The organism is Prosthecobacter sp. GW821-HT29F12 (genome assembly GCF_058803405.1).
Genome location: NZ_CM179517.1, coordinates 6,876,452 through 6,934,122, shown reverse-complemented (window position 1 = coordinate 6,934,122; position 57,671 = coordinate 6,876,452). Strand labels below are relative to the sequence as shown.

Sequence of the window (57,671 nt, the reverse complement as noted above, 5' to 3'; positions counted from 1 at the left end):
ACCTCAATGAATGTGTCGATACCGTCGCAGATGATCTTTTCACATGCGGTGAGATTGTCCATTTCCTCGGGGGTCATCGGCATCCACTTATTTATGGCGTTTACCGGTGTAGTTGTTGCGGCAACTTCGCTCGCGACTTCGATGGGGCTAGGGGCACCATCTCCACCTGCTTCGCCTTCGGCAGATGGATTCACGCTGACTTCGTGTTTAAAGGTAGATGTCGATCCTGTTCCACCTGTATCGATGATTTCAGCGTCAACCACTGGTTGACCTTTTGTTTTCGTGTTTGTCATTTGTTTTCTGATTTGTGTTATGGTTTGTTTTCTGCGCATCGTGGCGTGAATGCCAAGGTGAGCGAAATTATTCCTGCCGGTCAAAGGACCAGCATGAAGAGGTCGGCGCGGATCAAGCATGCCCCTCAGGATGGTGCATTTCCGTGTTGAGCAGTTCCAAAATGGCTGCATATGGGACCAGGGTTACCCCACGGTGGTTCCCTCGCTTTTTAAGGCGCACCAATTTCAATTGCCCTTCGGCCTCAGCAGCGTAATAAAAGCTTCTGGAGAGGCCGAAGTAGGGATCACGCTCTCCGCTTTTTGGCAGACGGAATGTGGCGGGTTGGATGTTCTTTTCCATGTTGGTCATGTGCCCCAACATTGAGAAATTTTGCCAACGGCCTAGTTTTCTGGTGCATCATTTCCCGCATGCAGCGTTTGTCATCCATTTCTCCTTGACGCACTCCTCATTGCCTAATCTTCGCTCATCACAAAATGCCTTCTGGCTCTATGAATCTTCATGCTTCCTTTCCAGTCGGGAACCTTCCAGTGGCACCGCTTTCGCTGCTGCACGATTTTTTGTCAAAGCGGTGCTCATCTGATTCCTTTAGAGAAAGCCTTTCAACTTGCCCGCTGATAACCGCGCCCGAGGATACAACGTCGCATGTGATCGGATTCACGACTCGTTTAGATCAAGACCATGAAGCGATGCACTCAGGAGGTCGATATGAGAGGCTCGTCTCTCGCTCTCTGTATTTCACTATCCTCCCGTTTGAGACCGGAAAGTTTTTTTCCTTGGCATGGAGTCAAGGCTTCTCTGGGCAATCATGGCGCCTTCAGATCAGTGAGGAAGCCAACGTCGAAATGCTCTGTAAGTTTTGGGTGCCTGTCCCTTGGCTTGAGTCTTTAGCGCGTTTAGCCGTCGTTCCGGTTTTGCCCCTCGCGAGATGTCTCAGCCTGGTCAAAGACGAACGAGCAGTGGGCATAGAGGACGAAATTATCAAACGTGCCACCTGCTTTGCCGCAAAATCAAACGCCTTGTATTTCCAAAACGTGAGGCTTTTCTTAAATTGGGAAGTCGCTTTTAGATGGCCAAAATGGGAGCAGGACTCAATCGCCGAGAACGATCGTTTGGCCGAATTGAATCAAGCATGGTCTATTGATGTTGATCTGGAGGAATTCCGGCAGCTAAGCCCACGCAATTTCCTCAGAACAGAAAAACCTCTTGTAGGTTTTTTCCATGATTGCCCTCATTATCCATCAACAAGAAGAAGCATCTTGGATAAGACATTGCGTGAGGCTACGGTTTTCTCTCGCGGTGGGGATTGGAGAGATTTTCTTTACCGAGCCAATGCTTCCGTAGCCAACACGATGCCAAACAAAAGTTCTCTGAAGTCTGAGTCGGAGATTGAGAGTGCCCTATGGTGGTGGAGGTCCATCTCTGAATGGCCTCTTTTGATGCAGGAGGAGTTTAATGACAATTGGAGTGAGAGCGCATTTTTATATGAACTGAGAGCCCGGTTGTCAAAGACACGAACATGGGACTTCTTCCAGTGCTCATGGTTCCACCTCGATGTTTCCCAGCGTGCTGTTCTCTACTACTTTTGGCCTCCGCGCTATCCAAGAGGCAAACATTGGAGGCAGGGACAGATCTTCGGTGACAACAAGGCATCACATGAATTTCACAATATTAAGCCGGACAAAAATCCAGCCGCTTTCAGCAAACAAGAAAAGATGGCATGGGATTCACGCTTTCAAACGTGGCATCATGATCTTTTAGGTCTGCCACCAGACAAAAGGCGACGTCCAGGGTCAAAGAAGACGACTGCTTGGGATCTGTTAGAAGTGCTTGATCTCGATTATTACCTTCCTGACAAAAACAAGCTCACAAACACCGAGCACCAGCGCAAACGAAGAGCTGAGGAGTTTCTTGAAAAAGCCTGCAAAGAAGCAGGTTTACCGTCACTCGCTATCCATTAGAACGGGTGTCTTCCTGGCTCAAAACCTCATTCGAATCTGCTGACGTGGTCAGGCATGCGCAAACAATGATGAATCACCGATATTTGGCAACCTCCTCATTTCGTCACGTCCGGCAACGACTCGGCAGCCTTCTTGAGTGCATCAGTGCCGACATGAGTGTAATGCTCACTCATCTGTTTGGAGTCATGGCCGATCATTTCCATGACGACCGCTGCAGGGATGCCGGCTTCTTTCAGCATGGTGACGGCTGTATGGCGCAAACCGTGGAATGACACCACTCACTTTTCAGTCGTTTTCTGCTGATTCACCCCAAGCCCTTTGATTTTCTCCAGTGCTCGTTTCTGCGTATCGACCTCAAGATGAATATAACGAGAGTGGGCATCATCCGCAGAATGGCCTGCGAGAGCTTTGCTGACAACTGTAGGAACATCAGCGTTAGTCAGCTTGGAGATAAAATAATGTCTCGTGCTGTGGAACCCGAGCGCGTTGAATTTTCGGCCCAACGTCGCTTTCTTTTCTGACGGATCCCTTACCGTATTTGTGCGAAGGCCAGTCTTGACCAGAATTGCTGCAAACTGATTGCTGAGCCCCCCAGCACTGCCTGATTTCTTTCCCGACAATGATGGGAATACGGTATCGGTGTCCTTTTTGGGTTTCGGAAGTGATCTAAGATATTCCATCACCTCTGTGTGAAGGGCTACTGTGATGGACTTACCCGTTCTTAGAGCGGTTTTAGCTGGCTTAAATGTCAGGGATCCTTGGGTGAGGTCCAATTGATCCCACCGGATGTTTGCTGCATCATTCAGACGTAGGCCGCCAAAGGCACCCAACAAAATCATCCCTCTCCACTCGCTATTAGCATTGGCACACAAGACGGCCAATTGTTCATCGGAAAAAGCCTGTCGCTCTTGTTGATTGACGTGAATGGACTCAACGCCATCCGCCGGATTATCTAGTCGCTGGTTCTTCTTCCTAGCACTTTCAAACATCGCACGCAGAACTTTGACTCCAAAATCAGCAGTGCTTGCGACCTTCCCTTGTGCCAATTCCTGATCCCGAAACCGCTCAATTTCGTCAGACGTCACACTCGCAATCGTCGCCTTGGCACGTTTCGTTCCAATGAACTTGAGGAAATTTTGGATCACTGACTCGTATCTCTTGCGTGTCGATTCAGCTTTGACTCCCCTTGTCAGCCAACCTGTAGCGAACACATGCGTTGAGACCTTTCCGATGGAATCCTGGCCAACCTTATCAAGCAACTCATTCACGAATTTGATGACTGCTGCCTGCGTGATTTCGCCTTTGTGGGCGTCCTTAGCCAGTCGCTCCCACTCCAGCGCCATGCGTAGCGCGTCTGATCTGTTTTTCTGCTTCGTCGAGCGATATGATACAGTGTCACCCTCCCGAAACTTGGCGATCCAAAAAGGTGACTTTGGGACTCTTCTAATGGATGCCATGGCTTGCTCAATTCCAAAAATAGTTGCACCTAAAGTTGCACCTGTCGAGGAGATTTTAGGATGTTCCGTGAAGTCTAATCAGTTGATAACCAATGTTTTCAAACATCCTCAAACATCAAAGATGGAAACCCTCGTTCTATCCATTGAACTACGGAGACGACAAGCGCTCCCCACGTTTCCACCGGTTCCCGTCAGGATTCAACTCCCGAATGCAAGTTGCAACCAACTCCAACCTCCTCTTCCCTCCCACATCTTCCTCCCCGGACCACCGCATTCCAATGCCGCTCCGCCTCCGGAGCCCCAAATCACAAATCATAAATCCTCCCCGCCCCCACTCCCTGCAACATCCCCTCCTCCCCCACGTTTCCCGCCTCCCTTATTAAACACACCAGCCCATGAGCACCCACCCCCTCTCCCGCCGCCACTTCCTCACCACCACCGCCGGCCTCGCCGCCAGCGCCTTCACCGGCCCCAATCTCCTCCTCCGCGGCCAGGACACCGCCGCCAAGCGCCTCAACCTCGTCCAGATCGGCGCCAACGGCAAAGGTCTCGCAGACACCGGCATGGTCACCCTCAATCACAACATCATCGCCATGGTCGATGTCGACACCAAGCGCCTCGATGAAGCCGCCAAAAAGCGCGAAAAGCACCACCTCGACTCCTCCCAGCCCGCACCAGCGGCACCCAAGCTCTACCAGGACTTCCGCAAGATGTTCGATGAAATGAGCAACCAGATCGACGGCGTCATCGTCTCCACCCCAGATCACACCCACTACCTCGCCGCCATGCACGCCATCAAGCACGGCAAGCACGTCTGCGTCCAGAAACCCCTCTGCAACTACATCTCCGAAGTCCGCGATCTCCACCGCGCCGCCAAAGACGCCAAAATCGTCACCCAGATGGGCAATCAAGGCCGCACCATGGACGGCCAGCGCATGGCCAAAGAATGGATCGAGCAGGGTGTCATCGGCACCCTCAAAGAAATCCGCCTCTGGACCAATCGCCCCATCTGGCCCCAGGGCCCCATCAAAAAGAAGCTCGTCGAGTGCCCCGCCAATCTCGACTGGGACCTCTGGCTCTCCTGCGAACCCTCCGAGCCCTACTTCGAGTTCGACCTCGACCCCGAACTCGCCAAAAAGAAGCAGCGCTCCCCCGGCCCAGCCCCCTTCAACTGGCGCGGCTGGTGGCAGTTCGGCTCCGGCGCCCTCGGCGACATGGGCTGCCACATCATGGACTCTAGCTTCTCCATCCTCGGCCAGCTCATCCCCGAAAAGATCGAAGCCGAATCCGGCCCCATCACCGACCTCAATGCCCCCATGTGGTCAAAGCTCGTCTACCACATGCCCGCCGGCAAGCACCCCGCCCTCACCGTCTCCTGGCACGACGGCGAAAAAGACGGCGTCCCCAATAAGCCCGAGCGCCACCCAGACATCCCCGAAGACACCTTCAAGAAAGCCACCTCCGGCATGATGTTCATTGGCACAGATGGCGTCATCTTCGAAGGCGATGCCTACTGCAAGAGCCCCCTCGTCTACCCCCTCGAAAAATACAAAGCCGTCCGCGAAGACATGAAGTCCGGCAAGATCAAGCAGACCGAAACCCGCTCCGTCATGCCAGACAATCCCCAGGGCGAATGGGCCCACCACATCGTCAATGGCGGCCTCCCCTCCTCAAACTTCGACTACTCCGCCCCCCTCACCGAATTCGTCCTCCTCGGCAATCTTGCCATCCGCGCACAGCAGACCGTCCAGTGGGATAAATCCGCCATGAAAGTCACCAACGTCGAAGCCCCCAACAAATTCATCACCCGCCCCTCCTACCGCGACGGCTGGAAAGCCTAAATCTGAGTACGTAGTTCGGAGCTCGCTTCACCTCAGCCGGTTCTGACTCCGTCTCCTACTCGTCCTCCTACTCGAACTCGTCCTCGGCTCAGCAGCTTCGCTTCACGCACAATGTTTCCAAGCTGCCCTCAGCTCCCGACGCAGTTCTTCGTATTGCAGTCCCTGCTTTCCTGTTCTTCGTAACTTCAGCGAAGAAGGAAGCCGGTCCGGAATCCCACACCACCCATCAAACCCAAACGGCAGCGCTCACCCCGCTGCCGTTTTTTGTGCCCGCCGCCCCCCTTCCGAGCTTCAGCGAAGAAGAGTCCTTTCCGTCCTTCGCAGCTCAGCTTGCCGTACCCAGCATGGCCCATGCCGCGCAGCTTCAACTACCGAACACCACCACAGCCACAGCGCCAACGGCGCGACCTATCGCAGCCCAGGGCAACGCCCTGGGTCCAGCACCGCCCATCCGGAAAGCAAACCCGGCACTTCATCACACCCAGCGTCCACCAGCAGCGTCTGCAAAGAGCCCCGCCAACAAGCACAGACGCTCTGTGCAAACAGCGAACACGCTAATATGGACTATCGATAACAAGCTTACTGTGATTGCTTTTGTTTGATCAAAGCGCAGCTTGCCAATCCTTCATGTCAACCACCTCAGACTACATCGATCTGAACCGACAATTTTCATTGCGAGAAGGCAATGAGAATGCCGAAGAATTGGCCGCCATGAGCTACGACACGCGTGCGTGGTTTCACCGCAGCTCTCTTATTGGCTGGGATAAGCTAATCGCAACAAAAGGTGTTGCTGTCGTCCTTGGAGAACCGGGCAGCGGTCGGACTTGGGAATTTCGCGCACAGGCTCAAAAACTTTCACTCGCGGGACAGGTCGCCTTTTTTGTTCAATTGCAACACTTGATCGGCAACCAACTAAACTCACTACTTGATTCAGACGATTCACATCCATTCCGATCCTGGCTGCAGGGAGCTGACAAAGCAGTATTCTTCCTCGATGCCGTGGATGAGGCCAAGCTCAACTCCACAGCGGACTTTGAAGCGGCTTTGCGCCACTTTCGAGATTCCTTAGGCTCACAGGGGCTGGATCGCTCCACCGTGTTGATTTCATGCAGGGTTCATCAGTGGGATCATGCTACTGACAGCGAACGCGTCAGAACATACCTGCGTCTATCAGAGAACAAGTCTTCCGATTCTGAAGAAGACGAAGAGGAAAAAACAGCCACCACCAAACAAAACAAACGGCTTCAAGTATGGCTCCTCCATCCTTTGGATGAATCCAGAATCGCTCTGTACGCCAAGCACAAAGAAGCCGCAGATGTGGGCGGATTTATTGACGCTCTGAAGCGGCACCACTGCTGGGACTATGCCGGACGTCCATACGATGTGGATTTTCTGCTCGGTTTCTGGGAGAGGCATGGCGGACTCGACAAGCTGGCCACAATGCTGGATGAGCTGGTGGAGCGCCAGTTGGAGGAAGACAAAGAAGACAATTCTAAAAAGCAGCCGCTAGGTAAGGAGAAGGCAAGACTGGGAGCCGAGTCCTTGGCTGCGGCCTCGTTGTTTTGCCGCAAACTTGATTTCTTCCCTCCTTCAGTCCGCAATCCATCTGACGCTTTGGCGTTGGAAATGAAACGATGTCTCCCCGGTGACTGGACAGATTTCGAAATCAGAGTTCTGGCGGACCGTCCCATCTTCAGTGCGCCAAGTTTCGGACGGGTTCGCTTTCAGCACCGTCGCACCACTGAATTTTTGGCAGCCTGCTGGGTGCGCAGGCTCATAAGTGAGACATCGTCTGCCGAACTCAAGCACCTGTTTTTTGCAGAACACCGAGGCCGGCTTGCTGTTCGCGAATCTCGTGCACCTGTTGTGGCATGGCTGGCCGGCCTGTCAGAGGAGCCTTGGGCACTCGAATTGCGCAGCCTGCTGCTTCATGTGGCACCGCATGTGTTTTTCCGTTATGGTGATCCCTCCAGCCTGCCAATTGATTACAAAGAAGCCATTGTCGATGCCTTCGTGTCTCGCCATGTGCAGCAGGACGCAGTGCGCACAAAATATGAGGCAGGCTCACTGAGCCGTCTGACTGATGGCTCCATGGCAGCAGCACTCAGCAAGCATCTAAATTCCTCCACAGTGCTTCCGGGAGTCAAGATCACGCTGTTGAAAATGGCGACATATGGCCGGGTTGCCGGATGCGTAGAGGCAGCGCTAGGCCTCGTGAACGCTAACACTAACCGTGGTGACCTTCCCGGCTATGCTCTTTGGGTCATTCAAGAATGTGCTGATAGAGAGCAAAAACAAAAGCTCGCAATGATCGTGGATGAACTCGAAACGTTGAGTCCTTCTTTTGCAGGCAGTGTGTTGGAAATCCTTTTTCCAGAGGTCATCTCCGCAGCTCAGATGGAAAAGCTCCTCAAAAAAGTGGCATCGTCTGAATCGATTTCGAATTCCACTCTGCCTTGGATGATCAGGCAAGCGTTTGGCAAATTACAGCATAAAAAGCAACGATCAGAAGCCCTTGATCTGTGCATGCGTTTGCTGGCGGAAGAACCGCATCTCCCGGAAACCACAGTATCTTCTCGTTTCGCCTGGATCGGAGATTCCTTGTCCACCCTTCTCAAATCAATTCTGGAGGAACCCATACTAGGAACTGCGGAATGCTTCTCTATAGCACAGGCCATATTCCTCTTTAAACAAAGACGCTTTCGTACGGACCTTTTCTTTGACGCTGACGATGATGTGACAGGAAAGAAGTTCGATCTGCAAGAGCTTACCTGCCGTCATCCTGCAACAAGAAAACACGCATTCTGGCTGAATATCGAAGCTGAATCCCGAAAACAGCGTCCCGAATCTGATTCATTCTGGCGCGGTCGTTTCGCATTTGAAGATTTAGGTTTTACGCTGGTTCAGGAAGATTGGCGCTGGTTGCTTGCTGGTTTGAACGAAAATAAGAATGATCGAGATCGAGAAACCTTATTCCATCTATCTTACAATGCATGGCTGTCGCTCGGCAAGGATCATGGGAAGTTGAAGCAATTGAAACTGGCGGTCAAAGACGCTCCAGAATTATTAGCACTTCTGCAGCAAAATTTGCGAGGCTTGTTCTTCTTTTCTTGGCACCGGTTTTGGTCTCGCCAAAAGAATCGAGGTTTCTTTAATAAGTGGTGGTGGAAGCACCGATCGTATAGTTTCAGCTTGTTCAAAAACGAATTTATTTGGCAATGCCAACTGCACTTTTATATCAAAGACATGCGGGATGGAAAGGCCATAAATTTGCTGTGCAGCTGCCTAGATATCAGATCGAATTTTAACATAATGCCAAAGGATTGGGTTAAGCTACAACATCGGTTCGGCAAAATTTCTCACTTATTGGGAAACAGGATAGTCACAGCCGTCCAATCTGGATGTATTAAGGTTTGGGAATCATACAGTCCCGATCCAAACCAGAAAACCTATGGAGGAGAGTTGGGAATGGCGGGAATTCAAATACTCCACGACTCGGGCAGGCTGCGATTTGACAGTCTAAGCGATAGCGATGCACGCAAGGCGGCCTGCTATGCAACACAGGAAACCAGTAGTTTCCCAGGCTGGTTTGCGGAACTGGCTGAGCATCAACCGATCGCAGTTCGTGATGTGCTCGTCGAGCTGTTGACTCGAGAATGGCAGATGCAAACAGGAAAAGAGTATTACCCAGAATTCATTTCGCGTCTTAGCGCAGAAAAGTGCACATATTCTCATTTGGTTGTGCCGGATATGATCGCCATGTTAAAAACTAATGATCCAGGCAATCATCGCGTGCTCGAACACGCATTGCTAATCCTGACGCGTTATGGCAAGCTTTCAATGGAAGAGTGGTCTGACTTAGCCTCTTCGCGTGTAACCTTATATCAGCCCGAAGATGGGCAGTATAAGCTCTGGCTTCTGCTCTGGCTTCAGGCAGACGCACAGTCGGCCATCAAATTTCTGGAGGCCGTGCTGCCTCCTCCGGCACAAGCAGAACGCATGACAAATCCTGTAGTTATCCTGTGTGCAGTGTTTCAGAGTCGTATGCACCCCACGCCCGTCTTATCCGAGGAGTCTTACCGTCATCCAGCCAATGCAGAAAGATTCATCCGGTTGATTTACAACTATGTGAGACCATCAGATGATCTCCATCGCAGCGGAGGTTACTCACCGGTGGCACGCGATGAAGCTCAGCATTTTCGCGGAAACCTCCTTACCCCTTTGGCCATGCGCCCGGAGCCAGAAGCAGATGAAGCTCTCGGCAAGTTAGCGGCGGCACCTGAACTTGCAGACATGCGTGACTATATTCTAGGCCTGATGGATGAGCGGGCAGAGCGCATGATAGACATTCATGCCTGGTCCACAGTAGAATTTCAGTCTTTCGCCAAAGACCGAGAATGCCTTCCAGCCAATCTCGATGACCTATTCCATATAACGATGAGGCGAATGGATGGAATAAAACACGATGTCGAAGATGCAGAGGAGAGCATCAGGGATGAAATGAATGCGAGTCGGAACGAAGAAGGATTACAGTCCTTTCTTGTGCGCAAACTCCGGGAGCGGAACAATGGACGCTACACAGCGCCCAGAGAACCTCAAATTGATGGTGCTGAACGACCTGACATCCAGATTCATCGGGCTGGTGTACCTGGTCATGTCCAGATCGAAGCCAAGTTGGCTGACATGGCAAGCCGGTCGATAAATAGCTTATTGGCCGACCTCGAAAACCAATTGCTGGGCCAATACATGCGTGATCAGCATTCCACACACGGAATTTTTGTGGTGGGTTTTTCTGGTCGTGGCAAGCGCACCCAGTGGGAAGATCCTGAGACAAGACAAAAGGTCAGCTTTGAAGAGGTTATTACTCAGCTGAAAAATCGTGCGTCTCAGCTTGAAGCGGACTCAAGAGCACGAAAGAAGCTAAAAGTCTACGGAATCGATTTTCGCGAGCGTGAATAATCTTGGACTCTTGAGAGCATGCAGCTCTGACAACGAAAATGCAAAGAGGTGGTGCCAGCCAAATACCTCACAAAACACCCGCCATTCCCAGGCCCAAGCTCAGTCCATTCCTCTGCCAAAACCAAAACCCCACATCCGCTGCCAAGCTGCCCTCTGACTCATTCCGACTCAATTCTTTCTCTGCCCCCTCTGCCTCTCCGCACCTCTGCGGCAAACTCGAACGTCCCTGCCTCTCTCCAACAACAGGATCATGCTCAACATCAGTGCAATCCGTGTTCAAAACTCCGCCCCTCTGCCTCCGGCCATTCCCTTGTTCACCATTCCCTTGCGATTCACAACGCCTCTTCAACACCCAAACACCGGCACCTCCTAAGAAGTGCCGGTGTGAATTAGAATAGATTGCTCCGATCCGTCAGAGCCATCAATCAATCAATCATCAATCACCACGCGGCTGATCACGCGATTGTCACCATCAGTGATGTACTGCACGCTCACCGGACTGCCCACACGAACGCGTGCGTTCAGCATGTCCTGGGTGATCACCTTGCCGCTCTTGGTCACATAGACCACTTCCTTGCCGTAGCGGTAAGTCACCGGGCCGGTCTCCTCTTTAAGGATGAAGGTCGATCCGGGCACATACTCCGTCAGAGTCCCGGTGCTGGTGGTTGTCTTCACCGTTGTCTGCGTCGAGCCGTCCGCCTGGACAGTCGTCGTCTTGGTGGTGGTCGTATCCTGCGCGAGAACAGCGGATGAAGCGATAAGCGCGAAGGCCAGGCTGTAGATTTGGGTTTTCATAAGAGACGTTAGGGTTGGGTTGTAGCCCACTGTTTGAGAATTCATTCACTGGGCGAGCAACACCCTGCGCGAGATCCCCCGCCCATGAAATGGGGTGAAACCCGCCTTCTTCATCGCACCAGATCCAGCAACCACATCCGCGTGCGCCCCCTGAATAACAGCCCCTCTCCGCGTCCCACACTCAGTCCATTCCTCGGCCAATCCATTCCCTTGCCAAAAAACAAACGCCCCCTCTCGCCCAGCAACCCTTCAAAACCCCACCTCCACCTCTGATCCGACTTCCGTGTATTCAGTGTATTCCGTGGTTCAACTCGGGTCCCTCCCGGCCTCCGGCCATTCCCTTGCTCCTCATTCCCTTGCAAAAAATAACACGGCCAAATTCCCCCCCCGAGTCCCCTCTCGGGAACTAAGGACAAACCACCGTCAACAACGGTCAACCACCGTCAACAACCGTCAACTCCCCCTCCGCTCCCTCACCATCGCCGCAATCTCCTCCGGCGTCGCACACGCCACCGCCCCCACCTCAGCCGCAGCCACCCGCCCCTGGCAGTCCACATCATACAGCCTCGCCATCTGCCTCAGCGCCCTCAACCGCACCGACAGCATGGGCGCCGGCACCAGCGCAGCCCCCTCACTCTCGCTCGCAGCCTTCACCTCAGGAACCCCAAACGTCCCCACCACCGTCTCCCACAGCGCCACACTCACGCACTCCCGCAGCGCCACCAAATCCTCCTCCGACCTCGGAGCCAGCGGCGGCAAAACCCGTTCCCGTTTCGGAGCCAGCGCCGCCCGCGCCATCCGGATTTCCCACCAGTGCTCCCGCACCTTCCCCAGTCCCACCCTCAGCACCTTCGCCACCTTCCGCAGCGCCAGCCCTCGGCGCACATGCAGCTCAAACACCAGCTCCGTATCCGTCAGCCCTTTGACCCGCGCCCCCCTCACCCACCGCCGCAAACTCGCCATCTTCACCCGCCGACCCGCCCTCACCCCGCCTCCGCGGGCCTTTTTGGAAGAAGAAATAGCCATGATCTGAAAAGTAAAAATTACACATGGTAGCAACTGGTATTCATCACCCGACCACCACATCATACCACAACCCTTGGGCCCCATTTTTCAAATTCAACCCCTTTCTTCAAAGAACCTCAATCCCATCCAACACCATGCCTGAGCAGATGGCTTGAAGTACGACAGACACTCCTGTCTGTCGGCCAGCGCATCGCAAGCACCCACGACCCACGGACCAAGTCCTGCCCCCATTCGCAGAGTCCTCCCCCATGCCGCTCTGCACCACCAAGCGCAGACGAATCTTAGTACGACAGACACTCCTGTCTGTCGGCCAGCGCATCGCAAGCACCCAGAACCCACGGACCACATCCACCCCTCCCACAGCGCAAACAGACCCTCCCCCAAACCCCACCTCCACCTCGGATCCGACTTCCGTGTATTCAGTGTATTCCGTGGTTCAACTCCGGTTCCTCTCCGCCTCCCTGTCCATTCCCTTGCTCCTCATTCACGTTGCAAAAAATAACCCCACCAAACCACCCCGCCCCACCACACCAACAAAAAGCCCCGCGCCCCCTCTCAGGAACTCAGGGCAAACCACCGTCAACAACGGTCAACCATCGTCGACAACCGTAAACTCTCACCTCAAGTTCACCGCGCCCCCATCAATCGGATACGAACTCCCCGTCACAAACGACGCTTCATCACTGCACAGATACAGCGCCAGCGCCGCAATCTCCTCCGGCTTCGCCATGCGCCCAATCGGCTGCGCCTCACTCAGCTTCTGAAACATCTCAGCCTCCTGCCCCGGATACGTCTTCGCCAGATACCCGTCCACAAACGGCGTATGCACCCGCGCCGGAGCGATGCAATTGCACCGGATCCCCTGCTTGATAAAATCCTTCGCGATCGAATACGTCATCATCAGCACCGCGCCCTTCGTCATCGAATAAGCAAACCGGTCCGCCAGCCCCATCTGCGCCGCGATCGAGCACATGTTGAGGATCACCCCCTTGTTCACTGTCGTCATGTGCGCCAACGCCGCCTGCGCGCACGCATGCACCCCCTTGATGTTCACCCGGTGCAGACGGTCCATGTCCTCCTCCGCCGTGTTCAAAGCATTGCCGATGTGCGCGATGCCCGCGTTGTTCACCAGCACGTCGATCTTCCCATGCTTCGCCGCCACCTCATCAAAAATCGCCTTCACCTCCGCATAGTTCCCCACATCACAGGCCGAACCCCGCGCACTGCCCCCGGCAGCCACAATCTGGTCCACCGTCACCTGCGCCCCCTCCTGCTTCAAATCCAGCACCTCCACATGCGCCCCCTGCTTCGCAAAAAGAATGGCAATGGCCTGACCGATGCCCGATCCGGCTCCGGTGATGATAACGGTTTTATTGGCGAGTGAGAACATGAGCAGAAGTAAACAATGATTGGCAGCCCTTTTTTACGCACGTTCCCCTTTTCATCCAAACAATTCTCAGCAGAAACCCAACGTAACCGGGGCATTCCTGCCCCGTCTGAATCCCCACCCTTTTTTGCATCCCTTTTTGCGCCTCTTTGCGGCCAACCCTTCCGACTCTGGCCAACAACCGTCAACCACAGTCAACAACGTTCAGCCACCGTAAACTCCCTCCCCCAATCCTACTTCTTCCCCTTCTTCTTCCCAGCCTCCGGATCCACCGGCAGAAACGCCGCAAACCGGCTCTCAAACCGCTTCGGCAGCACGCACTGAATCTCCGCCCGGCCCGTCTCATAATCCTCGCTCAGCATCTTCCCCTCCTGATGGATCAAAGCCACCAGATCCATCCGGTCCAGCGGCAGGCTCAGCGTCAGCCGCACCACCCGGTCGATCATGAAATCATGCAGCCGGTGCAGCAGATCCTCCATCCCCTGCCCCGTCTTCACCGAAATCGTCACCGCCTCAGGAAAGTCCCTCTTCAGCTCCATCAGCCGCGGATCATCAATCAGATCCACCTTGTTCAGCACCAGCAGCACCTTCTTGTCACCCGCCCCCAGCTCAGCCAGCACCTTCGACGTCGTCTGGTAAAACTCCACCGCCTGCGGCGAGCTCGCATCAATCACATGAATCAGGAAATCCGCCTGGATCGCCTCCTCCAGCGTCGCCCGGAACGACTGCACCAAATCGTGAGGCAGGTTCCGAATGAACCCCACCGTATCCGTCACCAGCAGCGGCTGCCCGTCCGGCAGCTCCATCCGCCTCGTCGTCGTGTCCAGCGTCGCAAACAACTTGTCCTCCACATACGCATCCGACGCCGTCAGCTTGTTCAGCAGCGATGACTTCCCCGCATTCGTGTAGCCCACGATCGCCGCATGCGGCACCGGCGTGCGCAGGCGGTCCTTGCGCATCGTCTCCCGCTGCTTCTTGACCTCCTCCAGGTCCGCCTTCAGCTTGTCCAGCCGCTTGCTCGCCAGCCGTCGGTCCACCTCCAGCTGCGTTTCACCCTCACCACGCGCCGCACCCGCACCACCCACCCCGCCGCCGGCGCCACCGCCCTGACGGTCCAAGTGAGCCCACATCCGCGTCAGCCGCGGAATCGAATACTCCATCTTCGCCAGCTCCACCTGCAGCCGCGCCTCACGCGTCTTCGCCCGCATGTTGAAAATGTCCAGAATCACCTCATGCCGGTCGATCACGCAGATGTCCCCCTCGCTCTCCCACGCCCGCTGCTGTCCCGGACTCAGCTCGTTGTCCCACACAATCACATCCGCCCCCAGCTCCTTCGCCTGCTTCATCAGCTCCGCCGACCTCCCGCTGCCAATCAGGTAGCGCGCCGTGTGCTCCCGCGCAAAAACCAGCTCCTTGCCAATGATGTTGATCCCCAGCGTCCCCACCAGCTCTGCCAGTTCCTCCAGCAAATCAGTCGCTTCCTGCTTCTGCCGCCGGTCAAAGTACGCACCGACCAGAAAAGCGTTCTCAACGGCATTGGGTTTTTCTCGAATGTCAAACATGGGGTCCTCAGTATGGAGCACGCCAGCGCATTGCCAAGCTGCGTATTCCATGCCATGAACACCCAACCCACATGACACGCCGCCTCCTTCTGCTCAGCCTCTGCCTCGGTCTCGCCGCCTGCGATTCCTCAGACACCGCCCCCCTCCCGCTGAACCTCTATGAGTGCGATGCCGGCGAAGCCGCCGTCCGCCACCTCATCACCCTCCTGCCCGACATCAATCCCGGCGTCCCCAAAAGCTACTCCATCGTCCTCGGCGAGATCAACCGCGACGGCATGACCCCCGCCACCGACGAATTCACCAAACGCTTCGCCGACCTAAAGCTCAAATTCGTCAACGCCCAAAACCTCAAAGTCATCGAGCCAGACCACACCATTGCCGAATCCGACACACGCCTCGCCGCCTTTGTCCTCCAACTCCGCAGCCTCCAGCCCACCAGCGCCACCACCTGGACCGCCGAAGTCGGCTGGAGCTACAAAAAGGAATTTGCGCGCATTAAAATGCACCTCGAAGTCAAAAATGGCAAAACCAGCGTCGTAAACGCCGAAAAAATCGAAGGCTCGTAATTTCGGGCATCAATGAAAGGCCGCGCCGCCATCCTCAACATTGTCCACGTCCATCTGCCGCACACGCTTCCGATCACGTTCAATTTGCACCGCCGTGCGCAGTTTTTCACGCACGTTCTCAATCCCCGGAATGGCACGCATGGAAAGTGTGGGAGTCGTGGCGTCTGAAGTGATCAAGGTCATGTTGCCCAGACCGACCAAACGCAGCAAAAAGGGCTGTTCCATCGTGTAATCTCGCACCCGGAAAAGCTCCATTTCATCGGTCTTTTTGCTGAGAATTCCGGAACGAATGCGCAAACGCTGGCTGGTCAGTTCATAAGTTGTGCACTTCGTCGCCCACCAGCGGAAGACCCACATCAAAAACGGAATGATCAGCGCCAGATACCCCAGCGCTCCGATGCCAGCAGTCGCCAGACCGAACACCGTGGCCGCCACTGCAATCCCCGCAGCCAGCAGGATGCAGAAAAAGTAGTACCAGAAATGAACCCACTGGGAGGTGTGACCCGACCAGAGATTGGTTTCCGCTACGGGGGCAGGAATGGGAGCGTCTTCTGTAGGCATGGTGTGCGAGGGTGTGTGAGTTTAGGAAGCGGTTGGAAAATCAGAGCATCGACTTGATCTCATCAAGGGCCTGCTTGGTACGCTTGATGCCTTCGATTTCAGTGTGCTTGTCGCCTTCGTATTCGATGCCGATGTAGCCATTATAGCCCGCCTTGACGACGATGTTAATCAAACGCTCGAAATCGAGTGTCATTTCGCGGCCTTCTCGGCGGTCTTCGGTGTAGAATTTGCCAGCACCCGTGTCCCAATCGTAGGCCTTGGCGCTCATGCCTTTTTTCACCCAGGGCATGAACTCACGCAGGCCTTTGTAGGGGTTGTAGAGCTCACCTTTGACGCGGTCGGTGTAGAAATTGCCAAAATCCGGCAAAATGCCGACGCGAGCGTGGTCTGCGGCTTTCATCACGCCAGTGAGCCAGAGGCCGTTGCTAGAGAGACCTCCATGATTTTCCACGACAACGTAGAGTCCACGCTTGTCGCCTTCGACGCAGAGACGATGCAGGCCATCTGCCGCGAGTTTCATCTGCTCGTCCCAGCTCAGCTTCGGATCGCTGGCGGCATTCACGCGAATGCTGTGGCAGCCGAGGGTGGAAGCGGCGTCGAGCCACTTGAGGTGATTTTCGACGGTTTTCGCACGTTTGGCCTCATCGGGATCTCCGAGATTGCCTTCGCGGTCGCACATGATGAGCAGGCCTTTCACGCCTTCGCCTTCCTGGCGCTTTTTCATTTCGCCGAGGTAAGCGGCGTCAGTGGCCTTGTCGAAGAACATCTGGTTCACATACTCGACGCCATCGATGCCCAAGCTGCGGGCGATCTTGCAGAAGTCGAGATGCTCGTGGCGCTCTGCGTTGCCTTTCCCCAAAATGCCTTTGTTCAATGACCATTCAGCCAGCGAGATTTTGAACGGCGGCTCCTTGTCGGCGGCAATGACTTGGCGTGAACCTGCAGCAGCAATGGCTGTGGTGACGAGTTGAAGGAAGTGGCGGCGGGAGGTCATGGGTGTGATAGCACCCACTATGATGTGAGGAGTCCCCAAAGCTCCAGCAGAATTTTTGCCCCGACTTTGTAACCCGAAGCCTATGCCGCCTTGCGTTCCACCCGCTTGCGCAGCATGGCGGCACGCTCGCCCTTGACGACGCCTTCGTTGATGGTGACGCCGCGCACGTCCATCCGGCTTGGCACGTCATACATGACGTCCAGCATGATGCGCTCGAAGATGCTGCGCAGTCCGCGTGCACCGGTGCCGCGCGTCACCGCCTCCTTGGACATGGCAAGCATGGCGTCACGTGTGATGGAAAGCTCCACGCCGTCCATGTTCATGAGTTTCGCGTACTGTTTGATCAAAGCGTTCTTCGGCTCAGTCAGCACTCGTACGAGTTCCTGTTCCGTCAGCGACTCCAGCGAGCAAACCACCGGCAGACGGCCGATGAACTCCGGAATCAGGCCAAACGACAGCAGGTCCTCAGGTTCGACTTCGGCCCTGGATTTCGCGCCCTCAGGTTTCACGGCCTGGGAATTCACAAACCCCATGGTCTTGCCGCCACGGCGCCGTTCCATGAGTTTGTCGAGGCCGACAAAGGCTCCGCCGCAGATGAACAGAATGTTTTCGGTGTTCACCTGGATGTACTCCTGCTGCGGATGCTTGCGTCCGCCTTGTGGTGGCACATTGCATACAGTGCCTTCGATGATTTTCAGCAGCGCCTGCTGCACGCCTTCTCCTGAGACATCACGGGTGATGCTCACGTTCTCGGTCTTGCGGCCGATCTTGTCGATTTCGTCAATGTAGACGATGCCCATCTCGGCGCGGGCGACATCGTAGTCCGCCGCCTGCAGGAGCCGCAGGACGATGTTTTCCACGTCTTCGCCGACGTAGCCGGCCTCTGTCAGCGTGGTGGCATCCGCGATGCTGAACGGCACATTGAGAATGCGTGCGAGAGTCTTGGCGAGCAGCGTCTTGCCACAGCCCGTGGGTCCCATAAGCAGCACGTTGCTTTTTTCGATCTCAACATCATTGGGGTCGGGTAGAGCGGTCGTCACTTTGCGAGGGGCTCCGCTGCCGGCACGCGTGGCCTGCTGCTGGGTGTGCAGGATGCGCTTGTAATGATTGTGCACCGCGACACTGAGCACCTTCTTTGCCTGAGACTGGCCGATCACATGCTGATCCAGCAGCGCGGCGATGTCCGCCGGGCGTGGCACCAGCAGCGCCGGCCCACCCTCGGAATCGACCGAGGTTTCCTTGTCGAGGATGTTTTTACAGACGTGAATGCAGTTGTCGCAAATATACACCCCCGGACCTGCAATGAGTTTTTTGACCTCTGCATGGCTTTTGCCGCAGAAGGAGCAGAGAGTAACGTTGGAGCCGCGTGCCATGGTTTTTGGGGATGGGAGAATGTCGCACGGAAGCAGGATGCACGTCAAGGTGCCGCTTCAAGAGAACGCAAAACAACCTGACCCGTGTCATTCCGCCCATACCATGCATTGAGTAATACGCCTGAAGCCGGTCGTGAGATCAAAATGCTGTTCTGCGAAAGAGACGGATTTGCGAGTATCAGCCCCTTAGGGTCTTGGATCTCCCACTGCTGCCCCCACAATTGCGGGGGCAGCTTCCAAGAAACCGTATCCAAGCCCTGAATCACCGCACCGGGTGGAACCTGAGCCGGGTCCATCAGCCATGCCTGCGGCACCAGAGTTCGCAAAGCCACAAAGTGCTGCTGGCGCAATTCCTGGCTCCAAAATGAGCGCAGCGCCGGCAGATGCAACAGTGCCTGCTCCAATGGAGAATGGGCGAGTGCTGCACTGCCCCCCACGAGTTTCAGCCCCCCTCGATCCTGTGCATAATTGAATGACAACCAAAGATCTGAGTCCGCCCCCTTTGCGGGGGCCAGGGAAAGCCAGTGCGCCAAAAAATCACCCAATGGCCCTGCGATGCGGCCTTTCGTAACACGCGCCTGCAAGACTTCACGTGCCGCCATCCAGCGCATGATCCGGTAGCCGGCAGAATCGACAGCTTCGCGCTGCGATCGGGGTAATGGTTCCAACAAGTCAGGTATCATGAGTTCTGCAGCCGCTGTCTAAATGCAGACAGTCACCCCCGTCAAAACGAGAGATTGCGGCGAAAAGATGTTTATGATAATTATATAGCCCGTGTTGCGCATTTCCGCCAGCCCCCTCCTTCCGCAACGCCAGCCAAAAAACTGGATGTCTGGGGGCTTTTCAATTTTGGAGCTGCTCACCGTCATCTGCCTGGTCGGCATCTTCAGCAGCATTGCACTTGGCTGGTACGGCGGAAACCAAAGAGTCGTGATTGAGCGTGTGATCAATCAGCGAAACGCGCAGGAAATTGTCTCTCTCGGGGTCTATGCCACGATGGGTGGTGCGGATTTTGTGGTGCCGGGGGACAAACTGGCGACTGCAGCCAAGCTGATCGGCGGCGTCACCGGCAAGCAAGGGATGTGGAAGGACAAACTTTTCAGCCTCACCAACATGCGGCCCAGCGATCTGCCAGGGGCGCTGACTTTTGTGAAGTTCGAGTCCGACCTGCTGCTCTATGACCCCGAAGGACTGCAGCGTTGATCCGCTGAGTTAATCGACGCTCACTTCCACATTCAACGTGGCGGGCAGTTTCGATGCTTCAGCAGCATTGGCCGCAGCCGGTTCATCAGGAAAAATCACCACGATTTCGCGAATGCCGCCCTGATCGTGCGCTTTTTGTTCCTTGAGCACCCAGTGCTGCATAAATTTGGCCACCGAAGTGCGGCTGGCTTCGCGCACGTGCTTGATTTTGCCCGGCACCGCGGCGCGGCGTTCCAGCATGGGGGTCAATCCTTTCTCCAGTTCGGCCATGTTCTCCGCCGCATTGAACCGCAGCCAGCCAGCCTCGGACTTTTTCTCCATTGTTTCCGTGCGGATCGCCGGCGGCAGCGAAGGCCGGATGGCGGGTGCGATCACCACACAACGTCCGTTTTCGACTGTGAGCTTCCACTCATCGGAGAGCTTCAAATGGTAACGATAGACCACCATCGCGCGGATCTCCGCCACGGTGGTGCCGAGGTAAACGGCATCGTTGAACAAGGTCTTCGTGTCATACTTCGTGACGGTCTCCTCGGTTTCCATCGTGGCCAATTCCAGGACATCCCCCTGAGTGGAGGCGATGCGTTTCACGTTTTCATGAAAGCTCTCGGTGATGGTCTGCTTCTGGAAATGCTCTACCAGCCACTTCATGCCAAAACCTGAATCCACCACCTTCCAAACCACGAGGCCACCGATGACCACCAGCGCCAGAAACGTCAGGGCCAGTGTGGAGAGGCATCCTGGCCCGCGGCGCGGCGCGGGTGCTGGAGCAGAATTTGGTTCAGCCATGGAATAAATAATGAGTCAAAGCCCCCTGAACATGCGGCCTAAGGCTTCCTCTGCCAATTACGAATCTGGTAAAAACCTCACCTTGACGATCTCCCGCAGCCCCTGCGAGACTGGCGACGCATGAAGTCCTCATTTCTCTCACGCGCTGTGCTGCTGGCCTGTCTCGCAGTTTTCTCCACCTCTCAGGCTCAACAGCCCGCGAATCAGAACTTGGAGGAGCAGGAGAAAAAGCTGCTGGATGACATGGAAAAGGTCGGCTGGGTGCGTGAAGGCGCAGGAGATCTCGGCGGCGTGGCCAAGATCGCCATCCCGAAGGGCTACCGCTTCACCCACGGCAGCGGCACCAGCCGTGTGCTGGAATTGTTTGGCAATCTGCCGCAGCCCTCCGCATCCGGCATGCTCACCACCGAGGGATTCGGCCCCTGGATCATCTTCGGCTATGACGACTCCGGCCATGTGAAAGACGATGAGAAAAACGACATCAATGCGGATGAGCTGCTCGCACTCCGCCGCGAGGGACTGGCGGAGTCCAACAAAGTGCGCAAGGAACGTGGCATCCATGAACTGGCCATTCTTGGCTGGGCCATGCCGCCGCGCTTCAATGACACCACCAAGACCCTTGAGTGGGCGATAAGAATCCAAAGCCTGGACGGGACGGGCGGCGAGTCTGTGAACTATGAGACGCGGCTGCTGGGCCGCACGGGTTCCATGAAGGTGCAGCTCGTGTGCGACCCGGCGGAGTTTCAGCCGCTGCTGACCGAGTTTCAGAAAGTCATGGGTGGCTTCTCCTATGTCGAAGGTCAGCGCTACGCTGAATTCCGCGAAGGGGACAAGGTGGCCAAATACGGCCTAACCGCGCTCATTGCCGGTACTGGTGCCTTCGCCGCAGCCAAGATGGGTTTGTGGGGGAAACTCGGCGTGCTCATCGCCAAGATGGGAAAAGGAATCGTCCTGGTTATTGCGGCAGCGCTCGCAGGCTTGAAAAAACTCTTCAGCACAATCTTCGGCTCGCGTCAGCCCCCAGGCGAATAGCGCATGACCGACGGCCAGACGCTTCTCGCAGTCTTCGTGCTGCTGTATCTCATCGAGTGCCTGCGCCTCGTGCCATCCACGGCCTGGATGGCTGCGGGCACGGGCAAGTCGGGCTGGAGCCCGCTGCGGCCATGGATGCGGCTGCAAATCGGCAGTGGTTCGCCACTGCTGCTTTCTCCTCTGCCGCCGATGCAGGCGCATGCAATAGCCCTGCCATGGTTGTTTGTGCCCGAGCAGGATTCGCTGCGTGTGCGATTGACCGACAGCATGAGCGTCAGCATTGCATGGGACAAGCTGGCCCCACGTGTCGAGGAAAGCACGCTGCATCTCGACGCCGTGACCCGTGTTCGCCTGCCTTCCAAAACGCTGGCTGAACTTTGGCAGCAAAGGCTCACCGAATGGCGAGGCCTGACACCTGAGCAGCGCCGCAGCGCATTCCTCAAGCACGCCCGCACGACACTCGACACGAAGTCTGCCAATACAGCCGCCACGGCCACCTCGCAGCTCACCCGATCACTGCGGCTGTGTGCCACGATTCACTTCATGTGGTGCTTTGGTGTGATGAGCGTTTTGTATCATCGCTTTGGCGACAGTCTGATCGTGCTCACGGCTGCGGGTGTGCTGCTGCTGCTGCAATTCATCCAGTCATGGCTCTTTCTGCGCAGCACCCGGAAAAACCGCGTCATTGTTCCTCATCGGCGCTGGCGCGCGCTTGGGATTGCCTTCCTGCCGCAGCTGGCAATGCGTGCCTTTGATGTCGTGAATCTGACCACGGATGCTGAACCGCCGCATCCACTCGCCTGGCGTGGACTGATGGATGACAAACGCTGGCTGGAAAGTGCGCGTCTGTTTTGGCGTGAGTCACGCTACGTTCCAGGCTGGCCTCAAAACGAGTCGCTTCCGCTTGAAGCCGAGGCACTGGAAAAATTCTTCCGTCATGAAGGCATCGCAGAAGCTGATTACGATCCGCCCGCGACGGCCAAGCTTCCCACCTGCCCGCGGTGCCGTGCTGAATTTCAGAGCGGCATGACCGCCTGCTCTGACTGCGGTGGCGTGGAGCTCCGGCAACCAGCGGCTTAAGCGGCCTTCACTGAGGAACGTGACGCAGCATCCATTCGGCCATTTCTGCGTAGATTGGAAAATCAGTGATCAGCACGTTGTCGTGATCCGCGCCGGGGATTTCAACCCAGCGTTTTTCGATGCCGGATGGCAGCGCGTCATATAGAAGGCGTCCACACTCGATGGGGATCACCCGGTCTGACGTCCCATGTGCGACAAGCACCGGGCATTTGAGCTGGGGAACCAGAGCGAGGGAGTTCGCTGCGCTGACTTCCATGTGTGCCTTTCTTTGATAAAACCAGCCTGTCATGTGGCTCCAGACTGAACCCAGCCACTCGCCCACCCAGCCGGAGGTTTGGTGGCGCACCACGTGGTCCAATGAATCGAAGGTGGCAACCAGAACGGCAGCACGCCAAGGCGCATCCTTTTCCACCGCTGAGCGGATGCTGACCGCACCTCCCATCGACAGCCCCATGATGCCTGCGGGTTGCGGATTGAAGCCGAACTTCGCTGCGGCCTCATGCAGCGCCAGGGCTGGAAGGTGGGCCTCCCGCGCGCCATAGCAGGCGGTTGTTGCCGGGTGATCGCCATGAGCAGGCAGGTCGAGCAGAATGCAACGAAAATCCACGGCGCAGAATCGCTCTGCGACGAGCAGGTAGTCCTCCTTTCGACCACGGCGGCCATGCACGAGCACCAGATTTCCCACCACGCTTCCGGGTGCTGGCAAGGTGAGACCTTTCAGCGTCATCTGCTCACGGATGACCTGCCCGCGCTTTCCAAGTTCTCCCTGCGAATTGGGCTCACAGACGAGACATGGGGTGCCATCGGCACAGGTGAAGGATTTCAACGCCACGCCATGTGCCGCCGGACTGGACAGAAACTCATGGTGATAATCCTGCAGAGGCCTGCGCGGCGGATGCGCCAGCTGGTCTGCGGCCAGCCAGCCGGCCAGCCAGCCGGCCAGCGGTGGCACCAGCAGAAGCGCGGCCCCCAGGATGACTCGTTTTCTTTTCACTGGTCGATGATGAGCAAGATTGTGCCTAGTGACAATCTTGTTATGTTCGCAAAAGCAGAACATGAACTTTTCCGCACTTCTTCGATTCCTTGCCATTTCGGTGCCCGCAGTGCTGGCCAGCTGCGCCAAGCCTGCCTATGAGGTGCGCGGATATGCCTCCTACATCGCGGATCAATATGCAGGCCAGTACACCACCTCAGGGTCCATCTATCAGCCGCAGGGCTGGACTGCCGCGCACAACACCCTGCCATTCGGAACGGTGGTCAAGGTGAAGAACAACAGCAACGGACGAACGGTGAACGTGACGGTGACCGACCGCTTCCCCTACTATCCGAACCGCGTCATCAATCTCTCCCGCGCCGCTGCCGAATACATTCAGCTTCCCTATCGCCAGCTCGGCGATGTCACGGTGACAGCCAAAACCCTAGCCAGCGGTGCTGCGCCAGCGGCAAACTACAGTGCTCCTCCAGCCAGCTACGGTCCTGCTCCAGCCAGCTACGGTCCTGCTCCAGCCAGCTACAACACGCCGGCTCCGGTCAAACACAGCACACCGCCGCGCACGGCGTACAAGGCGCCCAAAACGTATCACGCTCCTCCAGCCGCCAGCAGCTACCGCACGCCCAGCACGGTGCCGCCTGCAGGGTATGGCACCGGTGCACCGCCCCCGGGGTATGGCACGACGGCCATGCCTGCGGGCATTCCGCCGCCACCGCCAGGGTATGGCGGAAGGTGAGGCCGCTGCAAAAGCAGCCACATTTTTCTGCCACACTTTGGAATCGAGCGTCCATATCCACCGTGCATGGATTCTCTCACGCCGCCCAAAACTCCGCAGGATGCCGAACTCGCCAGACAGGTGGAAGCCGGTGACGACGCAGCGTTTCGTCTGCTGATGCAGCGGCATTTGCAGCCGCTACGAGGCTATCTGGCGCTGCGGGCACCGGTGCCGGATTTGATCGATGAAGTGGCGCATGACGCCTTTGTCTTCGCCTATCAGAACATGAAGGACTTCACCGAAGGGTCCATGCAGCCGTGGCTGCGCACCATCGCCTACAACCAGCTGCGCGACCGGATGAAGGCGTATGCGCGGGACTTCACCAAGCACGAACGCTACTCCGAGCAGGTGCGCTGGGAGATGGCGCTGGAGGCTTCTGAAAAACCCGTGAGTGATGAATCAGATCATCTGGCGACCTGTCTTGAGAAGCTGCGCCACCATCAGCGTACCATCCTGGATCTGCGCTACGAGATGCAGCTCAGCTGCGAGGAAATCGCGCAACGCACGGGCCGCAGCACGCTCGCGGTGCGCACCGTGCTGATGCGTGTACGCCAGCAGCTGCGCAAGTGCATTGAACTTCACCTGGAGCACAAAACCGCATGAACACCGACGAAGCGATCGACAAAGCTTTGGAGGGGGTGCTCTCCAATCATGAATGGCAGGTTTTGATGAGCGACCCCGACACGCTCAAGGAGCTGGAACAGCAGCTCGGCATGGATGCGCTGCTGCGTGTGGCTTTGGAAAAAAATGACACTCCTGAAGCACTCGCTGAGGCCATCGAAGCGAGCGTGAATGTGTCATCCGTCGATGATCTGATGCGCAGCATTGAAGAGTCAACCACACGCCGTCGCCCGCGGCGCTGGTTCACCCACCTGCCCCGCTGGACCACCGCAGCGGCGGCTGTGTTGATCGGTTTCATCGGTGGCACTCTCGCGTGGCCGGATTTGTTTCAGCGGCTTGAGCTCGCCCCCGTGGTGGCTCAGCGCACGGGCAAACGTGTCATCATGTACGGACGCATTGTCGCAAACCCACCGGGGCCTCGTGTGGTGGTGGCACCCGAGCCGATGCTGATTCAGCCACCTCTTGCACCTGCGCCTCCAGCTCCGAATCCGCAGACACCGAAGGTGGTGGTCGTGGAGAAAAAAACAGAACCTGCGCCTACTCCACCTCCGGTGACACCGCCCGCCATCAGCATGGGGAACGTCCCCGCACCGGTGCCGGAGAAGATGGAGACCGCGACGATTCCTCCGATGAATCTCGCTTCGAAACCCAAGAACGAGATGCCCATGGAAACTCCCGACGTTTCCACGAAGGTTGATTTCGAGCGCCAGGTATTGCCAGTTTTGGAGCGCTCCTGCTTTGAATGCCACAGCAGCAAACTGAAGAAGCCGAAAGGAGGCATTCGCCTGGATGATCTGGAAGCGATTCGTGAAAAGAGCCAGACGGACAATCTCATCCTGCCGCACAAGGCCTCCAAGAGCGCGCTGGTGAAATCCATCTCTCACAAACCGGGCGACGATGATCTCATGCCGCCGCCCAATGATGGCAAGCCGCTGAGCGCCGAGGAAATTGCGCTCATCCGGAGCTGGGTTGAGGAAGGGGCGAATTTCGGCTCATGGACCTCCATGCGTGCGAAGGAGGTTTCGATCTCGACGCTGAACGAGGCTGTGGATATTACCCAGCTCAAGGCCGTGGCGGCACGCATCGACCAGCTGATCGAACGGGACCTGAGCAAGCACGCGGAGGAGGCGCGCCCCATGGCCAGTGAATTTGTGTGGCTGCGCCGTGTGTATCTTGACCTCGTGGGCCGCATTCCCACTAGTGATGAGGCCAAACGTTTCATCGCCCTCAAGGAACCCGAGAAGCGCAGACGCCTGATCGAAGAGCTGCTGGCCTCCAACGGCCACGTCAGCCACATGTTCAACTACTGGTGCGATCTGCTGCGCGCCAAAGACGACCTGGCCGAAGGTGTGCAGGGGGATTTTTACCTCGCCTGGATCAAACAGAGCGTGCGTGAAAACAAACCTTTCGACGAATGGACGCGTGAGCTGCTGAGCCCCGAAGGCTACGGCTGGCGTGCACCTGCAGCGGGCTATTATCTGCGTGATGGGGAGAACCGCGCCGCAAACATCGAGAGCACGGCCACGCTCTTTCTTGGTACGCAGATTTCCTGCGCGCAGTGTCATGACCACCCCTACAGCCGCTGGACGCGGAAGGAGTACCATCAGTTCCTTGCCTGGACCTCCGGGATCAAGACAGCGTCAAAAGAGGACGGAGTCGGAGAAGTGGGTGGCAAAGCGATCCGCGAAGCAGCCGAACGCTACGACCGCATGGCGATGGACAAGCTGGACTATGAACGGCGGCAAAAAAACCAACGCATCCGAGATGCCCTGCTGGCGCTGCAGCGTGCGGCAGGTGGTGCAGGCGTGGTGAATGGAGAGGGGCAACCTGCCAAGCTGCCGGACGATTACCAATACGCGGATGGCAAACCCGGGGAACTGATCCCTGCGGCTGTGCTTTATGGCGAATCACCAGCCACAGGCGCACGCCCCGCAGAAACTCTGGCGGCATGGGTCACCGCGCCCAGCAACACTCGCTTCGCGCTCACGCTGGCAAACCGACTGTGGGCCAAGTTGTTCGGACTGCCGTTCGCAGGCAGGGTGGATCAGGTGCGTGAAGTGGCGGACTGCGACAATCCTGATCTGGCCCAGTATCTCGTCAATGTGGTGCGCGATTCGAAATACGATGTGCGACGGATTCTGCACATCTTCACCCTGACCCGTGCCTATCAGCGCGAAGCAGGGCTGCCGCCGCAGGATTCTTCGGTGGTGTATCGCTTCCCCGGTCCGGTGGTGCGTCGTTTGAGCGCGGAACAGGTGTGGGACTCGATGATGGCGTTGGCGGTGAAGGACTTGGATTTGAAACTGAATTTTGATCCCCCCGGTGTTGCTGAACTTGAAGCGGCAGTCTCTGCTAAAAAAGCCAGTGAGGTCACCGCTGTAGCCCGCAAGATCGCTGGCAAGGAAGAACGCGAAATGAAGGTGGAGGAACGCCGTGCACGCTTGCGCAAGGAGATGGCACGCGAGTTTGCCGGTGGAGGACTGGAGCGTGCCTCGGAGCTGCCGCAGCCAACGCCTGATGGTCATTTCCTGCGCATGTTCGGCCAGGGGAACCGTGACTTCATCGGTGATGCGTGGAGCTCCTCCACGGTGCCGCAGGCGCTGCTCATGCTGAACAGCGATTTCTTTGACCATGTGGCGCGTTCCGGCAGTCCTTTGTCCGACAGTCTGCGAGGGCTCAACAACATCACCGAAGTCGCGCGTGGCGCCTTCCTGGCTGTGATGACGCGTGAGCCGACGCAGGCCGAACTCGATGCCTGCAAGCTGGCGCTGGGAGATGCGCGCAATGCCAAGGCGCTTGCCCGCACGCTGCTCTCCACCGCTGAATTCATGTTTCAAAAATAACCACGTCACTTTATGAAGAAATCCCTGAACCGCCTTGATGATGTCTCCCGCCGTGAGTTTGTCTCGCGCATGGCCCGCACGTGTCTGGGCGTCAGTTTGGTGCCGCCGCTGGGGCTTGCACGGGCCTTGGAAACGAGCACGCCGAAGTTTGCCAGCCGCATCATTTATCTCAACATGCGCGGCGGCATGAGCCACATCGACACCTTTGACACCAAGCCCGATGCGCCTGCGGGTCATCAAGGGCCGGTGAAAACGATCAAGACCAAGGCGGATGACCTGCTCATCTCAGGGTTCTTTCCCAAACTGGCGGAGCATGGGAAAAAAATCGCGGTGGTTCGCTCCTTGCATCACACGCAGGGGGCCCACGAGCCGGGCGTGTATAAGGTGCTCACGGGTTATGAGATGTCCGCCACGATGCGGCATCCGGCGCTCGGTGCCTGGGTGGCGCGACAGGTGACGCAGGGACATTCCACGCTGCCGCCTTACATTCGCCTCGCGGGTCTCGCGGGGCATCCCGGCAGCGGGTTCATGGATGCACGGTATGCACCTGTACCGGTACTGGATGCCAGCAAAGGCCTGGAACATACACAGCTGCAAAACGGCGACTCCATGACCAATCTGCGCAAACGCAGCGGTCTCGCCGAGAGCTTCAATCGCGACTTCCTGGCACGCTACCCCATGGCGGAGGTCAAAGCGCATGTGGATGTGTATGCCGATGCCATCAAGCTCATGACCAGCAAGGATCTCGATGCTTTCGACATCACGCAGGAAAAAAGCAAGCTGGTGGAAGACTACGGTAATGATGAATTTGGCCAGGGCATTCTGCTGGCACGCAGGCTTGTTGAGAGCGGCACCAAGTTTGTGGAGATCGAACTCGGTGGCTGGGACACGCATGCGGACAACTTTGCCCAGGTGGAATATCTTTCCAGCCGTGTGGACAATGCGGTGGGGACTTTGCTGGAGGATCTGGAGACACGCGGCTTGCTGGACAGCACGCTGGTGGTGCTCACCACCGAATTTGGCCGCGGGCCCAAGATCGAGGGGACGGGACGCGGGCACCACCCCATCGCGTTTTCTTCGTTCATCGCAGGCGGTGGCGTCAAAGGGGGGCAGGCTTATGGCAAGACGGATGAGACTGGGACGCATGTGATTGAGAATCCCGTCACCGTGCTCGACTTTCACGCGACCATCGGAGCGCTGCTGGGAGTACCGCCACAGGAAACCATCTCCGCCGGCAGTGGCGGAAGTTTCAGCATCTATGGCGGCACCGGAGCGAAGCGCGGCGTGCCGATCGCGGCGCTGATCTGATCAGGCTGCTTTGGGCTTTCGCTCGATCCAGTCATAGAGCATCGGCAGCAGCAGCAGCGTGAGCAGCGTGGAGCTGATGATGCCGCCGATGACGACGGTGGCCAGCGGGCGCTGCACCTCGGCTCCCGCTCCATGCGCGAGGGCCATGGGCACGAAGCCGAGGGCGGCGACGAGAGCGGTCATCATGACAGGGCGCAATCGCGTGGAGACACCGGTGAGCACGGCATCGCGGACGCTCATGCCTTCCTCACGCAGTTCGTTGAAGTAGTTGACCAGCACAAGTCCGTTGAGCACCGCGACACCGCTGAGTGCGATGAAACCAACGGCGGCGGTGATGCTGAATGGCATGCCACGCAGCTCTAGGGCGATGATGCCGCCGGTCAGCGCGAGCGGGATGCCAGTGGCGACGAGCAGGGTCTGCCGAATGCTGCCGAAGGCGAAGAAGATGAGCATCAGGATGAGCGCCAAGGCGGTGGGCACCACGATGACGAGGCGAGCACGGGCTTCCTGCAGGTTTTCAAAGGTTCCGCCAAACTCGAAGCTGTAGCCCTCGGGGAAGGTCACTTCTTTTTTGATGCGCGCAGTCGCTTCGTTGACGAAGCCTTCCATGTCGCGGTCCTTCACACCGACGAGGATGGCGGCACGGCGCTGCGTGCGGCTGTGGCGGATGGGCTCCACGGTTTTCTCCGTGTGGATGTCCACGGCATCGCCCAGCGAGAGCATGCCGAAGTCACCGACACGCAGCGGCAGGCTCTTCATGATTTCTTCCTTGGCACGATCTTCCTCCGGCAGGCGCACGACGATGTCACGCTTGCGATTGCCTTCGACGACCTGGCCGGACACTTCCCCGCCGAGACCGGCAGAGACGGCATGATTGAGCTCGGCAAGGGGGACGTTGTACTTGGTCAGAACATCCCGCTTCACCTGCATCACGACGGTGCTGGTGCGACCGTCTGTTTCAAGCTCAGCGGATCCTCCCGAAGTAGTGTTGATGATTTCACGAATCTGGCCGGCAAGCTTTTCGAGAACGTCAAATTCGATGCCATAAATACGCACGGTGAGCTCAGCTTTGGAACCTTCCATCATTTCATTGAAGCGTGTCTCGATCGGCTGGCCGAATTCGATGGTCTGGTCATCGTGCTCGCTGAGCGCCTCTTTCTCGATGGCGGCGCAAAGCTCGGCCTTGTTGGTCGGCAGGCCGGGGCCTTTGGGCCACTCGGAGACGGGTGTGTAGAAGACGTAGAAATCCGTTTCATTGGGCGGCATCGGGTCGGTGGCGACTTCGCTGGTGCCGCTGCGGGAGAAAAAGCTGGTGACCTGCGGAAACTTTTCACGCACCATCTTGCCGAGCACAAGGTCCTCATGCAGCGACTCCTTGAGGCTCATGCCGACTTTGCGGTAGATCATCCCGGCGATGGAGCCTTCGTCCAGCTTGGGCACGAATTCGGCCCCCAGTGTGCTGAAGCGCCAGCCGCAGAAAGCAAAGAAAGCGACTGCCAGAAGCACCACCGCCCAGCGCATTTTGATGGCGGCACGCAGCATGGGCTGGAACACGCGATTGAGACCCGAGATGATCCAGTTGTCCTTTTCGGCGACGTTGCCACCGAGGAAGAACGAGCACATCGCGGGCATGAGCGTCAGCGCCAGCAGCAGGGCCCCGGCGAGTGCGAAAATCACGGTCACCGCCATGGGGCGGAACATTTTACCCTCGATGCCCGTGAGCGTCAGAATCGGCAGATAAACGATGGTGATGATGAGCACCCCGAAAAACATCGGGCTCGCCATCTGCTTGCTGCCGGCGAGCACTTCGCGTGAACGCTCTTCATTGGTGAGAATGCGGCCGAGGTGATGCTGCTTGACGCCGATCCTGCGGATGATGTTTTCCACCATGACCACGGCGCCGTCGATGATCAGACCGAAATCGACCGCGCCAAGACTCATCAGATTGCCAGACCATCCACCCTGAACCATGCCACAGATGGCGAACAGGAAAGACAGCGGAATGGCCAGCGCCACAATCAAAGCCGCGCGCCAGTTTCCGAGAAGGATGAGCAGGACGACGATGACGAGCACGGCCCCTTCGAGGAGGTTTTTTTCCACCGTGCCAACAGTGGCCTCGACGAGATCGGAGCGTTCGTAGACGACCGTCACATCCATGCCCGCAGGCAGTTTCTCCCGCAGTTCTTCCAGCCGTGGCGCCACGCGATGGCAGACGACGCGTGCGTTCTGGCCCATAAGCATCATCACGGTTCCAAGCACGACTTCCTCACCGTCCATCGTGGCCGCACCACCGCGGAAGCCGGCGCCCCATTGTACCTTGGCCACGTCCCTCACCCGCAGGGGCTCGATGGCGGCACCGAATTTGATCGGCAGCTGGGCTATTTCCTCCGCCGTGCTGACACGGCCCACACTGCGAATGGTGAGCTGCTCGCCACCGCGATTGATGACGCCGCCACCGGCGTTTTCGACATTGCCGCGAATGATGGCGGCGAGTTCGCCCACGGTCATGTTCGCCGCCTTTAATTTATCGAGTATGGGCTCGACTGTGACCTGACGCTGATGGCCGCCGTTGCTGTTGATTTCCGCCACGCCCTGCACGACGCGCAGATGCGGCTTCACGATGTATTCGTGTGTCTCCCACAGACGCATGAGGCCTTCATTTTCATCAGCGGGTTTCTCTTTGGCCCCCTTCTTCCAATGGAGCGTGTAGTAGAAGATTTCGCCGAGTCCCGTGCTGATGGGGGCAAGGCTGAGCGAGCTGCCCGGAGGCAGATCGCGCATCACGGCGCTCAGCCGTTCGGTGACGAGCTGGCGCGCACGAAAAATGTCCGCCCCGTCTTCAAACTGGATCGTGACCTGGCTGAGGCCAAACTTTGTGAGCGAACGCGAATCGAGCACGCCGGGCATGCCGGAGAGCGCCATTTCGATGGGACGTGTGACAGCGCGCTCGGACTCCTCAGGAGCCAGGGCTGGCACGGCCACGTTCACCTGCACCTGCGGGCCGGTGAGGTCCGGCACCGCATCGATGGGCAGGTGCATGAGTGAATACAAGCCCGCACCGAGCAGGCCGAAAGCCCCCAGCAGCACGAGGGCACGCTGGCGGACAGAGAATTCGAGAATGAAATTGAGCATGATCGCAAAAGATGAGGTTCAAAATGCGATGCGATCTATTTCACCAAAGTGCTGCCCGTGAGCTGCTCAAGCTGCAGACGTGCGTCCACAGCGCCCAGCTGTGAAGTCAGCACGGCTTTGACGGAGGCGATGTACTGACGTTGCAGCTCTGTGTAAGTTGCCAGCGGCAGCGCGCCCAGGCGATAGTGCTCATCGGCTTCTGCTGCCGCCTTGCGAAAGCTTTCCAGCGTGTCGGCCGGCCATTTGGCCAGCTCCTCGGTGTGAATGCGATAATGACTGGCCTGCGCCGCGACGTCACGCTCGAGCTGGCGCATCTGGGCGGTGAGCATGACTTCCGCCTGCACCTCCTTGGCTTTCGCGGTGTCGATGGCCCCCTTGTTGCGGTTCCACAAGGGCAGCGGAATGGAAACACCGATGCCCACCTGGGCTTCCCGCGTGAACGTCGTCTGCTTCTGGAGGTAAGTCTGCACAGTGATGGACGGCCAGCGCTCGTTTTTGGCAAGAGCCACATGGTAGCCCTGCTGCTCCACATCAATGAAGCGGGCACGCAAAGCGAAGTTTTTCCGGCGTGCCTCGGCCAGCAAGAACTCGAGCGGTGGTGGTGGATTGAGCACGAGATCCTCCATGCGCAGCTCCAGTGGATGCTCGGCTTTTTCTCCCAGAAGCTGGTTCAGCTCAAAGCGTGCGGCGGCCAGTTCGTTACGCGCCAGGGTGGCCTCCGCGCCGAGAGTGAGCGCGCTGGCCTGAATGATGCGTGCCTCCAGGCGCGGCGCGGCACCGGCGGGATCACGCTGCAGGAGCACCGAGGCGAGGGACTGGAAGCGCTTCGCCACTTCATCGGCGGCCCGCGTCTGTTCCTGCGCCGCCAGCAGCTTCCATGAGATGGTTCGCACCCGCCCGGCAAGAGCCGCACGGAACTGAACGATCCCGAGCTGGGCCAGCTCAATGTCTTTTTGCGCGATGGCCTTGCGCAGGGAGAGGCGCCCGGGCCAGTCGAAGGTTTGCGTGAGCTGCACCGCCCAAGTGGGACCATCGGTCACTTGGTTCGTGGCGAGATCGCGAATATGCCAGTTGCCGACGCCGACCATCAGGTCCGGGTTTTTAATCTCCCCCGCCTTGGTTTTTCCGCCTTGGGCGACATCGATCTGGGCCTCGTAATAACGAAGCTCCGGGTGTGTGGCCAGAGCCTTGAGCACAAGGGAGTTGACTGAGACGGGTTCCGTTTCGCCACTGGCGGGCAACTGAAGACAAACAAGCAGAGAGAGAAAAAGAGAAGAAAGTTTCATGCGCGTAATTTGAGTATGGATGGTGAGTCTTGGGCAAGGCGGATTCATCCGCAGCATGTGCCCGCAGTGTCCGCTTTTGCGGACCGGAGATTCAACTCATTGCTCAACAACGCATGACGGTCCTGCCCGACTTCAGGGCAAGCCCCTGCGACCATGAGTTCCTCTGCAAGCGCCCGACCGCAGCAGCCACAACAGGCTTTGGGAGGCGGCAACAGGCCACGACATGCGCAGGGACCGCCGCTTTGACGATGCCTTGCGTGGAAGTCATGAGTCGCTGCGCACGTGAAGCGTCATCGACTTGTTTGAATGCCAGCACGTGGTCCGATGCATTGGATGCTGGCGCTTCGGCAAAAGCCACCAGCACTCTGCAAAGCGCGTCATGCTCATGAACCGTCAGCTCAGCGGCGGACTTGCCGGCATGAGAGAGCACCACCATCAGAGCTCCTTTGTTGGACACACCCACCTTCACGGCGTGATCACCGTCAATCATAGCCGCCGCCATGCAGATGGCGGGCGCGACTCCATGAGAGGAGAGCATCCAGCCAATCAGCAGCAGCAAATGCACCAGCCGGACGAGCGGCTTGGAGTCATGGCGGTGAGATTTCATGCGTGTATGTAGGATAATAACGCACAGCCCGGGCAATTTCCAGCATGAAAAATCAACCTGGCCCGTGCTCTTCGGGTGGGTCTGCAGGCGTTTCCGGCTCATCGGGCTTTTTCTTCTTATGCAAAGACAGGAAAGGCTGGTGGCCCGGGCCTTCAATGAGGACATACTTGCTGTGCAAGCCTTCCTCTCCGGCATCAAAATGCGGGTAAAGCACGGGAAGAATGAAGAGCGTGAGCAGGGTGGCGGTGATCAGCCCCCCGATGATGACGCAGGCAAAAGGACGTGCCGTTTCCGCACCGACGGCGTGAGACAACGCCGCGGGCAGCAAGCCCAGAGCTGCCATGGCGGCGGTCATCACGACCGGTCGCACTCGGCTGATGGCCCCCTCGCGAACCGCCTCGGCCATGCGCATGCCTTCCTTGCGTAATTCACGAATACGCTCGACCAACAGCACACCGTTTTGAACCGACACGCCAAAAAGGGCGATGAAGCCGACCAGGGCTGAAACAGACATCGCCAGCCCCGCCAGCGGCAGGACGAGAATCCCGCCCACCGCAGCAAAGGGAACATTGAGCAGGATCAGGGTGGCGAGCTTCGCGGAATCAAAGGCCGTGAACAGCAGGAAGAAAATGGCAACGAGTGTGATCGGCACGACCAGAATCAGCCGCTTCACGGCGCGCTGCTGGTTTTCAAAGGCGCCGGTCCATTCCAGGCGAAATCCTTTGGGGAGGACAACCTGAGCATTGACCTTCTGCTGCGCTTCAGCCACCAGCGTTCCCAGATCGCGCCCACGCACCGCGAGCTTCACAGCGGTCAACCGAGCGTTTTCTTCGCGATAGATGCGGGCAAACCCAGGCTTCACATCCACAGAGGCCAGAGCCCCAAGCGTGAGTCGCTCGCCATCAGATCCGGAAACAGGAATGCGCCGGATGCCGTCAATGCTGGCCACGGAGCGCGGGATCATTTTGACCACGAGATCGAAGGTGCGCTCACCTTCGAGCACCTTGGTGGCGACTGAGCCGCCCATGGACGTCTCGATCACCGACTGTACATCCGTCATCGACAACCCGGCGCGGGAGATGGCGGAGCGGTCCACGGCTATCTGTACCTGAGGCTGCCCCATGAGGCGGTCAGTGCCGACATCTGCAGCTCCCGGAACTGTGTTGAGAATGTCCACGATCTGATCCGCAAGCTGCTGAAGTTTATCGGGTTCATCCCCGAAGATTTTCACACTCAGCTCGGACTTCACCCCGGAGATGGCTTCATTGACATTGTCCTCGATGATCTGGCTGAACTGAAACTGCACGCCCGGCACTTCGATGTTGAGCTTCGCCTTCATGGCTTTGACGAGGCCATCCCGATCCTTGGCGGTCTTCCATTCCTCACGTGGATAGAGATCCACGGAAGTTTCCGCGACATCGAAGCCATTGACATCCGTGCCATCGTCCGGTCTGCCATTCTGCGTGATGATGGATTTGGATTCCGGGAAGGAGGCCAGCACACCACGCATGCGCCGCATGATCTGAGCGGACTCGGAGGGCGAGATGGTCTGCGGCAGGAAAGAGCGGATGTAGAGGGAGCCTTCGTCCAGCTTGGGCAGGAACTCCGTACCCGTGTGGGAGGAAACAACCCCCGCAACGGCCAGCATGACCACACCGCTGAGAACGACCATGCGGCCATGCTTGAGCGCCCAGCCAAGCGACGGGCGGTAAATGCGCAGGAGGATGCGCACGAGCCAGGACTCATGCTCTCCGGGGCCCTTCTTGAGCGCGTAACTGGCCAGCAGCGGCACAATGGTCAGCGCCAGAATGGTGCCGGCAATCAGTGCAAAGGTCAGCGTGAGGGCCATCGGCTTGAAGATTTTCCCCTCGACGCGCTGCATGGTGTAGAGCGGCAGGAACGCCGTGAGGAGGATGGCTTTGGAAAAGAGAATGGGGCGTCCCATCTGCCCGACGGCCTTGGGCAGAAGTTTGAACAGGGACTCTTTTTTATCCCGCCGCTCATGCATCATGCGCAGCAGGTCCTCGATCACCACCACGGCGGAATCCACGATGATGCCGAAGTCGATGGCCCCCATGGAAATGAGGTTGGCAGGAATGCCGCGCAGATCCAGCATGAGGAAGGCACCGAGCAACGACAGCGGCACCACAGCCGCCACCACGAGCGCGGAGCGGATGTTTCCCAGACCAAGGAACATGATGAGGACGAGCAGCACGAGCCCGATGCCGTCAGCCATGTTTTTATGCACCGTGTGCAGGGTGCGGTTGATGAGATTGGTGCGGTCGTAGTGCATGTGGATATGCACTCCGGCAGGCAGAAACTTGGTGTTGATGATGTCGATCTTTGCCCGCACCCCTTCGAGCACATCCATGGCGTTTTCCCCTTTGCGGAGCATCACGATGCCTTCGATGGCGTCATCCAAATCGAAATGGTCGGCTGGAATGCTGCGTCCCACACGCCCGAGACGCAGCTGCTCGCCGATGAGCACGCGACCCAGGTCTTTGACGCGGATGGGCGTGCCACCGCGTGTCTCCACAGCAATCAAGCCGATGTCTTCAAGCGACTGCACAAAGCCAAGACCACGAACAATGAACATTTCCGGCCCGTGCTCGATGTAGGCGCCGCCCGCATTTTTGTTCCCGGCAGAGAGCGCATCAAGCACCTGGCGCAGCGAGATATCATAGGACAGGAGCTTCATGGGGTCGATCAGCACCTGATACTGCTTGGTGGCACCACCGAAGCCGATGACATCCACGACCCCGGAAACCGTACGCAGCTGGCGCTCGACGATCCAGTCCTGCACGGCGCGCAACTCCGTGGAGGGCATGCTCTTCGGTGCATCCAGCGTGTAACGGTAAATTTCACCGACGGGCGTGGTGTCAGGCGAGAGGCGGGTGTCCGCATCCGGCGGCAGACTGACGCTGGAAAGCAGCTGGAAAGCCATGTTCCGGCAGTAGGCGCGGTCGGCATCATCTTCGAAAACGATGGTGACCTGCGAGAGACCGAAGAGCGAAACCGAACGGATGGATGACCGTTTGGGAATGCTGTTCATGGCATTCTCAATGGGAACCGTCACCAAGCGCTCCACCTCTTCGGCGGCACGCCCCGGCAGCAGCGTGATGATCTGCACCGAGACATTGGTGACATCTGGATAAGCCTCAACCGGCAGGCGGTTGAAGGCCAGCGCACCGGCGAGCACGAAGAGCACCATCAGCGCAAAGGCGATGGGCCGGTGTTTAAGAACGTATTTGGTGAGCGTGCCCATGGCGGTTAATGTTCGGCCTTCTCTGCGCCGGAGTTTGCGGTGCTGGTGTTGGCATCAAGCAGGCTCTCCAACACGAGAGCTCCTTCTGAGACCACCGCTTCGTTGGCATTGAGTCCTTTGCTGACGAAGACATGCCCGGCATCTTCCGCGGCGGTGGTGATCTGACGCATTTCAAAGGTGGTCTCGGAAGCGCGCACAAACACGCAGGCTTTGCCCTCCCGCAAGAACACGGCCTTGATCGGCACCTGCGGCATCTTGGGAACATGCGTGATGACATTCACATCCACATACATCTGCGCCTTGAGCAGCTTCTCCGGATTGGAAACCGTGCCTTTGGCCACCACGGTGCGTGTATCTGGATTCAGCGACTGCCCGATCACCGTGAGCGCTCCCGGAAAAACCCGGTCGCCATAAGCGCGGGAACGAATTTCCAGCTTTTGCCCCACCTGCAGGTTCGACAGATCCTGCTCACTGACATCCAAATGCACCCACAATGATTCAGGATCCGAGATGATGAACAACGGAGCAGCCACCACGGCCATGCCCGCCAGCATCTGATCAGATCTCACTTCCTGCCCTGGCTGCACATTGCGATCCACAATGACTCCGTCCATGGGAGCTTTGAGTGCAAACGCGCCGTTCACATCTCCGCCGCGCCCGCCCCAGACGGCCAGACGCTCCACGGCACGGTCGCGTTCTGATTGAGCGTCATCAAAAGCATTCTGCGCCGTATCCAGTTCCTTCTGGGGAAGCACACCCTGCTTCAGCAAATCACGGGTTCGCTCCAGTACTCTTTTGGCCAGCGCCAGATCCGCCTCAGACTTCACCGCATCTGCCTGGGCCTGTCCAAAATCCGGCGATGTGATGCGGGCCAGTTCATCCCCGACTTTTACCTTCTGCCCACGGGCACCTTTGATGCTGGCCACACGCCCGGCCAGAGGAGAGAAGACATTCGTGGTGACGTCCTCGTTCCACACCAGCTTGCCGGTCAGGTGAAGGATCACCGTGTCATTTTCCTTTGCCTGCTGAACGCCGATCGACTTCAGCTGGGGATCACCCGCCGTGAAGATCAGATGGTTCTTTTCCACTTTGACTGGAAACGGATCGATCTCAACGACCGGAGCCGGTTTGCAGGCCGCGAGGAGCAGCGCCAGAAGCCATGAGTATTTGATGATTTGCATGAGTGAGTGGGTTCAGAAGTGGATGATCCAGATGCCGGCGGCACGATGCAGCTCGATGACTGCGCGGGCATGGTCGCTTTGTGCGTCGTAAAAACTCTGCCAGACCTCGTTGGCCTTGCGCTGGGCATCCAGCAGCTCCAGCAGCGATGAGCCGCCGCGCTTGTAGCTGACCACCCGCTTTTCCAAAGCGGCATCGACATCCTTCAAGACGCCGCCTTGATAAAGATCCACCCGCTCGCGGGCGGTGGTATAGAGGGAAAGCGCCCGGCGCACATCCACTCCTGCCTGTACTTCCGCAGCATCCAGATCCAGCTGCGACTGGCTTGCCTGAGCCTGCGCAGTGGCGATGCCGGCCTTGTTCCGGTTCCAAATTGGGAGCGGCAGTGAGAACTGCAATCCCATCATGTTGTAATTCGGCTGGGGAGAGGTGCTATTGCCCGAGTAGGTGCTGTTGGTCCAGCCCACCCCCACAGTCAGGTCGGGAACTCGATTGGCTTTTTCCAGCTTGATGTTCTCGCCCGACGCATCGCGCCGATGGCGCATGGCCACGAGGTCCGGGCGATTGCGGATGGCACTGGAAAGCAGTTTGAAGAGATCCGTGCTTTGCGGTGTGACATCCAGAGTCCCCACGGGCTGCCAGTGAGTGCTGGAAAACTGCGGACCCAGAAAGGCATTGAGGCCCAGCTCGGCATTCGTGGCCTGAGCCTGCGCATTGAGGAGCTCGGCCTCATACTGGCGGACTTCGACACGTGTCTGCAACAGATCCACGTCACTGATGTCTCCCGCCTTCTGGCGCTCCTGCTGAGCCTGCAGGAGGTCCCGCAGCAGAGAAGCGGTGCGCTGATACTGAGAAGCCACCCGGCCCATGGCAATGGCATCTGCATAAGCCCCCGAGGCATCCAGACGTAGATTCTGCAGGAAACTCTGCAGATTGGAGGCCACCGCCGCATAGTTTTTCCGGGCCACCAGCTGTCGTTCGCGGCGCTTGCCGCCGAGTTCGATGGTTTGTGAGATGTACCCGTTGTAAAAACCTGGGAGCTTTTGCCCACCGCTGTTGGAGACATCCCGCATGTTGCCGATTTGCAGCACCGGGTTTTGAAAAACCTTTGAGGCCATGATCTGAGCCTCGGCGATCGACACATTGTAGCGCTGTGACGCATAGCCAAGGTTTGAGGCCGCCACTTTGGCCAGGTAATCCTCCAGCTTGATCGGCGTGCGCCGGGAAGTGGACTTGGTCAGTTCGGCCAGGCGTTCGGCCGACGGTCCCTCGGAGCTTTCAGGAACAGCGGGAGAATCCGCAGCTGCACCCAGTTGATCCGACAACAGCATCAGCAGAAGGAGATAAAGGCAGGTTTTCATGAAACGTGGCGTCATCAATGACATTTGGGTAAGAAAGATAAGATTCATTCGATGCGACGCAATGATGGGTGGGTTCAGTTATCCTAGTCGGTTCGTCCACGGAATATCTGCGCATGACAGCCTGTTCATCTTGAACTGTGACTGCCAAAAAGGGCCTGTGTTTTTGAATGAAGGAATGTGGCGAGGCCGAAATGATCCTTGGCCGAAAGTTGCAGACTCATTTTCTGGAACCTCATCATCAAACGAAATTGTATCATACCTTTTAATCAAAAGGCGCTGTAAAAATGCCACTCGTCCGACGGCGGCAGTTTTGACAATGTGCTGCAATCCTTAAAAGATGGGGATCGGTCAAGCACATCCGGCGCAACACCAGAAAGGTGTCGGATCAACAGGGTTACTTGAGCTGATTCTTCCGCAATGCTTCGTTGCTCCAGAGTTCCCCAATAACGGTATCTCCATTCATGACCTGGACATGAAAGCCATGGTAGCGATGTCCCGCCTCCTCGACTGTGATGGAAGACCTGCCTTTGCGCTCCGAATGCATGGGGGTGAAAACAAAGGCCACCTTGGGAGTGACCAGATCCGCATACCTGCCGTTGGCATCCACGCTGATTTTGATGTCACCTGATTTCTCGACCACGATGCTGTCCGTGCCGCGCCGGAGGTTGGCGGCAAACAAGGTCCATTTCAGCGTCGCTCCTTCCAGCTTGACGCCGGATTGGTTGGTGACACGTACATTGAGCCAGTAAGCACGGGTGACTTCGGCTTTTTTCTTGTCGGCGGTTTTGTTTTCGCTGGCGGCTTTAACGTTGAGCATGACCGAACCGGCAGACGCAACGCCGGTAAGAAGCAGGCTGAAAAAAATGGAAAGAAGAGTGTTCATTATCAATGAAATTTGAAGACATGATCTCATGAAAAAAAAGTAACTTCGGCATGGACTGACAGAGACCGAATCGGTCCAGCCGTGATGTAAAAAATGGAAGCTGAAGAAAGCCCTGCTCAGCAGTTCGTGTGTAGCAAACCTCGTGCCTGTTTACGGCATACCCGCTGCCTGTTTAGAGCACGCCTCAGGCATGCTCAGCAGCACTTCCAACCCATCAACAGCATTCCCGGCACAACCACCGGTGTCGACGGACTCCTGGGCAGACTTCTAAAATTGCAGCTCCTTCGAGCGACAACACCAAGTCTGTCTTCTGGCATTGCGCCATCAAGTTCAGTCCAGCCGAAATGAATGGATTGCATTCAGTGAATGAAGGCTCGCGCACTGCGCTCTGCTTCACTTCAGCATCATCGTCATCCAAAACGCAGGCGAGGTGAGAGGGATCTTTCACCACTGGGGCGCCATGCATTGAACACAACTCCACGCCCAGCGTAAGCAGGACTAAGATGGAGGGGATGTACAAGTACCAGCGCATTATGGAATCGAATCCATGACTAAACGCAGGGTTGTCATGGTGGCTATCACAAGCTTTTAATTATTTCTTTATTAGCTGCAAGGCAATCCTTTAAGTGACGCCGGTCAGGTCAGTCCCGCCAGCTTGCGCCTCAGTTTGCGCATCAACACCGCATTGCCTTCCAGTTCCTCCATCAGCAGGGTCAGCACGTCGAGCGTCTGTCGGCTGATGTGATGCTCCATGCCTTCCACATCCTCGTGAACGGTTTGCGGATCGAGTCCAAAACCCGCCAGCAGCCGTGTCAAAACCTCATGCCGCCGTGCGATCTCGGCCCCGACCTTGCGGCCTTCGTCGGTCAAAACCACCCCGCGGTACCGCTCATAAACCACAAAACCCTCGGCATCGAGCTTTTGGATCATGTTGGTGACGCTGGCCTGCGAGATCCCGAGATTCTTGGCGATGTCCACCACGCGGGCATACCCCTTTCCTTCGATCAGATTGTGGATCTGCTCCAGATAATCTTCGATGGCGGGTGAGTGAACATGCGCAGTGGTTTCTTGGCGCTTGGCAGGCATCGTTGAAATTTACCCGGGGCATCGGTGGAGGCAAAGCGAATCATCTCGGCTGAAAATATTAGCCCAGGCTAAAACTAACACTTGCGCTTTTCTCAGCCTGATGTTTTTAGCCCGGACTAACATTCTAATGCGCGCATATCTCACGTTTTTCACCTGTCTGGCAATTCCCTCGGCCGCACTTTGCGCTGCTGAGCAGAAGCCGGTGCGCCCGCTGAGCACCGACCGCCCGGACCAGACCGAATCCGCGCATACCGTGCCGAAAGGCTGGTTTCAGGTGGAGAGCAACCTGGTCTCATTCAGCCGCACGTATGGTGCGGCTGAGCAGGCCCAGGACACCTCCCTGTGCGATTTCATCTTCAAATACGGCATCACGCATAACACCGACCTGCAGATCGGCTGGGCGCCCCGGCTGGTGCATCGCGACAAGGACGCGGACGGCTTCCTGGCGGACAAACGCAGCGGCTATGGCGATGTCTGCCTGCGCATGAAGACCGGCTTGGTGGGCAATGATGATGGCCCTTACGCCCTGGCCCTCCTGCCCTGGGTGAAGGCGCCCACAGCAACCACAGGCTTGGGGAACCAATGCTGGGAATACGGTCTCACCATCAATCAGGAACTCGACATCGGCGGCGGCTGGGAACTCGGCTCCAGCATCTTCCTGGCCATGGCAGTGACGGATGAGCGCCAGCGCTATTTTGAGCCCGCCTTCACCCTCGCGCTTGGACGCGACCTGACTGAGAAGCTGGCCTTCTACGTTGAGACGTATCAGGGCTGGCTTAATGACGACGGGCGTTACTGGCAGTCTTCGTTTGACGGTGGTCTCACCTACCTTGTCACCCCAGACCTGAAATTTGATGCCGGGATGAACTGGTTCTTCAATGGTCATCAAACACTGAATCCCTTTGTGGGCGTCTCTTTCCGCTTCTAATTCCATACCCATACCCATACCCATGGACAATACTCCTGACACAGGCTGGCGCTCACGCGGAGGTGATTCGTTGCCCGAAGTCTTCCGTTCCATCCACGTGCCGAAGGACGGCTCGTTCTGGCGCAAAATGCTCGCGTATGCAGGCCCCGGCTTCCTCGTCTCCGTCGGATACATGGATCCCGGAAACTGGGCCACCGACCTCGCGGGGGGTGCGCGCTACGGCTACACTCTGCTGTCGGTGATTTTGATTTCAAACCTCATCGCCATCCTGCTTCAGCACCTGTGTGTGAAGCTTGGCGTCGCCACGGGCCGAGACCTAGCCCAGGCCTGTCGTGATCATTATCCCAAGCCGGTTGTCTGGGGCCTCTGGTTCCTGTGTGAGGCCGCCATCGCTGCGTGTGACCTTGCCGAAGTCGTCGGCTCAGCCATCGGCTTGCAACTGCTGTTTGGCATCCCTCTCGTCTGGGGCTGCGTCATCACCACGCTGGATGTCATGATCGTGCTGCTGCTGCAAAACCGCGGCTTCCGCTACGTGGAGGCGCTCGTCATCACGCTCATCCTCACCATCGGCGGTTGTTTCGCCGCCGAGATGTTCTTTGCCAAGCCGGACCTCGCAGGCATCGCCGCCGGCTTTGTGCCTTCCGTTTCCATTTTGAAGAACCGCGAGATGCTGTTTGTCGCCATCGGCATTCTGGGCGCGACCGTCATGCCGCACAATCTCTACCTGCACAGCTCCATTGTGCAGACACGCAACTTCGCCCGTGACGATGAAGGCAAGGCCGAGGCCATCAAGTTCGCCACCATCGACTCCACCTTTGCGCTGATGTTTGCGCTGTTCATCAACGGCGGCATTCTCATCGTGGCAGCCGCCGCGTTTCACACCACCGGACACAGCGACGTGGCCGAAATTCAGGAGGCCTACAAGCTGCTCAGCCCTGTGCTCGGCATCGGCGTGGCCAGCACGTTGTTTGCCGTGGCCTTGCTAGCCAGCGGGCAAAACTCCACCCTCACCGGCACCCTCGCCGGCCAGATTGTGATGGAAGGTTTCCTTAACATCCGCCTCAAGCCCTGGCTGCGGCGGTTGATCACACGCCTCATCGCCGTGGTGCCTGCCGTCTGCATCATTGGCTATTTTGGTGAGGATAAAACCACCGATCTCCTCATCTGGAGCCAGGTCATCCTCTCCATGCAGCTGAGCTTTGCCGTCGTGCCGCTGCTGCGCTTCACCGATGAAAAGGCCAAGATGGGCCGCTTTGCCAATCCGGCGTGGATCAAAGTCCTCGCCTGGGCCAGCGCCGCCGTCATCATCGTGCTCAATTTCAAACTGCTCTTCGATTTCTTCGCCCCTCAGTCTTGGATCAACGCCCTCGGAATCTAACGCCATGTACCGCAAAATCCTCGTCGCCCTCGATACCGGCGCTTCCGATCAGGAACTGCTGCCAGCCGTCACCGCCCTCGCCAAATTGATGCAAAGCGAGCTGCTGCTCGTCCACGTCGCTGACGGCTGGGCCGCGCGTAACTTTGACCAGCTCAAGCTCGCGGAATCCGAAGAGATGAAGCAGGACCTGAGCTACCTCGAAGCCACCGCCGCCAAACTGCGCGCTGACTCGAACCTCACGGTCAACATCCTCCTCGTCCTCGGCGAACCGCCTGATCAGATCCTCAAAGTCGCTGCTGAAGAGCGCATCGACCTCATCGCCCTCGCCTCCCACGGCCACCGTTTGATCGGGGACATCATCCATGGCAGCACCATCGACGCAGTCCGCCACAAGGCCACCGTGCCGCTGTTCGTCGTCCCGCCTAAGAGAACAGTCTGAGGCCTGTTTGATCCAAGTAATTGAGAGTTCCTCCGAAAAAATACCTTCCATCGTCTCCAAACTTCGGATAAACCGAATTCAAATGGACGAATGGTATTACAAGCGGGCAGACTCGGAGATTGGCCCCATCAGTGAAGCAGAACTAAGAGTCCTGCTGGAGCAGGACAAGAATGCTGTAGAAATACAAATCCGGCGGAATGCCCATGAGGCGTGGACTTCTGCGGTGGAGGCGTTGCCAGTCACTCCGCGCCCGGCGTCTGTTCCACCGCCCTGTCCCAGTCAGCCCTGTTCCACGGCACCTGTCACAACCCTCGCAGGGCCCACTGTTTGGCTGTGGTTTTCGGCCATGATGCTCGCGCTGGATCTGATCGTTCTGGGCTTCATGCAGTTTGTGTTTTCCATCTATGCTTTGTTTCTGCTCGCCGGAATCACCGGACTGCCAGACTGGTTCATTCAATGCGTCAATGTGCTGAACAGCCGGGTGATCTGGCCGCAGGCGGCCATGTTTGTGCTGCTCATTCTGTGGCAGGGGTGCGCCTTCGGCTCGATTCTCAGGCTGTATGCTGACGGCAGGATTAAGCACGGTCGCAGATCGGGTTTCTGGTGGATAACGCCGGTGGCGAATCTGTTTATGCCATTTCAATGTCTGCGCGAGCTGCGCTGGGCCTCGCGGCAGAAGCGCACGACCTCGGAGTCCGGCATTCCAGCCGGAGTGGTGCTCTGGCTGATCCAGGCTGTGATCATCCTCAAAGTCTTTGCCGCCATCGCCGACAAACTCGTCCTTGCAGCCGGCACCGCAGAAGACAGCACATTGTCCCTCGCAACCGTGGTCAATCTTGCCATCAATTTTTTCGGTCTGTGCCTGGGTGTCCTTCTGACTGCGTTCGTCCTCCGCAATCTCATTCATCAAATCCGGCTCTATCGAGGATGGGACACTCCGGCGGCAGCGCTCTGAAACAGCCGCCTTCGTTCTCCGAACAGTCACGCCATCTCACCGGTCACATTTCATGTCGATTCTCATCGCCGCAACAGACTTAGACATTCATCAGGCAGTCCGCAGGGCCGGCCCTCTGGCTTTAGCATTTCCGTGTCTCCTGGGATTGATGAAGTGCGGGATGCTGCTACGGCGGCCTGCGGCGAATCGCATTGGCATCACATCACTGATGGTCTTCCTGCTCGTGCCATTGATCGCGGCACTGCTTGCCGCGCTGGGAACTTCCGTTCCGGCCTTCCATGCGACCACCGCAGCCCTGATCCCCGTCTTCACGCTCTTTCTCAGCCTGCTTGCCATCCTGATTGCCATCGTCGGCCTGGCGACGCATGAGGGAACCATTCACCGGCAGGGGCAGGCGCAGGCTGTGTCGAGCATCGTCCTGTCGTTCGTCTTCATGTGCATGGGGCTGGTCGGCGCGATCAAGCACATGATCACGGAGGAGAATACCCAGGCCGAGCTGCTGGTGAACGCCAACCGCCCGGCATGGGGCTTTAGTACAGCATTATCCACCACTGAATGGCGTGCCTGGAAAGAGCCTGGCTACGAACTCGTCAACTTTGCCGCCCGGCGTGACAAGGAGGGAGTGATGATTCTTCCCGTCGATGCAGGCCAAACCATTCCTGACCCCGAAGCCGTCGCTGCGGCGCTGCTGAAGCGCGTGGGCATCAGCAATCCCTCTGACGAGGTCTGGGTGACCAAGCCGTGGGCATGCGCATGGGGCAAAGGATTGGAAATCACCGGCATCCGCAACAGTGAAGGCGTTGAATATGATTATCTCCTGCGCGTGGCGGTAAAGGATCACTTTGCCCAGCTTCATACGGGCTGGGCCCGCAAGCAGGGGGGGGATCTTGCTCTGGTGCGGACGGCGCTGGATGCCATCACCCTTCTGCCGCCCGAGCAGCCATCGCCTGCACTGTCAGCCGCCCAAGTGCATGATCATGCCTTGTTTTTGAATGACACAGGGATTGCCCTCTACAACCGCGATCAATTCAAAGAGGCGGCTGAATGGCAAAAACACTCGTTTGAGGAAGCCCCGAAAGACCCCGTCATTCTCTCCAATGTGGTGGCCGCCCTGCGGAAGGCCGGAGAATCCAAGGCCGCCCTCGAGTATCTGGTGCCACGCATGGGCGCGTTTCCGAACCATTTCTCCCTGCATCTGGATCACGCATGGCTTCTTTCTGAGACAGGCAGCGATCCCACCGCCAATCAGGCATTCTTCCGGGCCGTAGACACGGGTCTCAAGGACGAGGACCAAACGCTTGAATGGCTCAAGCACCTCAATGGTCGGGACCAATATGCGCTGGCCACTGAGGCTGCGGAAAAATGGATGATCAAGTTCCCTTCAACGACATCCCGCCGCTGGCATGCACAGACGGTGACAAACGGCGGCGATGCGAAACGCGGACTGCAATTGCTTGAAGAACTCTCCGCCGCCTATCCAGATGATCGCCGGGTGCTTTTCGATCTCGGCGAGGCGCTCAATGAACTGGACGAGCATGCGCGTGCCGCCGCAGTCGCTGAAAAGCTGCTCACCGACGGCAAGGAAGCCCCGCGTGCGCTCATGATTTTGGGTTGGAGCCAGATGGGGCGAAAATGGTATCGGGAGGCCAAGGAGACCTTCGAGCGAGCTGATAAAAAGCAGCCTGACACCGAAAGCGTGCAGGATGCCCTGCGTCGCGCTTCTGCCATGCTCGGCCAGGGGAACAACTCCGACATCAAGACTCCCGTCGAAGCAGTCGCACTGCCTGAAGTCCTGCGTCATGAGCTCGACACCCATCCCATGGAAAAAGGCTATGGAGCTGATCAGCCTTCCGTCCTGATTTTTGCAGCCAAAGGCTACGCTTTCGAGGGCGGCAAGCCCTTGCGGCGCACCTGGCACCGCCGCATTCGCATCAACACCACGGAAGGCGCCAATAATCTCAGCAGCATTGAGTTCACTTTCGATCCGCTCAGCGAACGCATTTTCATCAACCGCGTGGAAGTGCGGGATGAGAACGGCAAGACCATCGCCACGAAACCGGGAGACGCCTATGTGATGGACAGCAGCCAGGGCGGGGCCAGCCATCGCAAGAAGCTCCACTTTCAACTGCCAGGTCTGCGCCCGGGCTGCACGGTGGAGTATGAGGTCTCCATCCAGGATTTCGGCAAGACTCAAACTTTCCCGTTTGAGAGGAACCTCTTCGGAGACTGCGCCGCCGAAATCATCTTTGTCACCGGTGACACGGACAGGGTCGAAACCGCCGTGGCTCATGCAGACAGCCTGAAGACGGTGCGCGAAAAAAATCTCATCGCATGGATGGGGTTCAATCAGCCTTACGATCGTGAAGAACCCATGAGCGGCCTTTATGAAGACCGAGTTCCCAGCTTGTGTCTGGGCGGCAATGTTGGGACGTGGGAAAAAATAGGTGAGACTTACCTCAAGGATATCGGAGACCGTCTCAAGCCCGATGCAACGTCAGTGGAACTGGCGGCCACGCTCACGGCCGGCATGAAAACAGAACGTGAGAAAATAGCCGCCCTCGCCGGTCATGTGCAAAAGCATGTCAGCTACACGGCCATTGAGTTTGGCACTCGTGCGCAGCGGCCGAATCCGGCTTCGCAAACGCTTCAGCAGCAATATGGCGACTGCAAAGACCAGGCCTTGCTCATGCACCAGCTGCTTCAGGCGGCCGGCATTGAAAGCCACCTGGCATTGGTCAACAGCACCTGGCGGATCCAGCCGACTCTGCCCAGCATGGACCAGTTCAACCACATGGTCGTCCATGTGCCCGCGCTCGGCTCAGACTGGCTCATCGACACCACGGATAAAAACCTCCCGGCGGCGCGCTGGCATGCCGACAGCCTCTGGCACACCCATGCGCTCATCCTGCAGTCCGGGAACGTGCGCCTCAACCCACCTCATGCAGAGCCCGCGGCGGACAGTTCGCGTGTGGAAAGCCGGCGCAGCATCCGCCCGGAAGAGGACGGCTGGCACGTGGAGGAAACCCTCACTTTGCACGGCTACTACGCCTCATGGATGCGCAACGTCTTTAATGGGCTGGATGCCGACGGGCAATTGCACAAGGTACAAAGAATGCTGGGAGCCCTTGCCCACGTCCGTGTGCACAAGTTCGATTTTGCCAATCTCGGGGACATCGAGCAACCTGCCGCCATCACCCTCAGCTATGATGTGCTGGGGCGTTTGCATCATGAAGGGGACCTTCAACGTGCCGCGCTTCCCGCGCTGTGGGAGAACGACTATCTCGTCACCACCTTTGTCAAAAACCGCCGCAACTCCTTTCAGGTGCGTTATCCTTTCCGCCTGAACTCCGAGGTCAGGATTCAGCACCTTCCAGGCGCCACCCCTGCATCCTTGCAGATGCTGAACCGCTCCAGCGAGGGCACCTTCAGCCGCTGGAATCTCGCCACGGCCCAGAAACAGGACGATATTGTTGTTCATTTTGAATTTGCTTCCATTCCGGGAGAGCACCCCGCCGCCAGTTATTCGAAATGGCACGATGAATGGAACTCCGCGCTCAAGGCGTGGGATCATCCGCTGGCGTGGAAGCACTGAAGGAGGTGGCTCATCGCACTTGAAGTGCTGCAAATATCCCGCCATATCAGCGGTCTTATGCGCATCCTTTCCGGCCTTCAACCCAGCGGCAGACTCCACATCGGCAATTTCTTTGGCATGATGGAGCCTGCTCTCAAGCTGCAGCATGAAGGCGACGCCTACTACTTCATCGCCGACTACCACTCGCTCACTTCCGTTCACGACGGCAAGGCCCTGCGTAGCTACGTCCGTGAGCTCGCCATCGACTTCCTCGCCTGCGGTCTTGATCCGGACAAATGCGTGTTCTTCCGCCAGAGCGACGTGCCCGAGCACTGCGAGCTCTCCTGGATTCTCAGTACCGTCACCCCCATGGGCCTGCTGGAGCGCTGCACTAGCTACAAGGACAAAGTCGCCCGCGGCATCCAGGCCTCACACGGACTTTTTGCCTATCCCGTGCTCATGGCAGCAGACATCCTGATGTATGACAGCGATGTCGTGCCCGTGGGGAAAGATCAGAAGCAGCATGTTGAGGTCACACGTGACATCGCCATCAAGATGAATGAAATCTTTGGTGCAGGCCTCTTCAAGCTGCCGCAGCCGCGCATCCAGGAATCCACCGCTGTGGTTCTAGGTCTTGACGGTCAAAAGATGAGCAAGAGCTACAACAACACCATTCCGCTGTTCGAAGAGCCCGGGCCGCTGAAAAAGAAGATCATGAGCATGCAGACCGACTCCACGCCGGTCGAAGCTCCCAAACCCATCGAAGGCAGCAGCATCCTCGCCCTCTACAAACTGGTGGCGTCACAGGCTGACTACGACGCCATGGTGGCCGACCACCTCAAAGGCGGCGTGGGCTACGGCGACTTCAAAAAGCGCCTTCTACAGGGTGTGACCGATTACTTCGCCCCCTTCCGCGCCCGGCGTGACGAAATCCTCGCCGACAAAGGCTACGTGGACAAAGTCCTGGCGGAAGGCGCTGAGAGAGCCCGCGCCGTCGCGCGCAAGACTCTCAGTCGTGTGCGCGATGCGGTGGGCCTGGGTTGATACCCCTTATCCTTATCGCCTCTTCTTCGGCTGCTGCGACGCACGCTTGTGGCCATGCCCCGGCTTGCGCGGCGGTGCAGAAGGCCGCTTGGGATCACGGCTTGATGGCCCACGCCGATCCTGACGTTCCGGATCGTTGGAACGAGTCGGTTTGCCCCGCTGCGGGACAGGCATGAAATCCACCTGCTTCTTGATGGTGTCCACCTTGTAGATCTGCACGACGAGGTTGTCCCCGATGCTGATGACTTTGCGCGTGTGACGCCCCGTGATCTGACGCGTGGCGGGATCAAAGATATAGAAGTCATCCTGAATCGCGGAAAGCGGCACGCCACCGCTGAGACCGAGATCCGGCACATCCACGAAGAAGCCAAAGTTCCGCACATCGGTGACGAGCGCGACGTAGGGCTGCGGCTTTTTCGAGACCAGTTGTGCTTTGAGGTAAGCGTAGAGTTTGACCTCCTTGCTGTCGCGCTCCGCATCCGACGAGTTCTTTTCAGTCGTGCTGATGTGATCGGCAATCTGCTTCGCGACGCCCACCTGCAGCTCGACCTTGTCGAACAAGGAGCGGTGCACCACGAGATCGGCGTAACGACGAATCGGCGAGGTGAAATGGGTGTACTTGGTCTTGGCGAGACCGTAATGGCCAAGCGGCTCCACGGCATAACGCGCGCGCATCATCGAGCGCAGGAAACCAATCTTCAACGCCGGGCCAATCGGCAGATCACCCAGCCGGCTCAGCAGCTTCTGCACCTCAGGGCGATGCGTGAGATTTCCACACGGCACGCGATGGCTCAGCACATCTTCACGATAATCATTGAGCCTCTTCTCTTTCGGAGATTCATGCACGCGATACACAGAGGGCCGGTCCAGTCCCATGAGGCGTCCTGCGACGGCTTCATTTGCCAGCAGCATGTACTCCTCAATCAACTGATGCGACACATCGTTCTCAATGCGCTCAATGCGCAGCACCTTGCCATGTTCGTCGAGGCGGATCTTGTTCTCCGGGAAGTCGAGATCCAGCGAGCCGTTCTTGAAGCGCAGGTGGCGCACCTTCTGCGCCATCGCATGCGCATCGTGCAGCATCTGCTCGGTCTCATTGTTCGGCGGCACCTGGATGGCGGCAAACGCCTCCTTGTAGGTGAAGCGGCGCTTCGAACGGATCACGGCCGCATAGAATTTCGAGCTGACGACATGGCCATCCTTGGACAGCACAAACTCCACGCACTTCGTCAAACGATCCACGTTCGGCTTGAGCGAGCACAGCTCATTGCTCAGCGCCTCCGGCAGCATCGGAATCACACGATCCACAAGGTAGGTCGAGTTGCCGCGCTTCCTGGCTTCGATGTCCAGCGCACTGCCCGGCATCACATAGTGCGACACATCGGCGATGTGAACCCACAGCAGCCACTGATCTCCCTGCTTCTGAAGGCAGATGGCATCGTCAAAGTCCTTCGCATCATCCGGGTCGATGGTGATGACGTTGTGCGAACGGCAGTCAACGCGACCGGCGCACTCCTGCGCGCTGGGCTGATTGTCAGCCCGCGACTTGGCAATGGTGCTGGCCTCATGCAGCACGTTCTTCGGAAAGTGCAGCGGCAGATCGTAATGACGCAGCACGGAGAGCATGTCCACGCCCTCTTCATCCGGCGGACCAAGCACCTCGATGATCTCGCCCTCGGGCGCTGTCTGCTTGGATTCCCACTGGGTGATTTCCACGACGACTTTGTCGCCCACGTTGGGCTTGCGACCCACGTCACGCGGTTCCGCCACATAGATCGCTCCCGGCAGACGCGGATCATCCGGCGTCACATGCAGGAACTGTTTCGAGCGCTGCAGGGTGCCCACAAACTGGGTCCGTTTGCGTTCCAGCACGCGCACCACGCTGCCAATTTTGTCCTGCTGCCCCGGTCTGACATCGAGGCGTACCAGCACGCGATCGCCATGCATGGCGGTGCTGGTGTTGCTTTCCGGGATGCCGATTTCACCGATGCCCGCTTCATCAGGCTGCACAAAGCCACGGCCACCCCGGGTGATCTGAATCACTCCGGGCACCAGATCAGCTTCCTTCGCCACAATGTAGCGATTGCCTTTCGTGCGTACGATTTTACCCTGTTTCTCCAGGCTTTTGAGCAGGCTTTGCAATACCTGCTGTTGATTGGGCTTCATGCCCATTTGGGAGAGAAGCTCAGGCACATTGGAGGGTATGTAATCCTCACTGCCGAGCAACCTCAGTAGTTTCTTATCCATCTTATTCTTACCTATCTAATCAAGCCACCTTCGCATGTCGAATGATTCCGTCAATGAGAATTCGGCGGCAGCCGAAACTCACGGTTCAATCGCAGCTTCAATTTTCGCATCACTTCATCCAATTCCACCCGCACCGCGACCAGCTCTGGCTCCAGTGCTTGATTGACCGGTGTTGAAGCCACACGCTCGTAGCGTTCCACCAGCGCCTGACCATCCTCACGCAATCCGCTTTGTTCGATCAAGCCGCGCACCCGCTCCACCAGCACGCGCGTTTCCACGATCAGTCTCAACGTCTCAGCCTCGGTGGTTTCACCGCGTTCCAAACGCCCCAGTTGCTGGCAGTTGAAGAGCCGGCACCGCACCGGCCGCTGCTCATAAACGGTGCAGCGTTTCTCACGCAGCGCGGAGCATGGCTGCTCCATGTAATACTCCCCGCCACGGCAGCGGATTTTCAGTCCAAGCTTTCCGAGCTCCGCCGGCACCTCCCCCGGTTGCATGCGCACGATCTGAAACATCGTCCCGTCACAGCACATCCCACACGCCGCGCACAGGCGGCTGGCTGCTGAGGAAAATTCTTCCGGGGTCATGCCTAAGTGCTAAAAGCTTTTTCCTGATCAAATCAACCCCTGCTATTGCCAAACGCCCGGCCATTCAGCTAAAAACGTGGCATGCATCCACGCACTGTTTTTTGTCTCCTTTTGTTAGGCGTCAACTCTCCCGCTCAAACACAGGCAGTGGTGGTTCCTTCCCCCGCCCAGCGTTACTTGGACATCCTCATCAAGCGTCCGCAGCCAGGCACGATCTTTGAGCGATTTTATGCTGCGTGGTTGGAGGAAAGCTCGATCACAGAACTTGGTGCCTTTCTGGAATCCAAGACGAAACTGCCTGCGGCCACGGCGGCAGATCATCTGCTGCTTGCCGTCTTTCATTCGCACCGGGGGGATGACCGTGCGGCGCTGGCGGCCTATGAAGCGGCGTTGAAGCTTGATCCGGCCAACACTTCCGCGTGGATTGAGCGTTCACGGCTGGAAGCGCGCGCGCTTGATTTTGCCGCCGCTTTGCAGTCTCTCGATGAAGCCGTGAAAGCGAAGCCGGATGCCGCCGGCACAATGGAGATCGGCAAACTGCGTGGTCGTGCGCTGCTGCGTCTCGGTAAAAATGAGGAAGCGCTGCGCACCTGGAAGGAACTGGCCGCCGCACACGCTGAGGACGAGGACCTGTCCGAAGAGCTGATCGATCTGCTGACGGATGAAGGCCAGTATGAGGCCGCGCTCGAAACTGCGCAGGCCTTGATCAAGCGTTCCCGTGATCCGGTGGCGCGCACTTTGCGCCAGCTGCGGCTCACGGATATCCTGCTCCTCGCGGAACGTCGCGACGAAGCCCTGAAAGCCCTGCGCGAAACTCTGGCGGCCACCGGAGCAGACTCCTGGGTGGAGGGCGATGTGATGGGCCGCATCAGCCGCGTGTTTCGCATGAGCGATGATGTGGAGGGTTTTGAGAAATTCATGGCCGCTCTCGTGAAGGAGCACCCGCAGCGCGTGGCCCTGGCGTGGCAGCACACGCAGCTGCTCGGTGAAACCGGGCAGAAAGATGCGGCGCTGAAAGCAGCGCGTGCTTTGCTGCAGTCGAATCCTGGCCGACGCGATCTGCAGGAAGGATTTCTCGACCTGCTCGAATCACTCGATTTAATCAAAGAGGCAGTCGAGCAAGCGCAGACGCTGACACAGCAGAATGCCGCAGACAAAGAGATGCTCGTGCGGCTGGCCAGCCTGCAGCATCGCGCCAAGGATGATGCCGCCGCGCAGTCCACGCTGGAGCGTTTTCTTAAACTGGCTGGTGCCGCGGAGGCGGATCACCTGCGTGCGGCGCGCCTGCTGGAAAACTGGGAGGATGCTCCCGCAAAGCCCGGCAGCCCGGCGGCGCTGGCGTATGCGCGTCTGGTGGAAAGTTTCCCCGCCAGCATCTCCGCGCAGGAAGCCCAGGCGCATTACCTGCACCGCAACGGCCAGCGTGATGCCGCGCTGGCGATCTGGACGCGCCTGGCAAAGTCCGCCGCGCTGGAAGACCTGCTGCGCATCACCCAGGCGTTGCAGGCCAGGCAGGAGTCACGCACCGCGCTGGATCTGCTGGCGCCGCGTGAGCAGGACTTCGCCCAGGAGACACGCTTCTATGCATTACTGGTGCAGCTGGGCATCGCCAACAAAGAAGTGGAACGTGCCCTCCCTTGGGCACGCAAACGCCTGCGCCTCGCGAAGGATGCGGAGAGCATCGAAACGGCCGTGAAGGACATCCTGCTGGTGCTGCGCAGTGATGAGTCCGGGGAACTCTCCTCAGCGGTACAGCAGGAACTGCAAAGCGAAGCGGCCTCTCCAATTCAGCACCGCTGCCTGCTGGCGACACTGCTCGAAAATGCCGGCAAAAATGCCGAGGCGGAAAAGACGCTGAACTCGGCCCCGGCGGAAGACCAATTGATCGCGCTGAACCAGCTCGCGGTATTGTTTCAAAACCGGCAGGAATGGGAAAAAGCGGCGCAGACATTGCAGAAGGTGATCGCGCTTCCGGGAGCACGCACCACGGCCCGCGTGCAGCGCATGGTGGATTTTTATCGCCGTGCGGAAAAGCGTGAGCAGGCCCTGACCTGGATCGCTGAATGGAAAAAACTATCTCCCAGCGCAGTCCAGCCATGGCTGGATGAATCCCGCCTCTTGATAGCGCTGAACCGCACGAAGGATGCGCTGGCCCTGCTGCGCGGCGCCCTGCGCAAGTTTCCTGACTCCATCGAGGCGGCATCCAGCTATGCCACGCTCTGTTTGGAAAACAGCCAGCCGGATGAGGCGGAGCGCACCTACCTGGCGCTGTATGAAAAAACCACGGACGCCACCGCACGCCTGCGCTTGATCGGCCCGCTGGCGCTCGCGGCACAGCAGCACAACAGCCTGCCGCGCCTCATTGAAAACTTCCAGCAGCGCCAGAAACAGAACCGCGCCAGCGCGCAGCCCTGGCTCGCCTTGGCGGAGATCCACCGCACCACCAGCAACGATGAAGAGCGCCGTCGCTGCCTTTACGAGGCATCGCGTCTGCGACCGCAGGATCTGGCCCTGCTGCTCGACATCGCCCGCAGTGAAGAGGAGATCGGCCTCACGGCTGAAGCTCTGCGCACACTCGAAAGCGCCGCCAAGCTCGACAAAACCAGCAAGACCCGTGAGAACATCGCACGCCTGCAAATCGACAGCGGTGATGCCGATCTCGGCTACCGCATGCTGTTTGAGACCGCAGGCGGCAGCCAGATGGACGCACGCGCGCTGGAACAGATGGCGGATACCATTGCTGAAAAGGGTGAATGGCAGCGCGTCATCGCCTTCCTGGAACCGCTGCTGGAGAAACATCCGAAGGACTACCGGCTGCATTACCTGAACGCCGTGGCCTTGGAAGAAGCTGGACGCGAAAAAGAGGCCGTGCGTGCCTTCATCGAGATCATGAGCATGCACGAGGAACTGCCGGGAGTGCTCAGCACGGGCCGCAGCATCGGGCTGCGCCAGCAGTATGATGCCATGTCACTGCCACCGGGCACGGAGGACTGGCTGGTGCTGCCAGCCATGGTGCAGGCGGCTTACATTCACCGGCAGAAGCAGGGCGGACGTGCGAACTACGGCAGTTACAACATGTTTGGCAGCGCCGCCACCAACGGCCTGCCCGCGAATGGGTTCATTCAGCAGGCACCAGGAGTCACCGAATCCCCGGTGCTCGCTCTCGCCCACGTCCTGCAGATGGTTTCCATGTGGGATGTGGCGGAGCGTGAGCCCGCATTGCGCAGTCTCAAGCAGGCCGGTGTCAGCTATGCTGCGCTGCTGCTCACAGCCGCGGAAAATTCGCCCCAGCTTGTCATCACGCCAGAGATGCTGGCGGATCAGCCGCAAAATGCCGCACTGCATGCCGCGTGGCTCATGCAGAATCCCAGTGGTGATCCTGCAGAGGTGCAGCCCGTTTATGAGAACGCCTTCAAGCTCTTCCAGACCAGTCATCCCATGCTTGCTCTTCGCACAGCGGCGCTGGCATGGCGCACCGCCGGAGACCAGTCCCCTGCCTGGGTACGGCGCATCCTCGCCATCTGCCAGACCCAGCCAAAAGCCGATTCTGCGGAGATACAGACGCTCATCGGCATGCTGCGCACACAGCCTGACCTGTTTCCTCAGGAGGCTCAAAGCGCTGACGTGGTCAAACTTGGCCAAGAAGAGGTTTTGGCGATCACCACCTTCTTGAAACGCTGGCTGCGCACCGTTGACGATCAGCAGCCCTATTACATGGCTGAAGTTATCTATGCCTTGGGCGCTGTGAAAGACTGGGAAGGCTTGGTGGAAATCATCCAGCATCGGCTCAGCCTGCCAGAGAAGCCGCAGAGTCAGAGCCGAGGCCAGACGTCTGCCTTGATCCCGCCGCCACCACCACCACCTCGTTTCGGAGGCAGGAGTTATTATCGCAATTTTCAGCCGTCCCCCCTGCCGGTGCCTGTTGCCTCGCTCAAGCTGCCATCGGATGCTCTGAACTGGTTTTCAAGACTCTCGTTACAGCAGGATTATGAAGAAAGCCCCAGCAACGAAGCGCAGAAGAAATGGGTCAAAGAATTCCATGACGGCTTGAAGCCCTTCATTGAAAAGACCCAGGAGCCGCGGCTGAAACTCGTTCTCCGGCTCATGACAGGAGAACAGCAGGCCATGCTCGATGAACTGAAGCCGCGTCTCACCGCCAGTTCCACGCTGGATGATCTTCTTCTCGCAGGCTGGCTCTCGCAGCAGCTTAAGCAGTCCGATAAAGCCATCGCCTTTTTCCAGCAGGCCCAGCCGCTGGCCACCGATGCAGCACAGAAAATCCAGCTCGACCTTGCCATTCTTTTTCATGCG

General features: G+C 57.8%; 42 protein-coding genes (2 of these 42 running past the window's edge). 18 read left to right on the top strand and 24 right to left on the bottom strand.

Going from position 1 to position 57,671, the window contains the following annotated elements:
* A protein-coding gene (locus tag AC3RLQ_RS28640; protein ID WP_493032055.1) for a hypothetical protein crosses the window boundary here: on the bottom strand, positions 1–413 show its start. Its footprint begins 511 nt before the window's first position; the window shows 413 of its 924 coding nt (coding positions 1–413); the start codon lies at positions 411–413; its stop codon lies beyond the left edge, outside the window.
* Positions 406–633 (bottom strand): hypothetical protein, encoded by a 228-nt coding sequence (locus AC3RLQ_RS28635; protein WP_493032053.1) that lies wholly within the window; start codon positions 631–633, stop codon positions 406–408. The genes AC3RLQ_RS28640 and AC3RLQ_RS28635 overlap by 8 nt, the downstream gene beginning before the upstream one ends.
* A 149-nt stretch (positions 634–782) precedes the next feature.
* Between AC3RLQ_RS28635 and AC3RLQ_RS28630 the strand changes: the two genes are divergently transcribed.
* On the top strand, positions 783–2,252 hold the full coding sequence (locus AC3RLQ_RS28630) for a hypothetical protein (RefSeq protein WP_493032051.1): 1,470 nt from the start codon (positions 783–785) through the stop codon (positions 2,250–2,252).
* Between the two features lie 95 nt (positions 2,253–2,347).
* Here the strand turns inward: AC3RLQ_RS28630 and AC3RLQ_RS28625 are convergent, their stop codons facing one another.
* Positions 2,348–2,527, bottom strand: a complete 180-nt coding sequence (locus tag AC3RLQ_RS28625) for a tyrosine-type recombinase/integrase (RefSeq protein WP_493038777.1) — start codon at positions 2,525–2,527, stop codon at positions 2,348–2,350.
* A 3-nt stretch (positions 2,528–2,530) separates the two neighbouring features.
* Positions 2,531–3,709 (bottom strand): tyrosine-type recombinase/integrase, encoded by a 1,179-nt coding sequence (locus tag AC3RLQ_RS28620; RefSeq protein WP_493032049.1) that lies wholly within the window; start codon positions 3,707–3,709, stop codon positions 2,531–2,533.
* A gap of 395 nt (positions 3,710–4,104) precedes the next feature.
* On the opposite strand from AC3RLQ_RS28620, the gene AC3RLQ_RS28615 reads away from it, so the two are divergent.
* Positions 4,105–5,550 (top strand): Gfo/Idh/MocA family protein, encoded by a 1,446-nt coding sequence (locus AC3RLQ_RS28615; RefSeq protein WP_493032047.1) that lies wholly within the window; start codon positions 4,105–4,107, stop codon positions 5,548–5,550.
* A 627-nt stretch (positions 5,551–6,177) separates the two neighbouring features.
* The gene (locus tag AC3RLQ_RS28610; RefSeq protein ID WP_493032045.1) at positions 6,178–10,509 is read left to right on the top strand and encodes an NACHT domain-containing protein; all 4,332 of its coding nucleotides are present in this window, start codon (positions 6,178–6,180) and stop codon (positions 10,507–10,509) included.
* 429 nt (positions 10,510–10,938) lie between these two features.
* Here the strand turns inward: AC3RLQ_RS28610 and AC3RLQ_RS28605 are convergent, their stop codons facing one another.
* The 4 genes from AC3RLQ_RS28605 to hflX all read right to left on the bottom strand — a co-directional run bounded on the left by AC3RLQ_RS28605 (position 10,939) and on the right by hflX (position 15,279).
* The gene (locus AC3RLQ_RS28605) at positions 10,939–11,304 is read right to left on the bottom strand and encodes a hypothetical protein (RefSeq protein ID WP_493032043.1); all 366 of its coding nucleotides are present in this window, start codon (positions 11,302–11,304) and stop codon (positions 10,939–10,941) included.
* 453 nt (positions 11,305–11,757) lie between these two features.
* Positions 11,758–12,330 (bottom strand): hypothetical protein, encoded by a 573-nt coding sequence (locus tag AC3RLQ_RS28600; RefSeq protein WP_493032041.1) that lies wholly within the window; start codon positions 12,328–12,330, stop codon positions 11,758–11,760.
* Positions 12,331–12,946: 616 nt separating this feature from the next.
* Positions 12,947–13,720 (bottom strand): SDR family NAD(P)-dependent oxidoreductase, encoded by a 774-nt coding sequence (locus AC3RLQ_RS28595; RefSeq protein WP_493032039.1) that lies wholly within the window; start codon positions 13,718–13,720, stop codon positions 12,947–12,949.
* 230 nt (positions 13,721–13,950) lie between these two features.
* On the bottom strand, positions 13,951–15,279 hold the full coding sequence (gene hflX, locus AC3RLQ_RS28590) for a GTPase HflX (protein WP_493032037.1): 1,329 nt from the start codon (positions 15,277–15,279) through the stop codon (positions 13,951–13,953).
* A gap of 71 nt (positions 15,280–15,350) precedes the next feature.
* Between hflX and AC3RLQ_RS28585 the strand changes: the two genes are divergently transcribed.
* Positions 15,351–15,845, top strand: coding sequence for a hypothetical protein (locus AC3RLQ_RS28585; RefSeq protein WP_493032035.1), 495 nt, complete (start codon positions 15,351–15,353; stop codon positions 15,843–15,845).
* Between the two features lie 9 nt (positions 15,846–15,854).
* On the opposite strand, the gene AC3RLQ_RS28580 is transcribed toward AC3RLQ_RS28585, so the two are convergent.
* The 4 genes from AC3RLQ_RS28580 to AC3RLQ_RS28565 form a co-directional block, all read right to left on the bottom strand.
* Complete coding sequence (locus AC3RLQ_RS28580; RefSeq protein WP_493032033.1) at positions 15,855–16,406, bottom strand: PH domain-containing protein; 552 nt, start codon at positions 16,404–16,406, stop codon at positions 15,855–15,857.
* 40 nt (positions 16,407–16,446) lie between these two features.
* Positions 16,447–17,400, bottom strand: coding sequence for a sugar phosphate isomerase/epimerase family protein (locus AC3RLQ_RS28575; RefSeq protein ID WP_493032031.1), 954 nt, complete (start codon positions 17,398–17,400; stop codon positions 16,447–16,449).
* 80 nt (positions 17,401–17,480) lie between these two features.
* Positions 17,481–18,773 carry an ATP-dependent Clp protease ATP-binding subunit ClpX gene (gene clpX, locus AC3RLQ_RS28570; RefSeq protein WP_493032029.1) on the bottom strand — a complete coding sequence of 431 codons (1,293 nt, stop codon included), beginning with the start codon at positions 18,771–18,773 and terminating at the stop codon, positions 17,481–17,483.
* A gap of 44 nt (positions 18,774–18,817) precedes the next feature.
* The gene (locus tag AC3RLQ_RS28565; protein WP_493032027.1) at positions 18,818–19,456 is read right to left on the bottom strand and encodes a hypothetical protein; all 639 of its coding nucleotides are present in this window, start codon (positions 19,454–19,456) and stop codon (positions 18,818–18,820) included.
* A 166-nt stretch (positions 19,457–19,622) separates the two neighbouring features.
* Here AC3RLQ_RS28565 and AC3RLQ_RS28560 point away from each other — a divergent pair, with 166 nt between their 5' ends.
* Entirely contained in the window at positions 19,623–19,976 is a 354-nt protein-coding gene (locus tag AC3RLQ_RS28560; RefSeq protein ID WP_493032025.1) for a hypothetical protein, read from the top strand.
* A gap of 9 nt (positions 19,977–19,985) precedes the next feature.
* Here AC3RLQ_RS28560 and AC3RLQ_RS28555 read toward each other — a convergent pair whose 3' ends face one another.
* Complete coding sequence (locus AC3RLQ_RS28555) at positions 19,986–20,762, bottom strand: hypothetical protein (RefSeq protein WP_493032023.1); 777 nt, start codon at positions 20,760–20,762, stop codon at positions 19,986–19,988.
* Positions 20,763–20,882: 120 nt separating this feature from the next.
* Here AC3RLQ_RS28555 and AC3RLQ_RS28550 point away from each other — a divergent pair, with 120 nt between their 5' ends.
* Together AC3RLQ_RS28550 and AC3RLQ_RS28545 are read left to right on the top strand one after the other, a co-directional pair.
* Complete coding sequence (locus AC3RLQ_RS28550; protein ID WP_493032021.1) at positions 20,883–21,794, top strand: DUF2167 domain-containing protein; 912 nt, start codon at positions 20,883–20,885, stop codon at positions 21,792–21,794.
* A gap of 3 nt (positions 21,795–21,797) precedes the next feature.
* Complete coding sequence (locus AC3RLQ_RS28545) at positions 21,798–22,874, top strand: hypothetical protein (protein ID WP_493032019.1); 1,077 nt, start codon at positions 21,798–21,800, stop codon at positions 22,872–22,874.
* A 7-nt stretch (positions 22,875–22,881) separates the two neighbouring features.
* On the opposite strand, the gene AC3RLQ_RS28540 is transcribed toward AC3RLQ_RS28545, so the two are convergent.
* On the bottom strand, positions 22,882–23,868 hold the full coding sequence (locus AC3RLQ_RS28540) for an alpha/beta hydrolase family protein (protein ID WP_493032017.1): 987 nt from the start codon (positions 23,866–23,868) through the stop codon (positions 22,882–22,884).
* A 61-nt stretch (positions 23,869–23,929) separates the two neighbouring features.
* Between AC3RLQ_RS28540 and AC3RLQ_RS28535 the strand changes: the two genes are divergently transcribed.
* The 4 genes from AC3RLQ_RS28535 to AC3RLQ_RS28520 all read left to right on the top strand — a co-directional run bounded on the left by AC3RLQ_RS28535 (position 23,930) and on the right by AC3RLQ_RS28520 (position 29,412).
* On the top strand, positions 23,930–24,601 hold the full coding sequence (locus AC3RLQ_RS28535) for an RlpA-like double-psi beta-barrel domain-containing protein (protein WP_493032015.1): 672 nt from the start codon (positions 23,930–23,932) through the stop codon (positions 24,599–24,601).
* A 66-nt stretch (positions 24,602–24,667) separates the two neighbouring features.
* On the top strand, positions 24,668–25,243 hold the full coding sequence (locus tag AC3RLQ_RS28530) for an RNA polymerase sigma factor (protein WP_493032014.1): 576 nt from the start codon (positions 24,668–24,670) through the stop codon (positions 25,241–25,243).
* Positions 25,240–28,104: a DUF1549 domain-containing protein gene (locus AC3RLQ_RS28525; RefSeq protein WP_493032013.1), complete on the top strand. Its 2,865-nt coding sequence runs from the start codon at positions 25,240–25,242 to the stop codon at positions 28,102–28,104. Before AC3RLQ_RS28530 ends, AC3RLQ_RS28525 begins: the two co-directional genes overlap by 4 nt.
* Positions 28,105–28,116: 12 nt before the next feature.
* Positions 28,117–29,412, top strand: a complete 1,296-nt coding sequence (locus AC3RLQ_RS28520) for a DUF1501 domain-containing protein (protein WP_493032012.1) — start codon at positions 28,117–28,119, stop codon at positions 29,410–29,412.
* Here AC3RLQ_RS28520 and AC3RLQ_RS28515 read toward each other — a convergent pair whose 3' ends face one another.
* The 8 genes from AC3RLQ_RS28515 to mntR form a co-directional block, all read right to left on the bottom strand.
* Positions 29,413–32,544, bottom strand: coding sequence for an efflux RND transporter permease subunit (locus AC3RLQ_RS28515; protein WP_493032011.1), 3,132 nt, complete (start codon positions 32,542–32,544; stop codon positions 29,413–29,415).
* 35 nt (positions 32,545–32,579) lie between these two features.
* Positions 32,580–33,830, bottom strand: a complete 1,251-nt coding sequence (locus AC3RLQ_RS28510; protein ID WP_493032010.1) for a TolC family protein — start codon at positions 33,828–33,830, stop codon at positions 32,580–32,582.
* Between the two features lie 103 nt (positions 33,831–33,933).
* Positions 33,934–34,437, bottom strand: coding sequence for a hypothetical protein (locus AC3RLQ_RS28505; protein WP_493032009.1), 504 nt, complete (start codon positions 34,435–34,437; stop codon positions 33,934–33,936).
* Positions 34,438–34,489: 52 nt separating this feature from the next.
* Entirely contained in the window at positions 34,490–37,702 is a 3,213-nt protein-coding gene (locus AC3RLQ_RS28500) for an efflux RND transporter permease subunit (protein ID WP_493032008.1), read from the bottom strand.
* 5 nt (positions 37,703–37,707) lie between these two features.
* Positions 37,708–38,883 (bottom strand): efflux RND transporter periplasmic adaptor subunit, encoded by a 1,176-nt coding sequence (locus tag AC3RLQ_RS28495; RefSeq protein ID WP_493032007.1) that lies wholly within the window; start codon positions 38,881–38,883, stop codon positions 37,708–37,710.
* A 12-nt stretch (positions 38,884–38,895) separates the two neighbouring features.
* Positions 38,896–40,242, bottom strand: coding sequence for a TolC family protein (locus AC3RLQ_RS28490; RefSeq protein ID WP_493032006.1), 1,347 nt, complete (start codon positions 40,240–40,242; stop codon positions 38,896–38,898).
* Positions 40,243–40,636: 394 nt separating this feature from the next.
* Positions 40,637–41,125, bottom strand: a complete 489-nt coding sequence (locus tag AC3RLQ_RS28485) for a hypothetical protein (RefSeq protein ID WP_493032005.1) — start codon at positions 41,123–41,125, stop codon at positions 40,637–40,639.
* 636 nt (positions 41,126–41,761) lie between these two features.
* Positions 41,762–42,211, bottom strand: coding sequence for a transcriptional regulator MntR (mntR, locus tag AC3RLQ_RS28480; protein WP_493032004.1), 450 nt, complete (start codon positions 42,209–42,211; stop codon positions 41,762–41,764).
* 127 nt (positions 42,212–42,338) lie between these two features.
* Here mntR and AC3RLQ_RS28475 point away from each other — a divergent pair, with 127 nt between their 5' ends.
* The 6 genes from AC3RLQ_RS28475 to trpS all read left to right on the top strand — a co-directional run bounded on the left by AC3RLQ_RS28475 (position 42,339) and on the right by trpS (position 50,526).
* On the top strand, positions 42,339–43,139 hold the full coding sequence (locus AC3RLQ_RS28475; RefSeq protein ID WP_493032003.1) for a transporter: 801 nt from the start codon (positions 42,339–42,341) through the stop codon (positions 43,137–43,139).
* 22 nt (positions 43,140–43,161) lie between these two features.
* Positions 43,162–44,517: an Nramp family divalent metal transporter gene (locus AC3RLQ_RS28470; protein WP_493032002.1), complete on the top strand. Its 1,356-nt coding sequence runs from the start codon at positions 43,162–43,164 to the stop codon at positions 44,515–44,517.
* Positions 44,518–44,521: 4 nt separating this feature from the next.
* A complete protein-coding gene (locus tag AC3RLQ_RS28465) occupies positions 44,522–44,956 on the top strand; it encodes a universal stress protein (RefSeq protein ID WP_493032001.1) in 435 nt (144 codons plus the stop codon).
* Positions 44,957–45,302: 346 nt separating this feature from the next.
* On the top strand, positions 45,303–45,911 hold the full coding sequence (locus AC3RLQ_RS28460) for a hypothetical protein (RefSeq protein WP_493032000.1): 609 nt from the start codon (positions 45,303–45,305) through the stop codon (positions 45,909–45,911).
* Between the two features lie 160 nt (positions 45,912–46,071).
* Positions 46,072–49,503, top strand: a complete 3,432-nt coding sequence (locus AC3RLQ_RS28455; protein WP_493031999.1) for a DUF3857 domain-containing protein — start codon at positions 46,072–46,074, stop codon at positions 49,501–49,503.
* A 57-nt stretch (positions 49,504–49,560) separates the two neighbouring features.
* Entirely contained in the window at positions 49,561–50,526 is a 966-nt protein-coding gene (trpS, locus tag AC3RLQ_RS28450) for a tryptophan--tRNA ligase (protein ID WP_493031998.1), read from the top strand.
* A 12-nt stretch (positions 50,527–50,538) separates the two neighbouring features.
* On the opposite strand, the gene rnr is transcribed toward trpS, so the two are convergent.
* Positions 50,539–52,773, bottom strand: a complete 2,235-nt coding sequence (gene rnr, locus AC3RLQ_RS28445) for a ribonuclease R (protein WP_493031997.1) — start codon at positions 52,771–52,773, stop codon at positions 50,539–50,541.
* 50 nt (positions 52,774–52,823) lie between these two features.
* On the bottom strand, positions 52,824–53,360 hold the full coding sequence (locus AC3RLQ_RS28440) for a YkgJ family cysteine cluster protein (protein ID WP_493031996.1): 537 nt from the start codon (positions 53,358–53,360) through the stop codon (positions 52,824–52,826).
* A 150-nt stretch (positions 53,361–53,510) separates the two neighbouring features.
* Here AC3RLQ_RS28440 and AC3RLQ_RS28435 point away from each other — a divergent pair, with 150 nt between their 5' ends.
* On the top strand, positions 53,511–57,671 hold the start of the coding sequence (locus AC3RLQ_RS28435; RefSeq protein WP_493031995.1) for a tetratricopeptide repeat protein. 7,446 nt of this gene lie beyond the right edge of the window; 4,161 of the gene's 11,607 nt are visible here — the first part of the coding sequence; the start codon lies at positions 53,511–53,513; the stop codon falls past the right edge of the window.

What these genes read in the sequence shown, in the direction of transcription:
- rnr (WP_493031997.1), bottom strand. Translation starts at nt 52,773, where the DNA reads ATGGATAAGAAACTACTGAGGTTGCTCGGCAGTGAGGATTACATACCC.
- mntR (WP_493032004.1), bottom strand. Translation starts at nt 42,211, where the DNA reads ATGCCTGCCAAGCGCCAAGAAACCACTGCGCATGTTCACTCACCCGCC.
- AC3RLQ_RS28535 (WP_493032015.1), top strand. Translation starts at nt 23,930, where the DNA reads ATGAACTTTTCCGCACTTCTTCGATTCCTTGCCATTTCGGTGCCCGCA.
- AC3RLQ_RS28580 (WP_493032033.1), bottom strand. Translation starts at nt 16,406, where the DNA reads ATGCCTACAGAAGACGCTCCCATTCCTGCCCCCGTAGCGGAAACCAAT.
- AC3RLQ_RS28630 (WP_493032051.1), top strand. Translation starts at nt 783, where the DNA reads ATGAATCTTCATGCTTCCTTTCCAGTCGGGAACCTTCCAGTGGCACCG.
- clpX (WP_493032029.1), bottom strand. Translation starts at nt 18,773, where the DNA reads ATGGCACGCGGCTCCAACGTTACTCTCTGCTCCTTCTGCGGCAAAAGC.
- AC3RLQ_RS28575 (WP_493032031.1), bottom strand. Translation starts at nt 17,400, where the DNA reads ATGACCTCCCGCCGCCACTTCCTTCAACTCGTCACCACAGCCATTGCT.
- AC3RLQ_RS28530 (WP_493032014.1), top strand. Translation starts at nt 24,668, where the DNA reads ATGGATTCTCTCACGCCGCCCAAAACTCCGCAGGATGCCGAACTCGCC.
- AC3RLQ_RS28500 (WP_493032008.1), bottom strand. Translation starts at nt 37,702, where the DNA reads ATGGGCACGCTCACCAAATACGTTCTTAAACACCGGCCCATCGCCTTT.
- AC3RLQ_RS28585 (WP_493032035.1), top strand. Translation starts at nt 15,351, where the DNA reads ATGACACGCCGCCTCCTTCTGCTCAGCCTCTGCCTCGGTCTCGCCGCC.
- AC3RLQ_RS28505 (WP_493032009.1), bottom strand. Translation starts at nt 34,437, where the DNA reads ATGAAATCTCACCGCCATGACTCCAAGCCGCTCGTCCGGCTGGTGCAT.
- AC3RLQ_RS28475 (WP_493032003.1), top strand. Translation starts at nt 42,339, where the DNA reads ATGCGCGCATATCTCACGTTTTTCACCTGTCTGGCAATTCCCTCGGCC.
- hflX (WP_493032037.1), bottom strand. Translation starts at nt 15,279, where the DNA reads ATGTTTGACATTCGAGAAAAACCCAATGCCGTTGAGAACGCTTTTCTG.
- AC3RLQ_RS28515 (WP_493032011.1), bottom strand. Translation starts at nt 32,544, where the DNA reads ATGCTCAATTTCATTCTCGAATTCTCTGTCCGCCAGCGTGCCCTCGTG.
- AC3RLQ_RS28615 (WP_493032047.1), top strand. Translation starts at nt 4,105, where the DNA reads ATGAGCACCCACCCCCTCTCCCGCCGCCACTTCCTCACCACCACCGCC.
- trpS (WP_493031998.1), top strand. Translation starts at nt 49,561, where the DNA reads ATGCGCATCCTTTCCGGCCTTCAACCCAGCGGCAGACTCCACATCGGC.
- AC3RLQ_RS28620 (WP_493032049.1), bottom strand. Translation starts at nt 3,709, where the DNA reads ATGGCATCCATTAGAAGAGTCCCAAAGTCACCTTTTTGGATCGCCAAG.
- AC3RLQ_RS28555 (WP_493032023.1), bottom strand. Translation starts at nt 20,762, where the DNA reads ATGGCTGAACCAAATTCTGCTCCAGCACCCGCGCCGCGCCGCGGGCCA.
- AC3RLQ_RS28565 (WP_493032027.1), bottom strand. Translation starts at nt 19,456, where the DNA reads ATGATACCTGACTTGTTGGAACCATTACCCCGATCGCAGCGCGAAGCT.
- AC3RLQ_RS28465 (WP_493032001.1), top strand. Translation starts at nt 44,522, where the DNA reads ATGTACCGCAAAATCCTCGTCGCCCTCGATACCGGCGCTTCCGATCAG.
- AC3RLQ_RS28460 (WP_493032000.1), top strand. Translation starts at nt 45,303, where the DNA reads ATGATGCTCGCGCTGGATCTGATCGTTCTGGGCTTCATGCAGTTTGTG.
- AC3RLQ_RS28470 (WP_493032002.1), top strand. Translation starts at nt 43,162, where the DNA reads ATGGACAATACTCCTGACACAGGCTGGCGCTCACGCGGAGGTGATTCG.
- AC3RLQ_RS28510 (WP_493032010.1), bottom strand. Translation starts at nt 33,830, where the DNA reads ATGAAACTTTCTTCTCTTTTTCTCTCTCTGCTTGTTTGTCTTCAGTTG.
- AC3RLQ_RS28490 (WP_493032006.1), bottom strand. Translation starts at nt 40,242, where the DNA reads ATGAAAACCTGCCTTTATCTCCTTCTGCTGATGCTGTTGTCGGATCAA.
- AC3RLQ_RS28635 (WP_493032053.1), bottom strand. Translation starts at nt 633, where the DNA reads ATGGAAAAGAACATCCAACCCGCCACATTCCGTCTGCCAAAAAGCGGA.
- AC3RLQ_RS28495 (WP_493032007.1), bottom strand. Translation starts at nt 38,883, where the DNA reads ATGCAAATCATCAAATACTCATGGCTTCTGGCGCTGCTCCTCGCGGCC.
- AC3RLQ_RS28600 (WP_493032041.1), bottom strand. Translation starts at nt 12,330, where the DNA reads ATGGCTATTTCTTCTTCCAAAAAGGCCCGCGGAGGCGGGGTGAGGGCG.
- AC3RLQ_RS28440 (WP_493031996.1), bottom strand. Translation starts at nt 53,360, where the DNA reads ATGACCCCGGAAGAATTTTCCTCAGCAGCCAGCCGCCTGTGCGCGGCG.
- AC3RLQ_RS28610 (WP_493032045.1), top strand. Translation starts at nt 6,178, where the DNA reads ATGTCAACCACCTCAGACTACATCGATCTGAACCGACAATTTTCATTG.
- AC3RLQ_RS28595 (WP_493032039.1), bottom strand. Translation starts at nt 13,720, where the DNA reads ATGTTCTCACTCGCCAATAAAACCGTTATCATCACCGGAGCCGGATCG.
- AC3RLQ_RS28520 (WP_493032012.1), top strand. Translation starts at nt 28,117, where the DNA reads ATGAAGAAATCCCTGAACCGCCTTGATGATGTCTCCCGCCGTGAGTTT.
- AC3RLQ_RS28550 (WP_493032021.1), top strand. Translation starts at nt 20,883, where the DNA reads ATGAAGTCCTCATTTCTCTCACGCGCTGTGCTGCTGGCCTGTCTCGCA.
- AC3RLQ_RS28485 (WP_493032005.1), bottom strand. Translation starts at nt 41,125, where the DNA reads ATGAACACTCTTCTTTCCATTTTTTTCAGCCTGCTTCTTACCGGCGTT.
- AC3RLQ_RS28605 (WP_493032043.1), bottom strand. Translation starts at nt 11,304, where the DNA reads ATGAAAACCCAAATCTACAGCCTGGCCTTCGCGCTTATCGCTTCATCC.
- AC3RLQ_RS28545 (WP_493032019.1), top strand. Translation starts at nt 21,798, where the DNA reads ATGACCGACGGCCAGACGCTTCTCGCAGTCTTCGTGCTGCTGTATCTC.
- AC3RLQ_RS28525 (WP_493032013.1), top strand. Translation starts at nt 25,240, where the DNA reads ATGAACACCGACGAAGCGATCGACAAAGCTTTGGAGGGGGTGCTCTCC.
- AC3RLQ_RS28455 (WP_493031999.1), top strand. Translation starts at nt 46,072, where the DNA reads ATGCTGCTACGGCGGCCTGCGGCGAATCGCATTGGCATCACATCACTG.